General features: G+C 51.7%; 47 protein-coding genes and 1 pseudogene. 18 read left to right on the top strand and 30 right to left on the bottom strand.

Annotated elements, in window-relative coordinates; all coding sequences use genetic code 11:
* A pseudogene (locus tag ACQY8X_RS10280) lies at positions 1 to 217 on the top strand (hypothetical protein); the annotation flags it as partial.
* Here the strand turns inward: ACQY8X_RS10280 and ACQY8X_RS10275 are convergent.
* The gene (locus tag ACQY8X_RS10275) at positions 194 to 1,207 is read right to left on the bottom strand and encodes a polysialyltransferase family glycosyltransferase (protein ID WP_428035046.1); all 1,014 of its coding nucleotides are present in this window, start codon (positions 1,205 to 1,207) and stop codon (positions 194 to 196) included. The pseudogene ACQY8X_RS10280 and the gene ACQY8X_RS10275 overlap by 24 nt on opposite strands.
* A gap of 224 nt (positions 1,208 to 1,431) precedes the next feature.
* On the opposite strand from ACQY8X_RS10275, the gene ACQY8X_RS10270 reads away from it, so the two are divergent.
* From ACQY8X_RS10270 to ACQY8X_RS10260, 3 genes are read left to right on the top strand one after another with little or no spacing between them, the layout of a single operon-like run.
* Positions 1,432 to 2,391 carry a polysaccharide pyruvyl transferase family protein gene (locus ACQY8X_RS10270; RefSeq protein ID WP_428035045.1) on the top strand — a complete coding sequence of 320 codons (960 nt, stop codon included), beginning with the start codon at positions 1,432 to 1,434 and terminating at the stop codon, positions 2,389 to 2,391.
* A 36-nt stretch (positions 2,392 to 2,427) separates the two neighbouring features.
* The gene (locus ACQY8X_RS10265; RefSeq protein ID WP_428035044.1) at positions 2,428 to 3,456 is read left to right on the top strand and encodes a polysialyltransferase family glycosyltransferase; all 1,029 of its coding nucleotides are present in this window, start codon (positions 2,428 to 2,430) and stop codon (positions 3,454 to 3,456) included.
* A 52-nt stretch (positions 3,457 to 3,508) separates the two neighbouring features.
* On the top strand, positions 3,509 to 4,255 hold the full coding sequence (locus tag ACQY8X_RS10260; protein ID WP_428035043.1) for a hypothetical protein: 747 nt from the start codon (positions 3,509 to 3,511) through the stop codon (positions 4,253 to 4,255).
* A gap of 498 nt (positions 4,256 to 4,753) precedes the next feature.
* Here the strand turns inward: ACQY8X_RS10260 and ACQY8X_RS10255 are convergent, their stop codons facing one another.
* The 3 genes from ACQY8X_RS10255 to ACQY8X_RS10245 are packed head-to-tail and all read right to left on the bottom strand — an operon-like array spanning position 4,754 to position 7,613.
* A complete protein-coding gene (locus ACQY8X_RS10255) occupies positions 4,754 to 5,668 on the bottom strand; it encodes a lipid A biosynthesis acyltransferase (protein ID WP_428035042.1) in 915 nt (304 codons plus the stop codon).
* 52 nt (positions 5,669 to 5,720) lie between these two features.
* Positions 5,721 to 6,716 carry a glycosyltransferase family 10 domain-containing protein gene (locus tag ACQY8X_RS10250; RefSeq protein WP_428035041.1) on the bottom strand — a complete coding sequence of 332 codons (996 nt, stop codon included), beginning with the start codon at positions 6,714 to 6,716 and terminating at the stop codon, positions 5,721 to 5,723.
* Between the two features lie 9 nt (positions 6,717 to 6,725).
* Positions 6,726 to 7,613 carry a glycosyltransferase family 2 protein gene (locus tag ACQY8X_RS10245; protein WP_428035040.1) on the bottom strand — a complete coding sequence of 296 codons (888 nt, stop codon included), beginning with the start codon at positions 7,611 to 7,613 and terminating at the stop codon, positions 6,726 to 6,728.
* Positions 7,614 to 7,857: 244 nt separating this feature from the next.
* Here ACQY8X_RS10245 and msbA point away from each other — a divergent pair, with 244 nt between their 5' ends.
* Complete coding sequence (gene msbA / locus ACQY8X_RS10240; RefSeq protein WP_428035048.1) at positions 7,858 to 9,627, top strand: lipid A export permease/ATP-binding protein MsbA; 1,770 nt, start codon at positions 7,858 to 7,860, stop codon at positions 9,625 to 9,627.
* On the top strand, positions 9,624 to 11,048 hold the full coding sequence (gene hldE / locus ACQY8X_RS10235; protein WP_428035039.1) for a bifunctional D-glycero-beta-D-manno-heptose-7-phosphate kinase/D-glycero-beta-D-manno-heptose 1-phosphate adenylyltransferase HldE: 1,425 nt from the start codon (positions 9,624 to 9,626) through the stop codon (positions 11,046 to 11,048). Before msbA ends, hldE begins: the two co-directional genes overlap by 4 nt.
* An 8-nt stretch (positions 11,049 to 11,056) precedes the next feature.
* Here hldE and ACQY8X_RS10230 read toward each other — a convergent pair whose 3' ends face one another.
* Positions 11,057 to 11,863, bottom strand: coding sequence for an aldo/keto reductase (locus tag ACQY8X_RS10230; RefSeq protein WP_428035047.1), 807 nt, complete (start codon positions 11,861 to 11,863; stop codon positions 11,057 to 11,059).
* Positions 11,863 to 13,047, bottom strand: coding sequence for an FAD-dependent oxidoreductase (locus ACQY8X_RS10225; RefSeq protein ID WP_428035038.1), 1,185 nt, complete (start codon positions 13,045 to 13,047; stop codon positions 11,863 to 11,865). Before ACQY8X_RS10225 ends, ACQY8X_RS10230 begins: the two co-directional genes overlap by 1 nt.
* Positions 13,048 to 13,113: 66 nt before the next feature.
* On the opposite strand from ACQY8X_RS10225, the gene waaA reads away from it, so the two are divergent.
* Positions 13,114 to 14,418, top strand: coding sequence for a lipid IV(A) 3-deoxy-D-manno-octulosonic acid transferase (waaA, locus tag ACQY8X_RS10220; protein WP_428035037.1), 1,305 nt, complete (start codon positions 13,114 to 13,116; stop codon positions 14,416 to 14,418).
* A gap of 76 nt (positions 14,419 to 14,494) precedes the next feature.
* On the opposite strand, the gene ACQY8X_RS10215 is transcribed toward waaA, so the two are convergent.
* Both ACQY8X_RS10215 and cyaY read right to left on the bottom strand, forming a co-directional pair.
* Entirely contained in the window at positions 14,495 to 15,055 is a 561-nt protein-coding gene (locus tag ACQY8X_RS10215) for a D-sedoheptulose-7-phosphate isomerase (protein ID WP_428035036.1), read from the bottom strand.
* A gap of 10 nt (positions 15,056 to 15,065) precedes the next feature.
* Complete coding sequence (cyaY, locus tag ACQY8X_RS10210; RefSeq protein ID WP_428035035.1) at positions 15,066 to 15,383, bottom strand: iron donor protein CyaY; 318 nt, start codon at positions 15,381 to 15,383, stop codon at positions 15,066 to 15,068.
* A gap of 121 nt (positions 15,384 to 15,504) precedes the next feature.
* Between cyaY and lptM the strand changes: the two genes are divergently transcribed.
* The 7 genes from lptM to ACQY8X_RS10175 all read left to right on the top strand — a co-directional run bounded on the left by lptM (position 15,505) and on the right by ACQY8X_RS10175 (position 20,827).
* Positions 15,505 to 15,615, top strand: coding sequence for an LPS translocon maturation chaperone LptM (lptM, locus tag ACQY8X_RS10205; RefSeq protein WP_299197531.1), 111 nt, complete (start codon positions 15,505 to 15,507; stop codon positions 15,613 to 15,615).
* Between the two features lie 88 nt (positions 15,616 to 15,703).
* A complete protein-coding gene (gene lysA / locus ACQY8X_RS10200; protein ID WP_428035034.1) occupies positions 15,704 to 16,954 on the top strand; it encodes a diaminopimelate decarboxylase in 1,251 nt (416 codons plus the stop codon).
* A gap of 119 nt (positions 16,955 to 17,073) precedes the next feature.
* Positions 17,074 to 17,904, top strand: coding sequence for a diaminopimelate epimerase (gene dapF / locus ACQY8X_RS10195; protein WP_428035033.1), 831 nt, complete (start codon positions 17,074 to 17,076; stop codon positions 17,902 to 17,904).
* Positions 17,901 to 18,602, top strand: coding sequence for a DUF484 family protein (locus ACQY8X_RS10190; protein ID WP_428035032.1), 702 nt, complete (start codon positions 17,901 to 17,903; stop codon positions 18,600 to 18,602). The genes dapF and ACQY8X_RS10190 overlap by 4 nt, the downstream gene beginning before the upstream one ends.
* A 17-nt stretch (positions 18,603 to 18,619) precedes the next feature.
* Positions 18,620 to 19,567, top strand: a complete 948-nt coding sequence (gene xerC, locus ACQY8X_RS10185) for a tyrosine recombinase XerC (protein ID WP_428035031.1) — start codon at positions 18,620 to 18,622, stop codon at positions 19,565 to 19,567.
* Complete coding sequence (locus tag ACQY8X_RS10180; RefSeq protein WP_428035030.1) at positions 19,560 to 20,285, top strand: HAD family hydrolase; 726 nt, start codon at positions 19,560 to 19,562, stop codon at positions 20,283 to 20,285. The genes xerC and ACQY8X_RS10180 overlap by 8 nt, the downstream gene beginning before the upstream one ends.
* A gap of 8 nt (positions 20,286 to 20,293) precedes the next feature.
* The gene (locus ACQY8X_RS10175; RefSeq protein ID WP_428035029.1) at positions 20,294 to 20,827 is read left to right on the top strand and encodes a hypothetical protein; all 534 of its coding nucleotides are present in this window, start codon (positions 20,294 to 20,296) and stop codon (positions 20,825 to 20,827) included.
* Here the strand turns inward: ACQY8X_RS10175 and yddG are convergent, their stop codons facing one another.
* From yddG to ACQY8X_RS10110, 13 genes are all read right to left on the bottom strand, one after another.
* Complete coding sequence (gene yddG, locus ACQY8X_RS10170) at positions 20,828 to 21,715, bottom strand: aromatic amino acid exporter YddG (RefSeq protein WP_428035028.1); 888 nt, start codon at positions 21,713 to 21,715, stop codon at positions 20,828 to 20,830.
* A gap of 87 nt (positions 21,716 to 21,802) precedes the next feature.
* The gene (locus tag ACQY8X_RS10165; RefSeq protein WP_428035027.1) at positions 21,803 to 22,531 is read right to left on the bottom strand and encodes a helix-turn-helix domain-containing protein; all 729 of its coding nucleotides are present in this window, start codon (positions 22,529 to 22,531) and stop codon (positions 21,803 to 21,805) included.
* Positions 22,506 to 23,357 carry a methylated-DNA--[protein]-cysteine S-methyltransferase gene (locus ACQY8X_RS10160; RefSeq protein WP_428035026.1) on the bottom strand — a complete coding sequence of 284 codons (852 nt, stop codon included), beginning with the start codon at positions 23,355 to 23,357 and terminating at the stop codon, positions 22,506 to 22,508. The genes ACQY8X_RS10165 and ACQY8X_RS10160 overlap by 26 nt, the downstream gene beginning before the upstream one ends.
* Positions 23,350 to 24,243, bottom strand: a complete 894-nt coding sequence (locus ACQY8X_RS10155; RefSeq protein WP_428035025.1) for a DMT family transporter — start codon at positions 24,241 to 24,243, stop codon at positions 23,350 to 23,352. The genes ACQY8X_RS10160 and ACQY8X_RS10155 overlap by 8 nt, the downstream gene beginning before the upstream one ends.
* Before the next feature lie 114 nt (positions 24,244 to 24,357).
* Complete coding sequence (gene hemW / locus ACQY8X_RS10150) at positions 24,358 to 25,500, bottom strand: radical SAM family heme chaperone HemW (protein WP_428035024.1); 1,143 nt, start codon at positions 25,498 to 25,500, stop codon at positions 24,358 to 24,360.
* A 1-nt stretch (position 25,501) separates the two neighbouring features.
* Positions 25,502 to 26,101 carry an RdgB/HAM1 family non-canonical purine NTP pyrophosphatase gene (rdgB, locus tag ACQY8X_RS10145; protein WP_428035023.1) on the bottom strand — a complete coding sequence of 200 codons (600 nt, stop codon included), beginning with the start codon at positions 26,099 to 26,101 and terminating at the stop codon, positions 25,502 to 25,504.
* Between the two features lie 35 nt (positions 26,102 to 26,136).
* The gene (locus ACQY8X_RS10140) at positions 26,137 to 26,619 is read right to left on the bottom strand and encodes a DUF4426 domain-containing protein (RefSeq protein WP_428035022.1); all 483 of its coding nucleotides are present in this window, start codon (positions 26,617 to 26,619) and stop codon (positions 26,137 to 26,139) included.
* Between the two features lie 11 nt (positions 26,620 to 26,630).
* Positions 26,631 to 27,221 carry a methionine biosynthesis protein MetW gene (gene metW / locus ACQY8X_RS10135; RefSeq protein WP_428035021.1) on the bottom strand — a complete coding sequence of 197 codons (591 nt, stop codon included), beginning with the start codon at positions 27,219 to 27,221 and terminating at the stop codon, positions 26,631 to 26,633.
* A complete protein-coding gene (metX, locus tag ACQY8X_RS10130) occupies positions 27,221 to 28,387 on the bottom strand; it encodes a homoserine O-succinyltransferase MetX (RefSeq protein ID WP_428035020.1) in 1,167 nt (388 codons plus the stop codon). The genes metW and metX overlap by 1 nt, the downstream gene beginning before the upstream one ends.
* Positions 28,388 to 28,528: 141 nt before the next feature.
* Positions 28,529 to 28,822: a DUF167 domain-containing protein gene (locus ACQY8X_RS10125; protein ID WP_299197404.1), complete on the bottom strand. Its 294-nt coding sequence runs from the start codon at positions 28,820 to 28,822 to the stop codon at positions 28,529 to 28,531.
* Positions 28,823 to 28,830: 8 nt separating this feature from the next.
* Positions 28,831 to 29,388, bottom strand: coding sequence for a YggT family protein (locus tag ACQY8X_RS10120; RefSeq protein WP_428035019.1), 558 nt, complete (start codon positions 29,386 to 29,388; stop codon positions 28,831 to 28,833).
* A 174-nt stretch (positions 29,389 to 29,562) separates the two neighbouring features.
* Positions 29,563 to 30,387, bottom strand: coding sequence for a pyrroline-5-carboxylate reductase (gene proC / locus ACQY8X_RS10115; protein ID WP_428035018.1), 825 nt, complete (start codon positions 30,385 to 30,387; stop codon positions 29,563 to 29,565).
* A 48-nt stretch (positions 30,388 to 30,435) separates the two neighbouring features.
* The gene (locus ACQY8X_RS10110; protein WP_428035017.1) at positions 30,436 to 31,149 is read right to left on the bottom strand and encodes a YggS family pyridoxal phosphate-dependent enzyme; all 714 of its coding nucleotides are present in this window, start codon (positions 31,147 to 31,149) and stop codon (positions 30,436 to 30,438) included.
* A gap of 347 nt (positions 31,150 to 31,496) precedes the next feature.
* On the opposite strand from ACQY8X_RS10110, the gene ACQY8X_RS10105 reads away from it, so the two are divergent.
* Together ACQY8X_RS10105 and ACQY8X_RS10100 are read left to right on the top strand one after the other, a co-directional pair.
* Positions 31,497 to 32,531 carry a type IV pilus twitching motility protein PilT gene (locus tag ACQY8X_RS10105; RefSeq protein ID WP_299197397.1) on the top strand — a complete coding sequence of 345 codons (1,035 nt, stop codon included), beginning with the start codon at positions 31,497 to 31,499 and terminating at the stop codon, positions 32,529 to 32,531.
* Positions 32,532 to 32,546: 15 nt separating this feature from the next.
* Positions 32,547 to 33,713 carry a PilT/PilU family type 4a pilus ATPase gene (locus ACQY8X_RS10100; protein WP_428035016.1) on the top strand — a complete coding sequence of 389 codons (1,167 nt, stop codon included), beginning with the start codon at positions 32,547 to 32,549 and terminating at the stop codon, positions 33,711 to 33,713.
* A gap of 60 nt (positions 33,714 to 33,773) precedes the next feature.
* Here the strand turns inward: ACQY8X_RS10100 and ACQY8X_RS10095 are convergent, their stop codons facing one another.
* The 9 genes from ACQY8X_RS10095 to metK all read right to left on the bottom strand — a co-directional run bounded on the left by ACQY8X_RS10095 (position 33,774) and on the right by metK (position 41,893).
* The gene (locus tag ACQY8X_RS10095) at positions 33,774 to 35,048 is read right to left on the bottom strand and encodes a dihydroorotase (RefSeq protein WP_428035015.1); all 1,275 of its coding nucleotides are present in this window, start codon (positions 35,046 to 35,048) and stop codon (positions 33,774 to 33,776) included.
* A gap of 10 nt (positions 35,049 to 35,058) precedes the next feature.
* Positions 35,059 to 36,060 carry an aspartate carbamoyltransferase catalytic subunit gene (locus tag ACQY8X_RS10090; RefSeq protein ID WP_428035014.1) on the bottom strand — a complete coding sequence of 334 codons (1,002 nt, stop codon included), beginning with the start codon at positions 36,058 to 36,060 and terminating at the stop codon, positions 35,059 to 35,061.
* An 18-nt stretch (positions 36,061 to 36,078) separates the two neighbouring features.
* Positions 36,079 to 36,594, bottom strand: a complete 516-nt coding sequence (pyrR, locus tag ACQY8X_RS10085; RefSeq protein ID WP_428035013.1) for a bifunctional pyr operon transcriptional regulator/uracil phosphoribosyltransferase PyrR — start codon at positions 36,592 to 36,594, stop codon at positions 36,079 to 36,081.
* Positions 36,575 to 37,051 (bottom strand): Holliday junction resolvase RuvX, encoded by a 477-nt coding sequence (gene ruvX, locus ACQY8X_RS10080; RefSeq protein WP_428035012.1) that lies wholly within the window; start codon positions 37,049 to 37,051, stop codon positions 36,575 to 36,577. The genes pyrR and ruvX overlap by 20 nt, the downstream gene beginning before the upstream one ends.
* Before the next feature lie 40 nt (positions 37,052 to 37,091).
* A complete protein-coding gene (locus ACQY8X_RS10075; protein ID WP_428035011.1) occupies positions 37,092 to 37,673 on the bottom strand; it encodes a YqgE/AlgH family protein in 582 nt (193 codons plus the stop codon).
* Between the two features lie 76 nt (positions 37,674 to 37,749).
* Entirely contained in the window at positions 37,750 to 38,700 is a 951-nt protein-coding gene (locus ACQY8X_RS10070; RefSeq protein ID WP_428035010.1) for an energy transducer TonB, read from the bottom strand.
* Positions 38,701 to 38,736: 36 nt separating this feature from the next.
* Positions 38,737 to 39,699 (bottom strand): glutathione synthase, encoded by a 963-nt coding sequence (gene gshB, locus ACQY8X_RS10065; protein WP_428035009.1) that lies wholly within the window; start codon positions 39,697 to 39,699, stop codon positions 38,737 to 38,739.
* A gap of 96 nt (positions 39,700 to 39,795) precedes the next feature.
* Positions 39,796 to 40,524: a 16S rRNA (uracil(1498)-N(3))-methyltransferase gene (locus ACQY8X_RS10060; RefSeq protein WP_428035008.1), complete on the bottom strand. Its 729-nt coding sequence runs from the start codon at positions 40,522 to 40,524 to the stop codon at positions 39,796 to 39,798.
* Between the two features lie 178 nt (positions 40,525 to 40,702).
* Entirely contained in the window at positions 40,703 to 41,893 is a 1,191-nt protein-coding gene (metK, locus tag ACQY8X_RS10055) for a methionine adenosyltransferase (RefSeq protein ID WP_428035007.1), read from the bottom strand.
* A gap of 66 nt (positions 41,894 to 41,959) precedes the next feature.
* Here metK and ACQY8X_RS10050 point away from each other — a divergent pair, with 66 nt between their 5' ends.
* Together ACQY8X_RS10050 and tkt are read left to right on the top strand one after the other, a co-directional pair.
* On the top strand, positions 41,960 to 42,154 hold the full coding sequence (locus ACQY8X_RS10050) for a hypothetical protein (protein WP_428035006.1): 195 nt from the start codon (positions 41,960 to 41,962) through the stop codon (positions 42,152 to 42,154).
* Positions 42,155 to 42,222: 68 nt separating this feature from the next.
* Positions 42,223 to 43,969, top strand: a 1,747-nt coding sequence (gene tkt / locus ACQY8X_RS10045) for a transketolase (protein ID WP_428035005.1), incomplete at its 3' end; no start/stop codon positions are given.

The raw sequence follows: 43,969 nt of genomic DNA, 5'->3' as shown, positions 1-43,969 counted from the left end.
TGCGGCACTGGATCGTCCCAACGTTATTCTGTTTGGCTCTACCGACCCGGGGCTGGTGGGCGGTTATGGTAAGGATCAGATCTGCTTAGAGGCGAAAGCTCAGCCCGCGAGTGGTCGTGCAGTGGAACCCGCTGTCTTTGCTAATCTTACGCCGGAGATTGTCTGGCAAACGCTACAAAAACACATCTTAAAGTCAGAACTCGGTTTTTATCTTTAATGCAGAGAGCAGTTGAATCCAATCGGAGCCTGTGGAACATTCAGCTAAAGCCGTGACATCCAGCTCCGGTCTGAGCCACTTTGTGGTCAGTAATGCCGTAGAAATATCACCTATAACATGAGTGTTTTCTGGCAAAAGAGGAAGCATAACTTCCATCGGTATCGCGCCGGGTAACTCAAATGATTTTTCAGGTATGGCCTCTGAGAAAGCTGCTTTATTCGTTGTTCTTGGGTGATGCTTGAATGCGATAGGTCCATTCATAGCAGCACACCAATTTTTGATTCTCAATAGAGTGGAGTGTTTCAGAACTGAATCATGAGGTAGTAAGATTAATCCCTCGACTGCGCCGACCCGGTGTAATTCAAGATTATCTTTTAAACAAAGGGTTGAAAGCTGCCTGAATTCTGGGGTAATTAGGTTCAATGGCAGTGGGTGAATGGTTTTTCTAAGCAGCGGTGAACAGGCAAACTCAGGGAAGGCGATGTATGCTTCCTGAATCCAGCCGCTGGCGCCGATCGTTTCAGGTTGTTTCCACCAAAAACCATAGACGAGTTTTTTGATTAAGTTATCGAGCAGTTTGTCACTAAACCAGTGGGTCTTTCTTCCCAGATAAGTATAAGTACCGTCATCAAGGTAAACCCCGGTAGGAAGAGGAGCCGCATGAGCCATGGAATACTGAAACTCTATTCTGCGGTCGTTAGCGGTATATATTTTTTGTGGTTTTATATCAGAGAGTAATGCGTCAATTTTTTTCAGTACCGCTTTTCTTTGCGCCCCTTTGCCTTTTCCGCTCGCCTTATGAGAGATAATACCGCTGTTTTTGAACGGGGATGCCGGCCATTCTAGAAAAGCGGTAACAAAGTCGCTCTGCAGGGCTGGCTGGTCAATTAGCCACACTGTTTTTGCCTCTGTAGCCGGTAGCGAGAAGGCGACCATGCTTGCAGTGAGCATATTGAATGGTGTTGAGACCAAAAAGAGGTGATGTTTCATATTATATCTGGGCTACCCGTAAATCTGGCTATGTACACAATTTTGAAAATAACAGATGCTCTGTTTTGTTGTCATCATGAAGAACTTGGATGATACAATGTAACGCAATATTGGGTGGGTATATTCATTGTACCCAGAGAGACGTTGGTTAGTGAGTAAAAATGATAAAAGTTGCCATAATTAATAACACGCGGAATCACAGTCATTTTGGCTGCTCCCTGGTCATGGACAACTTAGAGCTGTTACTTGCTCAGAACGGTTTCTCCGTTGAGTGGTCCTGGCCTGTTCATAAAGACTGGCGCCTGCATCAAGAGGAGTTGCTGGGGTTAGCAAAAGTTGATGTCGTGATTGTTAATGGAGAGGGCACCATTAACAACAGTCATCGGAAAAAGTATGCTCAAGCTCTTGTAGAGTTGGCCCGCTTTGCAACGGATAATATCTCAAAGTATTGTTATTTAATAAATGCGACTCTTTTCAATAATACAGCAGATGCATACCAGCAATTAAAGTACTACCGTTCAGTCTATGTGAGGGATCAGGCAAGTCTGGCTGAACTTCACCGCTACGGTTGTCATGGCAAATGGGTTCCGGATCTTACTTTTTATGGTGCCTCAGATCACTCTGAGAAAGCGACGCCTGCAAAAAAGGTATGTGTGACTGATAATACACTTCGACCTATGGCAAAAAGGCTTAAACGTTATGCGCGTAAAAAAGGTTTTACTTACGTAACGATGAGCTTGGCTCACCCTCGTAATAAGCCCTTCTGGAAGAGTCCGAGAACGTTTCTTAAGAATACCTGGAACTGGTTTTTTCGTGACCGGCATCGCTCATCCCAACCCCAGGCCTATATCGATTTTTTACAGCAGTTTGAGTTGGTGATAACTGGCCGGTTTCATACTGTAACTATGTGCCTGAAGCACCGGATCCCCTTTATAGCGATCGCTTCCAATACACCTAAGATTGAACATCTGCTTGAAGATGTGTTTGGAGATAAAGGTCGTTCTGTTTCTATTGAAGATATCGAATCAGACAGGTTTCCGGAAAGTTGTGATTTTTCGACAGCGGAACTAGAGAAAATCAGTGAGTTTCTTGCTGATACCCAAAGGAAAATTGACTCGCTCTTTGCTTCAATTAACGCTGATTTTAAGCAGGGTAAGGCCGGAAAAGATTTTGATTATCTTTAAGTATGGAATAATTCTGTCGACAGCGTGGGATGGGATATGACTTGCTCGGTGTATTTTGTTTCCAAACTTTTTAGTTTGTTTATTGCCGCATCTATTGCGAAAGAGCGTAGTGATGAAAAATCGGTTCTGGTTTTTATTAATCAGCCGGCGGGCGATAATGGGGTATATGAATTGTTGCAGGAGTGGGCTGAGAGTCCGTTTGATCAGTCATACTCTTTTCAAGGGCAGTTTAAAGGGTTGTTGAATAAAGTCAGAAAAAGAAGGGATTTATTTAATGATATCAGTGTATTAATAAAAGATATAAAGCCTGTAAATATATTTACTGGCAATGATCGGCGGATGGAATTTCAATATGCTATGCATATTGCTAAAGGAATGAATAAAGATGTTAGTGGTCACTACATGGATGAAGGGACATTTACCTATCTTGGAAGAAAGGCTGCTAATCCTTTGGGGCATTTTACTGATAACTTGATTAAGAAAATGAGTTATGGGTTTTGGTGGCAAGAGCCTGAAACTATCGGTGCATCAAAGTTGATAAACGATATTCATGTGGCATTTCCTGAGTTTATTGATAAAAGGTTGCGTCAAAAAGTTATTCATCAGCTTAATGCTTCCGCTTTTATGTCTTCGGATATCTCATCGTTTTGTGAAATGCTTCTCAGAGACAAGGATGTTGATGTTGCCTCTGTCAGTGAATTTGACTGCTTAGTCACACTTCCATATGAGTCAATTATTCACAACGATCCTGATTATAAAAGACGAATTCTGCAGCTGATTTCAGAAAACAAGGGAAAGATAGCCGTTAAATATCATCCCAGAGATAGCGTTGAAGACTGTCTGAATTTGTGTCGAGAAGGGGTTACATTATTACCTGGATCCATACCTTTTGAAGCTATGCTGCCATTATTAAGTAAAGACACTGTTGTCGTTGGTGATGTATCATCGACCTTGCTCGCTGCCCGCTGGTTAAGACCAGATCTTCGAGTAATCTCTTATCTGGGGGGATCGGGTGGAAACCGTTTTGTTGACCTGTTTAAGCAAGTCGGAATTGAGATCAGATAGTCTAATATATACGTATAAGAACTGTCAGTTGTGAAAGAGATCTGGAATACTTATGAAAGAATGTGACGAGATTTATAATATTGTATGCCTGAAATGGGGTAATAAATATCCGGCTGAATATGTGAATCGATTGCATCGAATGGTCAAAAAGCATGTAACGCTTCCATTTAAATTTTACTGTATGACGGACGACTCTGAAGGCTTTTATCCTGACATTAATGTTTTGCCAATCGAAAATGATGCTGATGTTTTTGGATGGTGGTATAAGCTGGAGTTGTTTAAAGACAACTTTTATGGCTTGACGGGCGTTACACTCTTTATGGATCTCGATGTGGTTCTGGTTAATAATATAGATGAGATGCTGACGATGCATCCAGGTGAGTTCTGTATTATAAAAGATCAGAAAAAAGGGAATGTCTACAATAGCTCTGTATTCCGACTGGAGCTTGGTTCTATGGCATATGTCTGGGACGAGTTTATTATGGATAAAAACACAATTGTAAATAGAATGCATGGCGATCAGGACTGGATATCCGAATCTGTTAATAATGCCAGGCTTTGGCCTGATGGGATGGTCGTTTCTTTTAAGAAAGAGTGCGATTCCCGGGTAAAAAAAACGTTTGGAGTGATTGGGAAAAAGCTCAGGTCAAGAGGATTCTTTCTTCCTAAAACTCATTCATCGTACCCCGATGGTGCTAAGATTGTTTACTTTCATGGTAAGCCAGATCCTGATGATGTCGCTTACTCATCATATGATATGTGGAGGCAGTCGCCTTGGATCCTCGATGAATGGAAGTAAGAATGTACCTCATTATCTAATGGATGTCTGAATTAAGCAGAAAAATATACTTTTAATACCCAAGTATATTTCTCGCTTTTTTGTAACATTCAGACCCTATTAGTTTCTTCCGTAAACGAGTATCACCGAATCGGGTCATTCGAGTACTTAACTTAGATGATTCCCCCCTCAGAGACGCTTCGAAAAAACAACGAGAAATTTTCTGAGATTGGCAGTAATGCTGTTTGATAGCCTTTGCTTATTTAAAAAATATTCTGATAGTATTGCATTTTTATCTGAAGGTTAAATATCCTGAAGTATTATGCCGGAATTTCGGCTATAGAGTTTGTCTATGACTTTTATAGGAGTAAGATCTTTTGATCTTCAGTATAAATAGTGTGGATAAATTCCTAGCTAAGCAAAAAAATCGTCGATTGTGTTAAGGTTTTTTTAATTATTGCGTCACCAGAGAGTGATAAGTGATGTAGAGTCGTTATTTTTTGTTCTTTTTACGATTTATCAGTATATTTTTACTGATTTATCAGGTCTGGTTTTGAAGCGCTTATGAACCCACATATATTGTGTTGGCGCTTTTTGAATGCCTTGCTCTATTGCTTTGTTTATTTTGGCTGCATCTATTGCTTCTGAACCTGAAGGGAATCCTTCAACCTCACTTATTTCGAGTATATATCCAGAGTTATCTGCTTTTCTCCAGCAGTCTAATTTAAGTAATGGCGAGTTATTTAGTTTATGCATTTTGCTTGTAGCAATAGTTGTTGCCGCCGGGATATCAAAAAAAGGAGCAAAAACAGTACCTTTACGACCTAAATCCTGGTCTGGAGCAAACCAGATACAGTGATTATTTCTCATGGCTCTTAACATTTGCCGGGTTTTAGATCGTTCCAAAGGATAGCTAAAACGTTTTCTTCCACGGGTAAAAAACCACTCGAGTAAAGGGATGTCGTGCTTTCTATATAAGGTACTGCAAGGTGCTCCATGTAATGAGAATAATAGCCCTGCCAGATCTAAACAAGAAAAATGCCATCCCAATAGAATTACACCATTTCCCTTTTTTAGATGGAGGTCTAAAAGCTCAAAGTTACGAAATTCAGTTATTTTTCTGAAAAACTCTGTATCTTTCCAGTATGCCCAACCCGTTTCAATCAGGCCAATACCATTGTTTTCAAAAACCTCGATAACCCGTTGCTGTTGTTCTGCGGGAGATAGTTCAGGAAAGCAGAGGCTGATATTTATTTCTGTGATATGTCTGCGTTTGCGCATTACTTTGTGCAAAAGCCTGCCTAGTTGCTTTCCTATAGATAAACCCCAGCTATATGGCAGGGAAGAGCAGGCCCTTAAAAGACCAATGCTGAACCATATAAGCCAGTTTTTAGGGTGTAAAAAGCATTTCAATGTTAGTTTTTGATATTTCAATTATGCCATCCAAAAATGAAAATTCCTTTTAATACTTATTAACGAATCTACATTAACAAATTTTCTTGTCTAGTCTCTTAAGGCCCGTAAAATGCTGAAATTGTAGAAGTTTATTCTTTAGTCTTCTTGAGTTTGTTCTTTTGTAAGGGGGAAGGGTTACATCTGATTTTTTCAGAGTCAAGTTGCTCTGTGAAATATGTTCTGATAGTTGTGCGAAAAGGTTGTACTTATGCAGAACTAACTCTCTGGCTTCAATTATCGCAGGAAGTCTTTTTTCCCATTCATTGTTTTCTATTGCATCTCTAATTGTTTTTAACGCTTCTTCTGGATTGCGAATATCTATTCTGATAAACGACTCTTCTGGAAAGTAGTCTGTTATGTTAGGGCAGCCAAAATAAATCGGTAAACAATATGACAAGTAGCTATCAGCTAATTTTTCAGTCCAATAATCTTTATGGAGAGTATTTTCTATTGTTAATGAATATCGGTAGTCGATCATTCCGTCCCATTTGTTTTCAATGAAGTTTATACCAGAACCAAACAGGTCGATATTTAAATCAGACGATTGAATAAACTCAAGAAATTTTAAGCGGTCTCCGTGACCGGGGAATATTTTTTTATTACTTGATATCCAGGAAATGTCCTTGCTTTTTTCAGGTGCACTTACCTCTATGAGCTCGTCATATGTTTTGTCTATATACCAGGAAAGCATAGGGTTTGATCTGATATATTTAGACGAGTTCGATGGAATGTAATGGGTAAAAACTTTACTGTAATGATCCTGGTCGTCAATCATCCAATCATGGATGTGATAAACAAAAGGCTCCTGTATAACTTGCCATATATTTTCAGGCGGGCAGGTGACATATCTGTTCTGGTTACCAACCCGATTAAATACAACTGCAACGTCACACTCTCCATCTTCCTCGCAGATGAACGTATGTTCTCCCCACACCCCTGAGTTGGACGGGCTTTCACGAGAGTAGCCTGGCAGTAGTTTTAATATGTCGGGTTCTTCCCAGCAGCGGAAAACTCTAATAATAGCCATGACAGTACTCTATTTAAATGGCAGGGTGCGAATCTGCCACCGGCCATTAGTGTAGTGGATATTTTTATAATCGATCTCTTGAAAATGTGAGTCTAAGTGATTTGTTGAGATCATTCTGGATAAACCGAGCTTCTTAATAATAGGGACTTTTCTTATCTTTTTGAGGATTTTTAATTTTCTAGCCGTGGTTATGACGTTCTCCGGGAGTTCACTTTTCATCACGTCAATGATGGATAGCATCTCCTGGTGACATTCAGCAGCATTCTGAATCGCTCTGTTTTCATCGTGAATTCGGTAACCACCCAGGATAGCATCTATCGAATAGAGCTCAGCATGCTGAAAAAAACGGCACCAAAGCTCGCCGTCAACCATGAATTTCTGGCTCTCATCAATATAACCACCTGCCTTTTCCCATAGACTTCTGCGCCAAAATGTTGATTCTTGTTGAATCCAGCGATACTTTCCTGTCAGGTAATCATAGATGTTTTTTGGATTCCTTTGGGCGGTTGTCATTACGCCCTCTTTATTCCACAAGCCATTAAAGCCTGTAATCCATTCTACTTCAGGGAATAGCTCAAAAATTCTGGCAACGGTATGGAGTGCTTGTGGCGTATATTTATCATCTGAATTTATCCAGGCCATTATTTCAGAATCAGTTTTAGTAAAACCTTTGTTCAGGGCATGGGCGTGACCGCGGTCAGGCTCTGAAGTATAAAAATGTAGCTGGTCTGCATATGACTCGATAATATCCTGGGAGCCGTCAGTGCTGCCTCCGTCGATCACTACATACTGTAGTTCAGGGTACTGTTGGTTTACTACCGAACGTATGGTTTCTTCAACAAAGGGCGCTTGATTAAAAGAGGGGGTAACAATCGCGATGGAAATGGGCTTAGGCATATGAAATCTCAATAGAAATTAGATTGAGCTGGTATGTTAACTTTGCGTCAAATTGCAAGACCAGGTTGTTCCTAAATAATACAGCCATAAAGAGTCTTTGTTGCCCATCTTGCATGCTAATGCTGTAAAATGTGGAATTGTAATGTTTGTAGCCCCACAACACTAGCGTATCACTCTGTTGATTTGTTGTTATGGTAGCCAAAAATAATCTGAGAATTTTTCGATAGTGAAAACTGGTAATAGTTTGCAGGTATACCTTCGCCTGCTCAGGTATGTCAAAAAATATTGGTCAGCATTTCTACTCAGCGTTGTGGGCTTTGTGATTTATGCTGCTTCGCAGACAGCTTCTGCGAAGTGGCTGGAAGCATTCGTTGATGTTGTCGGCTCAGGTCAGTTGGATAATCGGGGCTTGCTGGCTCTGGCGGTATTAGGAATCTTCTTTGTCCGCGGTGTCGGTACTTTTCTCGGCAACTATGGACTCTCCTATGTGGCTCGATATGTCGTTCATGATCTGCGCGGAGACCTGTTCAAACACCTTATGCTCTTGCCTAGCGCATACTACCATAAGCACTCAAGTGGGGAGTTGCTGGCAAAGCTGACCTATAACGTCGAGCAGGTCACTGGTGCTGCGACTAATGCGCTGAAGGTGGCTATCCGTGAAGGGTTAACCGTTATTGGTTTGTTTGGCTATATGCTTTACCTGAACTGGAAGCTAACACTACTCTTTCTGGTGGTTGGTCCGTTTGTTGGCGTGATCGTTGGCATCGCTGCCCGGCGCATGAGAGCTATAAGCAGAAGGGTGCAGCAGAGCGTCGGTGATATTACCTCATCGGCATCTGAAGCGATTAAGGGCTATCAGGTTGTCCGTACTTTTGGTGCTACTGAGATTGAGACTGAACGCTTTATCAAGGTTAGCCAGCAGAACCGGCGCCAGGTGATGAAGATGGTGGTAACACAGTCGGTCGCCACTCCGTTTGTGCAGATGATGGTGGCGGGAGTGATCGCCCTGATGACCTATCTGGCGATGGAGCCGGATCTGATCAGCGAGATGAGTACCGGGCAGTTTATCGCCTTTATCTCAGCAGCAGCATTGATGGCGAAGCCGGTACGTTCGCTGACGGAGATCAGCAGCACAATTCAGTCTGGTCTCGCGGCATCGGAGAGCGTGTTTGAAGTGGTGGATACCGCCCCGGAAAAGGATAGTGGGTTATTTGAAAAAGGTCGTGTGCAGGGCCGGCTTACGTTTAACAACATGAGCTTCAGTTATGAAGCCGATTCCAAACCGGTACTTGATAATATATGCCTTGATATTAAGCCCGGGGAAACGGTCGCGTTAGTGGGTAAATCGGGCAGCGGTAAATCCACGTTGGCAGGTCTGTTACCCCGTTTTTATGATGTGCAGCAGGGGGAGATCCTCCTCGACGACCACAATATAAACGACTATAAACTCGCTAATCTGCGCAGTCAGATCGCATTGGTGAATCAGCAGGTGATCCTGTTCAACGGTACCATTGCGGAAAACATTGCCTACGGCGGTATGGCCGGTTGTTCCCGGGAGCTGATTGAAGCTGCGGCTGAAGCGGCCCACGTGACGGAGTTTGTTCAGCACCTGCCGGACGGGCTGGATACTCTGGTGGGCGAAAATGGTGTGCTGTTGTCCGGCGGCCAGCGTCAGCGAATTGCCATCGCCCGGGCGATTCTGAAAGATGCTCCTATTCTGATTCTGGATGAGGCCACCTCGGCGCTGGATACTGAGTCTGAACGACATATTCAGGATGCGCTGGAAAATGTGATGCAGGGGCGAACCACTCTGGTGATTGCTCACCGCTTATCGACTATCGAGAATGCCGACCGCATTCTGGTGATGGATTCCGGCCGGATTATTGAGCAGGGCAGCCATGCGCAGTTACTGCAATTGGGGGGTGTGTATGCCAATCTCCACAGCCTGCAGTTTTCCGAAGTGGCTGCCGTGATGAACACAGAACAACCCTCTGATGAGGAACAGAATCTATGAAGCTGGTAATGCCCCGATTAGACAAAGCTCAGGTGTTGGTGGTGGGTGATCTGATGCTGGATCGTTACTGGCATGGCCCGACTTCGAGAATCTCGCCGGAAGCGCCGGTGCCGGTGGTCAAAGTTGATCAGATGGAAGATCGTCCGGGGGGCGCTGCGAACGTTGCGCTGAATATTACCGCCCTGGGTGGCGGAGTCTCTCTGGTGGGTATTGTCGGGCAGGATGAGGCTGGACAGGCTCTGCGCCAACAGCTTGAGTCGGCGCAGGTGAACTGTCAGTTTTGCAGCAGTGACAGTGAGCCGACGATTACCAAGCTGCGGGTGATTAGCCGTCATCAGCAACTGATCCGACTGGATTTTGAAGAGCGCTTCAGCCCTGATCATAGTTCCGCGTTACAGCAACAAGTTGAGTCGCTTCTGGGAAATGTCAGTGCGCTGGTTTTATCTGATTACGATAAGGGGACGCTGAGTGATCCTCAGGTGCTGATCAGCGCCGCCCGTAAAATGGGGGTGCCGGTTTTAGTTGATCCGAAAGGCACTGATTTCGAGCGCTATCGCGGGGCCACTCTGCTGACACCGAATATGGGTGAGTTTGAGGCGGTTGTTGGCCGTTGTCATTCGGAGCAGGAGTTGGTTGAGAAAGCCCAGTTGCTGGTTGCTCAGCTTGATCTTGATGCCCTGTTGGTGACCCGGAGTGAACAGGGGATGACCCTGATTAAACCGGGCCAGAACGAAGTTCACTTCCCTGCCCATGCCCGCGAAGTGTTTGATGTCACTGGTGCAGGCGACACCGTAATCTCTACCCTGGCAACGGCGCTGGCTGCCGGTGAAGCCCTTGAGGTCGCCACCGGCCTTGCCAATATCGCTGCGGGTATCGTGGTGGGTAAACTGGGCACCGCAGCCATCAGCGGACCGGAACTGCGCCGGGCCGTTAACCGGGCGCAAGGATCAGAGCGAGGCGTTGTTACTGATGAGCAGTTGCTGATTGCGCTGGAGGATGCCCGTGCTGCCGGTGAGAAGATCGTCTTCACCAATGGTTGTTTTGATATTCTGCATGCCGGACATGTGGGCTATCTGGAGCAAGCCCGGGCGCAGGGTGACCGGCTGGTACTGGCGATCAATGATGATGACTCAGTCCGTCGTCTCAAAGGCGAAGGCCGCCCCATCAATCCGGTTGAGCGGCGTAAAACTGTGCTGGCAGGATTGGAAGCGGTCGACTGGGTGGTCAGCTTTGCTGAGGACACCCCCGAGCGCTTGCTCGAGCAGATTCGCCCCGAGGTGTTGGTAAAGGGGGGGGATTACGGCCTTGAACAGGTGGTTGGCGGGGAGTTTGTCAAAAGTTATGGTGGCGAAGTGAAAGTGTTATCCTTCCTCGATAACTGTTCTACTACGGCGATCGTTGAGAAGATACAGGGTAGCTGAGTTTTAAATTAACGCTTCGACTGGCTTCGGTTCAGGCTTGCTATCACCGCTTTAACATTGGCGCGCAGATGGTCTGGATTGATAGTGCCGATAATGGCACTGCTGACCCCGTGATGACCAAGCACCAGATCAAAGCTGGCGCGTACCGGATCGATATTAGCACCCTGGGCGATATGTCCTGAGGCCAGGGCTTTTTTAATAAAGATCCCTTTATCTGCCGCCAGCGCATAATCAATGACCGGAAGTTCATCCCGGTAATCCAGGTTGTAGGTGACCATGGCGATATCAGAGCGTTTCAGGGTTTCGATACCGCCAGCTACGGTCTTCGTCGACATCCCTCCCGCCCGAATCTTGCCTTCAGCTTTTAGCTGTTCCAGCTGCTCCAGAATACCATAGTGGTTGATGACTTCGAGATCATTACCGTCAGAATGCACCAGCAGAATATCAATGACATCGGTTTTCAGCCGTTTCAGACTGCGTTCGACGCTCATGCGGAGATGTTCCGGGGTAAAGTCAAAATGTGACTGCCCCGTCTGGCTATCAAACTCCTCGCCGACCTTGCTGCAGATCAGCCAGTGATTGCGCTGCTTGTGCAGCAGTGCCCCCAGACGTTCTTCGCTATTACCGTAAGCGGGCGCAGTATCCAGCAGATTAATACCCAGGTCCCGGCTGAGATCGAGTAGTTGGGCTGCCTGCTTATCATCCGGAATAGTAAAACTGTCAGGATATTTTACCCCTTTATTCCGCCCGAGCTTGACGGTGCCAAGCCCTATCGGACTAACCATCAGATCGGTTCCGGCAATCGGTCTGAGCATTAGCAAAACAGCGTCTCCCATACCGGCTCAGCAATCACCGGGCGGGGCAGAGTAGCGCTCAGATCTGTATCGGCGATGTTCACCGGGGTGATACTTTGTTCACTCAGCAGGGCGAGGATCTGGTCGGCGAGATCGGGCGCCAGCGCCAGTTTGGTTGGCCAGCTGATAATGCAGTTTCCCACCGCCTGAGCAAAGGCTGAATCCGGACGGGTGAGTGATGATTGTTTCGGTTCGGCGCGATTGATATGAAAGCTGGCCCAGCGGGCATCTTTCAGCTCGACCCAGGGGAGTAGCTCAGCGATCAGTTTTTCAGCTTTTCTGATCTGCTGCTCAGAACTCAGGTTGACCCCTGTTTCGGCCAGATCACCGCCCAGATACCAGACATGCTCGCCTTTAGTGGCGGGGTGTGTGGTGATAGTGACCACTGGCTTACTACCGCTGCTGATGCAGTGGGCAAAGGTTGGCAGGTCTGAACGATGACGCACCATCACCATATGCAGCGGTCGGCGCTGCATCTGCGGCTGCTGAATATTCAGCTGTTGCAGCAGCGCCTCGGTGCCCTCACCGGCGGTGGTGATGTAGCGCTGTGCTTCGATGCGCATCTGAGGGAGTTGCAGTGCTTTAACCTGCCCGTTTTCGATAAGCCACTGAATATCACCGGCGTCGACTTTACAGATTCGCTGCAGATGAGGGCTGGCCAGCGCTTCAATCACCGTTGGAACGTCCAGCACAATCTCATTCAGCTTATACAGGTTGCCGCGAAAGTGAGGATGATCGAAAGCCTTCGGGCGCTGGTCGACGGAGACGCTTTCAACCCGGCCTTTCAGTGCTTTGCTGGCGAAAAAACTGGTCATTTTTGCGCCGAGCGAAGCTTTAGACCACATGTAGTGGGCCTCAGAGAGAATCCTGGCTGTGCTCAGGTCCAGCTCGCCGGTGCCGTCAAGACAGGCGCGCCAGCGCGATGGCATGTCCGCAATACTGCTGGACGCCTGCGTCAGGACACCGTTCAGGGCATATTTGGTGCCGCCGTGGATAATCCCCTGGGAGCGCACCGACTGCGCACCACCGAGATCGCCGGTTTCCAGCAGTAAGGCGTCATACCCCTGTTGCAGTACACGGTTGAGCAGCCACAGACCTGCGATACCGCCACCCAGAATAACCAGATCTGTCTTTATTGTTTGCATGAATCACCCTGCCGGTTAACAGCGTTTATTATACCTTCGGTATCGCAGGCTGATAATGGTAAACTGATGTTTTCTGAATGGAATTCGTTTATCCCCATGGCCCGATTGCTCTATTCGCTGCTGTTTTACTGTCTGACACCGCTGATTTTGCTGAAGCTCTGGATGCGTGGACGCCAGAGCCCTGAATATCGGCGTCGCTGGGGCGAGCGCTTTGGTTTTGTGCGCCGGTTAAGTGGTGAGCGACCCATCTGGATTCATGCCGTTTCCTTTGGTGAAACCATGGCTATCATTCCGCTGGTGGAAAAACTGCTGGCGGAGCACCCACAGATCCCCGTGTTTATCACCAGTATGACCCCGACCGGCAGTGCCCGGGTGCAGACCCACTTTGGTGATCGGGTCGGGCATGCCTATTGTCCTTATGATCTTCCCTGTGCACTGGCCCGCTTTCACCGGCGTATCCGGCCGCGCAGCTGCGTGATCGTCGAAACTGAGCTCTGGCCTAATCTTATCCACAGCTGTGCGAAACGCGGGGTGCCTGTGCTGGTGACCAATGCCCGGTTATCGGCGCGTTCGGCGGCCGGTTATCAGCGGTTCAGATGGCTGACCCGGCCAATGCTGAGGGAGGTCAGCCGTCTTGCAGTACAAAACCGGGAGGATGCAGAGCGCTTTATCGCCTTAGGACTTGCGCCAGATATACTGCAGGTGACCGGCAGCATCAAATTTGATATCGCCGCGCCCGAGGGCGTTGCTGCAGAAGCTGCAAAACTGCGTGCGGCCTGGGGGATTGAGCGTCCGGTGATTATCGCTGCCAGCACCCACGATGACGAAGAGTCACAACTGCTGGATCTGTATCGCAATCTGCAGTCCCGCTATCACCAGCTGGTATTGATACTGGTGCCCCGCCATCCAGAACGCTTCGCGATGATCTACGATCAGAGTGTCAAAGCGGGCTTTCGTACCTGCCGGCGCAGCGTGTCGCCATTACCTGCGGCGGATTGCGAAGTTTATCTGGGGGATACTATGGGCGAGTTGATGATGCTTTACAGCGCTGCGGATATTGCGTTTGTCGGCGGCAGTCTGATTGAGCGGGGCGGGCACAACCCACTGGAGCCCGCAATGTTAGGTAAGCCCGTGTTGATGGGGCCTCATGTGTATAACTTTCATCAGATTGTTAACACCATGGAGCAGGAGCTGGCGTTGCAGGTGGTCACTGGCGCTGAAGCGCTGCAACAGGTGATCGCCGAGCTGCTGGATCATCCCGAGCAGGCTAGGGCGATGGGTATCCGCGGGCGAGCCTGTATCGAGTCTAACCGTGGGGCGCTGGATAAGCAGTTGGCACTGGTGAAACAGCTGGCCGGTCTTGATGAGTAAACCCGGAATATATCTATTAAGAACCTGGTTATTAAGAACCTGGTTATTAAGAACCCAGCTATTAAGAACCCAGCTATTAAGAGCTTAGCTGCCGATCCATCTCTTCACACAGCCAGTGGCCGATAAAGATATGCGCTTCCTGAATCCTTGCGGTCTCGGTGCTCGGGGCTTTTATCAGGTGATCTGCTATCGACTCTAACCTGCCGCCACTCTCCCCGGTCCAGGCCCAGCAGGTCGCTCCAATCTGTTGTGCGGCCTCAATGGCGTTGATCACGTTGTTGCTGTTACCCGAGGTCGAGAGGCCAATCACCAGGTCTTCAGGGCGGCACAGTGCTTCAATCTGCCGGGTAAACACAGAATCAAAACTATAGTCGTTGGAATGGGCCGTAAGGATTGAGCTGTCGACGGTCAGGGCAATGGCTGGCAGGGCGCGGCGTTCCGCTTTGTAACGCACGACAAATTCAGCGGCCAGATGCTGGCTGTCTGCGGCACTGCCACCGTTACCGAGAAACAGCAACTTGCCACCGGCAGTAAAGGTGGCGGAGATCTGTTCTGCCAGTTGCTCTACATCGGCCTGAATCTCTGGCAGACGATTAAAGGTTTGCATATGGCGTTGCAGTGCGTTTTCAAATGACATCGTTTTATCCTTACAGATCAAAGCTGAACTGTTCACCTGCCTGTTCAGCGAAGATACCGCTCAGCACCTCATTCAGCAGGGCTCCATCGCTGTCTCGCACCCAGGTTTCACCATTGAAATCAAAGTGAAAACCGCCGCTGCGCGCCGCCAGCCAGAGCTGTTTAACCGGTGTCTGGCGGGTGAAGATTACCTGGGATTTATTCTCACAGATCACCGTCAGAACACCGCCGTTATTCATAAAGTCGAGATCGGTTTCCGCCTCATCCAAAACCTCTTCTACGCGCTCCAGGGTGTCGTCAACCTTCTGGTTAAATTCAGATTCGTTCATTGTCATACTCACAGGCGGAAAATTATCAGTAGGACAGAGTATATAGCAGTTCGTTCAGGTACTCATCATGGCAACGGCGCTGTATAATCGAACCAATAATTTAATGTCAGGAATAAACACCGTGAAAGCCTGTTGGATTGCCATTTTTTTCAGTGCTCTGTTAATCAGTGGTTGTGGTCAGAAAGGTAAGCTATATCTGCCCGATGATGCGCCAAAACAGACACAGCAATAGTTCTCAATTGCCTCGCCGTGTTGAAACGGCGGAAATAACAGGCTCAGCACACCTGAGCAGTCACCCTATTTAATACAGACAGAAGACAATGGATAATTTTCAATATCTCAACGGCCGTCTTTGTGCCGAAGAAGTGCCGGTCAGCCGGATTGCCGCAGAATATGGCACACCCACCTATATCTATTCCCGTGACGCCCTGGAGCGCGCGTATCTTGATTATGCCCAGGCGCTGGAAGGGCGTGATGCGCTGGTATGCTATGCGGTGAAGGCAAACTCCAATATCGGCGTACTCAATGTGCTGGCGCGTTTGGGAGCGGGTTTTGATATTGTCTCTCTGGGCGAGCTGGAACGTGTTATCAAAGCGGGCGGTGATCCGGCTAAAGTGGTGTTTTCTGGCGTGGCTAAGCGTGAAGATGAGATACGCCGTGCGCTGGAGCTGGGAATTCACTGCTTCAACATTGAGTCTGAAGCGGAACTGGAGCGGCTCAACAACGTCGCGTCTGAGCTGGATAAAGTTGCGGCGGTCTCGCTGCGGGTGAATCCCGATGTCGATGCCGGTACGCACCCCTATATCTCCACCGGGCTGAAAGATAATAAGTTCGGTGTTGCCATTGACGATGCGGTGCGTATCTACACCTATGCTCATAGCCTGAGCCATCTTGATGTGCAGGGTGTCGACTGTCATATCGGTTCACAGCTGACTGAGATTGCGCCGTTTCTGGATGCGCTGGACCGGTTGTTGCTGTTGATTGATACACTGGCGGAGCAGGGTATCACTATCAAGCATCTGGATCTGGGTGGTGGTCTGGGCGTGTGTTATACCGATGAGGTGCCGCCTACGCCACAGGAATATATCGCTGCTGTTATTGAAAAGTTGGGCGCACGGCCGTTGAAACTGATCTTTGAACCGGGTCGCTCTATCGCCGCCAATGCGGGAATTCTGATCACTAAGGTGGAGTTCCTGAAGTGCACTGAGCATAAAAACTTCGCTATCATCGATGCAGCCATGAATGACCTTATCCGCCCGGCGCTATATAGTGCGTATATGGAAATTATTCCGGTAGAGATGCGTGCAGAGGGTGAAGCCCGTCGCTTTGATCTGGTGGGGCCGGTATGCGAGTCCGGTGACTTCCTGGGTAAAGACCGGGAGCTGAACATTGAAGCGGGTGATCTGCTGGCCGTCTGCTCTGCCGGGGCCTACGGGTTTGGCATGAGTTCCAATTACAACGCCCGTAACCGGGCAGCGGAAGTGATGGTGGATGATAATCAGGTGCACCTGATCCGCAAGCGCGAAACCATTGTTGATCAGCTGCGGGGTGAAACCGTTTTACCGGGCTGAAAGCTGACGCTAAGATCATGTAAATGAGTCAATGAATATGATCTGCTGAATACGTGTTGCGAGTAAACCCGACAGAGAAGGCAAAACACTGTCCGAACAGTGCGCCTGAAGAGATGACTATGTTAGTTCGATTTACAAAAATGCATGGCCTTGGCAATGACTTTCTGGTGCTGGATACCGTTACCCAGAAAGTGAAGATCAACTCGGCGATAGTGGCGCGTCTGGCCGATCGTAATTTTGGTGTGGGTTTTGATCAGATGCTGATTGTCGAACCGCCCACTAATCCAGAGATGGACTTCCGTTACCGGATCTTCAATGCGGATGGCAGTGAGGTGGAACATTGCGGCAATGGCGCCCGGTGTTTTGCTAAGTTTGTTCGCGATAAGCGGCTGACCGCTAAAGAAACCGTGGCGGTAGAAACCCAGAAAGGGCCGATCTATCTGACCATTACCGAAGATAAGCAGGTGGTGGTGGATATGGGGGTGCCGGTACTGGAGCCCCAGCATATTCCGTTTAGTGCAGATCAGCAGGCCGCTACCTATCCGATAGAGGTTGGTGGACAGACCGTGCAGATTAGCGCGGTGTCGATGGGCAACCCCCATGGTGTGTTAGTGGTTGATGCGGTTGATACTGCGCCGGTTGAAACCTGGGGGCCCGCATTGGAATCACACGCTAAGTTTCCGGCCAAAGCGAATATCGGATTTATGGAAGTGATCAGCGGCGCGGAGATCCGTCTGCGTGTTTACGAACGGGGTGCGGGTGAAACGATGGCCTGCGGTACCGGAGCCTGTGCTGCGGTAGTTGCTGGTCGTCTGCGTGGCCTGCTTGACGATAAAGTAACGGTGCACCTGCCTGGTGGCTCACTTGTGATTGAGTGGTCCGGCGAAGGTGAACCGCTGATTATGACCGGACCGGCAACCACTGTGTATGAAGGGCAGATTTTTATATGAGTGAGAACACGTCAACAGAGGTGCTGCAGGCGCAGATCAGCCCCGAGCAGGTGGCTGAATATCTGCTAGAGCATCCGGATTTCTTTAGCGGTAATGAGTATCTGCTGGAGAAGCTCTACGTCCCCCATCAGCGCGGCGATACCGTGTCGCTGGTGGAGCGTCAGACCAGCCTGTTACGGCAGAAAAACAGAGAGCTGCACGACTATCTTGGCGACATGATCGGAGTCGCCCGGGAAAATGATATCCAGTTCAGTAAAACCAAGAAGATGGTACTGGCGCTGATGGATGCCGATACCCTCGATGATGTGGCGGTGGCGATTGATGAAAGTCTGTGTCAGGATTTTAACAGTGACACCACTGCGCTGGTGCTGTTCAGTGATCAGCGGGAAGACCTGAGCAATCTGCGTCTGCTGCCCCGGGGTGAGGCTACAGCAATTGATGCGCTGGTGGATCAGTCCCAGACCCGCTGCGGTAATCTGACCGAGCTGCAAAATCAGTTCATGTTTCGCGAGCAGGCGTTTAAGGTGAAATCGGCCGCTGCCGTACCTCTGGTGAAGGGGGAGACCCTTGGGTTGCTGGCGATTGGCAGCTTTGATGCGACCTACTTCCAGAGTAATCAGGGCACCCTGTTCCTCGATTATATCGGTCAGGTGCTCAGCCGGGTAGTCTCGCCGCTGCTGCAGGATCGCAAGGCCTGATTAATGAGCTCTTTTTGATGAGCTCTGGCAACGCTGCTCTGGATGGCTTCTATACCTATCTGAGCAGCGAACGGCAGTACTCCCGTCATACCCTCAGTAACTACCGCCGCGATCTCGGTCGACTGCAGGACTACCTGCAACACAGTACCCTGTTTCCCGATGGCAAAGTAGACTGGGCGCGGATCGAAGCAAAGCATATCCGCAACTTTGTTGCCTGGGTGCACCGCGAAGGCCTGGGGGGCAAAAGCATTCAGCGCTTACTCTCCGCGATCCGCAGTTTCTATAAATATCTGCACCGGGAAGGGCTGGTGAAGCAAAATCCGGCCCTCGGTATTCAGGCACCGAAGAGTCCACGGCGGTTACCCCAGACCCTTGATGTTGATCAGCTTAACCAGTTGCTGGACAGTGATGCGGGTGAAACCGACCCGCTGGAATGTCGTGATCAGGCGATTCTGGAACTGATCTACTCCTCCGGGCTGCGTTTATCCGAACTGGTCAGTCTGGATCTGCACAGTATCGACTGGCAGGAAGCCAGCCTGCGGGTGGTGGGTAAAGGCTCCAAGGAGCGCCTGTTGCCGATTGGTCGCAAGGCGATGCAGGCGCTGGATCTCTGGCTCGATCTCCGTGATAGCATGGCGCGTCCGGAAGAGATGGCGCTGTTTGTCAGTCAGCGGGGCACCCGTATCAGCTCCCGGAGTGTGCAGTTACGCGTCGACCGTCGGGCAAAGATGCAACATACTCAGGGGAAGGTGTATCCGCACCGCTTGCGTCACTCCTTTGCCAGCCATATGCTGGAGTCCAGTGGTGATCTGCGCGCGGTGCAGGAACTATTAGGGCACTCGGATATTTCCACCACCCAGATCTACACCCATCTTGATTTCAGACACCTGATGGATGTTTACGATAAAGCCCATCCCCGCGCCCATAAACAGTCGCACAACAAGGCCGAAAAAGACGATGATTAAATGTATAACCTTCGATCTGGATGACACCCTCTGGGCGGTTGATCCGGTGATTGTCGAAGCCAACAATACGCTGTATCACTGGCTCAGTGAGCACGCGCAACTGTTTGTGCAGTGCTATCAGTTAAGCGACTTTGAACACCTGAAACAGCGGGCGCTGCAAACCTTTCCTGAGATCAGCCACAGCGTGACCCAGATTCGTCTGAAACAGCTGGAGATCGGTCTGGAGGAAGCCGGTTATCCCCATGAGCAGGCGGTGGCGCTGTCGCAACAGGCGTTCGACGTGTTTATCGAAGCGCGCAATCAGGTCGAGCTGTTTGAACATGCCCGGGCGATGCTGGAACAGCTGAAGCAGGCCGGTTATCTAATTGGTGCACTGAGTAATGGTAACGCCGATGTGAATCGGGTGGGCTTAGGTGATATCTTTGATTTTGCCCTCAACGCCGATGGCGTCGGTAAAGAGAAACCTCATCCGCTGATGTTTGAACAGATGTTGCACAGCCACCGACTGCGGCCGGAACAGGTGATCCATATCGGTGATAACCCCCACCACGATATTGTCGGCGCGCAGAATGCCGGTTTGTGGACCATCTGGGTGAATCTGGATAACCGGGTATGGCCAGAGGGCGATCCGGCTGACCGCTCGGTCACCTGTCTGAGTGATATTCCTGAAAGTGTGGCGCAGATTGCTGCGATCGCTGATCATCGGGCAACCCTTTAGGAATCATAATGGCAGAGCAAACCCCTCCTAATCCGTTACCGCAGAATCAGATAAACCTGAGCTACAACTCCGTCGAGGATCGTATTCTTATCCGGGCATATGAACAGGGTAAAGAGTACCGCGCCTGGTGGACCCGCAGATTAGCACTGCGGGTTTACAAGCTGTTCAACGAACACGCATTTCCCACCGAAAACAGTGCCAGCCATCTGCAGCCGGAACAGTTGCAAAGTTTAGGGGATATCGAAAAGCATGGCGCCGTGCAGCAGGCGGATTTTTCCACCCCGTTCCAGTCGGATGCCAACCATTACCCGCTTGGTGAGGAGGGCATTCTGGTACAGCGTATTGATATTAAAACTGTCGATAAGCTGGTCCGGTTTATCATGTTGCCTGCAGAGGGAGAGGGCATGACCCTGACACTGCCGCCGGGGCAGCGTTACTCATTTGAACATATGTTGCAGCAGGTGATGGTGGCGGCGGAATGGATTCAGGATAAACCGGCAGATAGCGCCGGTGTGCCACTGAAACCGATACAGGCGCACTGACTAACCCTCGTTTAGTCGTTGGGCCCGCCGATAACCGGCAATCAGTGAGCCGGAGACAATCGCCAGACAGGCCAGCAGCAGGGTGAGATCCGCCGGCGCAAGACCGGCCAGCACCAGCAGCAGCGCTGAGATCAGCGGTGCTGAATACGCCAGCACACCGAGCAACTGCAGGTTGCCATGTTTAACGCCATAATCCCAGGTAAAGAAGGCGATGCCCACCGGGCCGATGCCTAAACCCAGTACGCCGATCCACTGCGCGGTGGAGTCGGGCCACACGGTGGTTTCCCACAGCCCGTGACACAGTAAAGCCAGTATCGCCGTCGCCCCACAAAACCATCCCGCCGCATCGGTGGAAACCTGTTTTACCAGTCGACTCAGCACTGAATAACCAGACCAGATAAAGGCGCAGGTCAGCGCCAGCAGATAACCACTGAGATAGTCCGGGTTGAAACCGTCGCTTCCCTGCCCAATCAGCAACCAACAACCATAGAGCGCAATCAGCGCGCCGAACAGGTGACGCTTTAGCAGGCTTTCGCCGGGTAGCAGGCTGGCAAACAGGACGATCAGTAAAGGCCACAGATAGGCGATCAGACTGACACTGACCGCCGGAGCTTTGGTCATCGCCAGAAAGTAACAGAAGTGATAGCCGAAATAACCGCCCACGCCTAAAAGCCAGGCCAGTTTAGGTTGCCGCAGGTGGTGCAGCCCCAGGCTTCCCCGACGCCACCAGTTCAGGGACATCAGCAGAAAGGCCAGAGCGAAGGTCATCGCCATCATCTGAAACGGCGGAATTCTCCCTTCGGTCAGGCGCGTCAGCAATGCCAGAGTGCCCCACAGCAGGATTGAGACAGCGCCGATCAGCGTGGCCCGGAGGGTTTCGGTTAGCATCTTTGAATCTCTCAGCAAGTAGTCTCAGCAAATAGTTACAGCAGCATAGCGTTATAGGTCAGCGGGGGCTTTGCCGTTCAGGCGAAACTATTTGCCGCTGCGGCGGAAATAACTGGGAGGAATCGCAAAATGTTTACGAAAGCGGTCACTGAATGCCGCCAGGCTGTTATAACCGACGGCATCAGCCACCTGCTGCACCGAGAGGCTTTGCTGTTCCAATAGTTGCCACGCATGCTGCATGCGCTTTTCAATCAGATACTGTAGGGGTGTCATCCCCAGCTGTTGACGAAACAGCTCGCTCAGCTGGCGGGGGCTCAGACTGGCAACCTGGGCCAGCTGGCCGACACTGATCTCTGAATTGAAATGATGATCAAGATAATCCCTGGCGGTGGCGATGCGACGATCCAGTCTTAGCGTTTTACCGCACTGTTCCTGCAGCAACTGAATTAACAGTAACAGCATCTGTCGCTGAGTACTGACTGAGTTGTGCTGTTGCAGTTGCTGGTGCAGAAAGCGTACATACTGATTGAGCGCCGGGCTCAGGTGAATAAAGGCAGGCAGCTGTTCAAATTCCGGAGCGAGTTGACTGGGGATGTCAGCCACCACAAAGCAGTTATCCTCCGAGCCTGAAAAGCCGTGCTCCTGTCCTGCACTGATGATGGCGGCCTGATTAGTATCCACCCGCCCGGCCTGCTGACCCACAGAGATCTCCAGCTGACCACTGACCGGCAGGACCAGTTGGTGATAATCATGCTGGTGGTTATCGGTTTCGGCGCTATAGCTGCGCAGATCAAGGGTCAGGTTGTTGAGTTGCATGCGCATATTCCCAGCTATGAATCGCCAGTTTTCTCTCCGGCGACCAGCGGTAGTTGCCGCTGTCGCCGCTTTCGCGAATCACCCGGTGACAGGGGATCAGATAACCAATGTTGTTGGCCGCCACGGCACTGCCAATGGCTCGCTGTGCTTTTGGCGTGCCGGTGGCCGCCGCCAGTTGCGAGTAGGAGCACAGCTGTCCTGGCCGGGTATTCAGCAAGGCTTCCCATACTTTAATCTGAAAGTTAGTGCCTCGTAGTAGCAGGTGTAGTTTGCCCGGTTGAGGTGTGGTTGGGAATATCTTTTCCAACAGTCTTGCTGCACCTGGGTCATCGGCGATGAGGGTTGCATTGGGCCACTGCTGCAACAGCTCTGTCTGACGTTCACTCCGGTCTTCATCGAGAAAGGCCAGATAGCACAGTCCACGACGGGTCCAGCCTGCCAGTGCCAGGCCAAAGGGAGAAGGCGCTATGCCATAGTACAGCTCGACACCTGTGCCACCGGCTTTGATCTCACCCGGGGTCATCGCTTCGCAGCTGATCATCAGGTCATGCAGACGGCCACCGCCGGAGAGACCGGCATCGTATGCGGCGGTCAGGCTATCGGTTGACGCTTTCAGCGCGTTAAGGGCATGCTCTTTAGTCAGATACTGGAGAAACCGTTTAGGTGAGATGCCCGCCCAGGCACTGAAGATGCGTTGCAGATGATGCTCGCTCATATGAACGGCTGCGGCAACGTCGGCCAGTTCGGGTTGGTTTCTGGCGTGCTCGCGGATGTAACGGATCGCCGTGGCGACTGTTTTATACTGTTGAAGGGATCGATCAGACATATGAGGCTCCCCTGTTTCGCCACAGGCTCAGGGGATTGAAACCGGTCACGAGTACTACACCGGTAAGGATGGTCAGCCCTCCGGTGATGGTATGCCAGCCTATCGGTTCATCCAGCAGCAGGTGCCCCCAGAGCACACCGAACACCGGCACGATATACACCACGGTCAGCGCTGAAGGGGCGCCAATCTCCGCGATCAGTCTGAAGTAAAGCAGATAAGCGATACCGGTGCAGACAATGCCCAGCAGTAAGACTGAGCCGATAATCTCCGGATCGCTGCTCGCCTGTGTTGGGAAGAACGGCAGCAGTGGCAGCAGTAACAGGCTGGCAGCCCACATGCTCCCATGGGCATTGGCAAACGGCTCTATCGCGCTTTTCCCCTGTGCATAGCAGGTTGCGATCCCATAACTGAATGCCGCGCCGAGCGCCGCACCAATGACGACCCAGGAGTCTGCGGCTAGAACTGCCGGGTCAAAGCCTACCAATAAAGCCACTCCGCTGATGCCTGCGATGAGGCCGGCGAACACTTTTAAGCTAACCGGTTTTTTATATCGCAACGCCACCAGGAGCGTTCCCCAGATCGGGGCGGTGGCATTGAGTATCGATAGCAGCGATGCGGAAAGTGTTTGTGCGGCGTAGGCAAACAGCAGAAAGGGGAGGGCTGAATTAAACCCGCCCAGGATGCAGTAATGTTTCCAGTGTTGCCGTAGCTGTAGATGGCGCTTGAGCAACACAGCAACCGCCAGCAGAAACAGAGCCGCCAGCAACAGTCGTAACTCAATCAGAATCGCTGGGCCAATGACCGGAGCGGCTATCCGCATAAATAGAAATGATCCGCCCCAGAGTGCGGCAAGGGTCAGCAGTTGTAGCAGGTTCTTAAGCGTCATTGTTCTGATCCGAATAGGCGTTAATCCGTTTAGTGTTGACGATTCAGACCGCCGGAACTACCCGATTCTTGCGCTGATTGTCTATTATATTCGTTCAGGCAGCCGGGCAAAAACTCAGTCGTCGAGAAACTGTTCCAGCAGATCATTCAGAAACAGTCGTCCCTGTGGCGAGGGGGCGAGGATGGCTGTATCGGTTGCCATCAGTCCTGACCGGCGGCACTGTTCCAGAAGAGGCTGGATTGCGGACAGGGGGATACCGGTGCGTTCACTGAACAGATCGCTTTTGACACCGTGGGTGAGTCGTAGAGCGTTCATCATAAACTCAAAAGGGCGTTCCTGAGGGGTGATATCCTGCTCACCGGACAGTGGCTTCAGGGCGTCCATATAGGCTTTCGGCTGGCGCTGTTTCCAGCGGCGATTGATACGATTCTGTTGCGGCCAGCTGATCTTTCCATGGGCACCGGCACCGATACCTATATAATCGCCAAACTGCCAGTAGTTAAGATTATGCTGCGACTGACGCCCGGGCTGACTGTAGGCCGAGATCTCGTATTGATGATACCCATGGATTTCCAGCAGGGTCTGGCCCTGTTCCTGAATCGCCCATAACGCTTCATCTTCCGGTAACTCAGGCGGTTTGCTGAAAAACTCAGTATTGGGTTCGATGGTCAGCTGATACCAGGACAGGTGGGTGGGTTGCAGGTCAATCGCCTGTTGCAGGTCGGCCAGAGCTGCGTCCGGCGTCTGGCCGGGTAAACCGTGCATCAGATCCAGATTAAAATTATCGAAGCCGATCTCCCGGGCTTTGCTGGCGGCGTGCAGGGCATCGTTACGGTTATGAATCCGTCCCAGCTGCTGTAACTGATGACTGTCAAAGCTCTGTATCCCGATGGATAAACGGTTGACACCTGCTTCCCTGAAACCGGCAAAGCGCGCCTGTTCAAAGGTGCCGGGGTTGGCTTCCATAGTGATCTCGGCGCTGGCCGACAGGGGGGTGCGTGTGGCGATGCCGCTGAGTATCTGTTGAATACCCGGGGCATCAAACAGGCTGGGCGTGCCGCCGCCGATAAAGATTGTTGCGATCTCCCGCCCCTGCACGCCTGGCAGTTCCTGCTCCAGATCCCGCATTAGGGCGTCGATATAACGCTGTTGCGGGATCTCACCCCTGACCGCATGGGAGTTGAAGTCGCAGTAGGGACACTTACGCACACACCAGGGAATATGGATATAGAGCGATAGTGGCGGCAGACTGAGCATGTTAAAGGTAGGCCGGGATCTGCTGGATCAGTTGTTGTACCGCCAGTCCCCGGTGGCTGATCTTGTTTTTCTGTTCAGGAGGTAGCTGAGCTGATGCAATATCAAGCCCGGGCACCAGGAATAGCGGGTCATAGCCAAAACCGTTTTCACCCTGAGGCAGTGGCAGAATATGCCCCTCCCAGCTGCCCTGACAGATGAGTGGCGTCGGATCTTCTGCATGACGCATAAACACCAGTACACAGCGAAACCGGGCACTGCGCTGTTCCGGCGAAGTGCCTTCGAGTAACTGTAGCAGCTTGCGGTTGTTATCTGCATCGCTGGCGCCCGCTCCGGCAAAGCGGGCAGAATAGATACCCGGTGCACCGTTGAGTGCGTCTACCTCCAGCCCGGAGTCGTCTGCCAGTGCCGGTAAGCCGGTCAACTGGCAGGCATGTCGGGCTTTGAGTATCGCATTTTCAACGAAGCTCAGGCCGGTTTCATCCGCATCCGGCACGCCGAACTGCGACTGCGGCACGACCTCTACCCCCAGCTCTCCCAATACCTGATTAAACTCTTTCAGCTTACCTTTGTTGCCACTGGCGAGAACGATTTGACGGGACATAGTGAAACCTTGTCTTCAGAGTGTTATTTGAGCCATTAGTCGATATAAAAGCGCTGCTCAAAGCTGATGGTATAAGCGGGCTGATTCGGGTCTGGTTGCACCTGCAGATTAAAGCGCAGCACCTGATCATCGGTAAAACCAAAGTCGCCAATATAGTAAAGCGCTCCGGTTTCTTCGATCTTCTGAAAGCTCATGGTCTGCTTCTGCGAGATCAGGTTGGTGACGTCGCCGGAGACTATCGCTGTGACCGGCTTAGTGCTGCCATCAGCCTGCTTTTGCAGTACCGAGATGTTGATCAGACCTTTGGTTTTTCCCCGCTGGATACCATAGGATGCTGCAACATCGGGCTGGATGAAACTGCTGTTGAAGGCGTTGTAGTGAATCATATAGTCGCCGTGGGCAACCATCTGCTCGGCACTCGCGGAGGTACTGATCGTTGCGCTTAGCAGCCCTGCGATAATTACCAGCGCTGCCATTGCCTGTTTCAGAAATCCATTGCGTAAGGTTGGCATTTTCATTGTGTTTCTCCCTATCGGGTGATGCGGTAGATTGCGATTTCGCCCAGCATATTGGGCCATAACCGGATCGACCAGTGATGTTTATGTTCATTATCCACGACGGTGCGATCAAGGATGTGAATATTGCGCTCGACACAGAGCTGCTCAAAGTCCTTGAAGGTACAAAAGTGGATGTTCGGTGTGTTGTACCAAGTATAGGGCAGGAACTTCGATACCGGCATTTTTCCCCTAAACGCCAGGTAGCCCCGGGCGCGCCAGTGACCAAAGTTAGGGAAGGTGACAATACACTCCTTACCGATGCGCAGCATCTCATCGACAATCTGATCAGGACGGTACATTACCTGTAGCGCCTGGGTCATAATGACTGTATCAAAACTGCTGTCATCAATACTGGCCAGTCCCTCATCGATATTCTTTTCGATAACGTTGACGCCCTTTTCAATGCAGGCGGTGATGTTGTCATGGTCCACCTCAACGCCGTAACCGGTAATCTTTTTCTGCTGCTGCAGAAAAGCCAGCAGTTCACCGTTACCGCAGCCAAGATCGAGGACTTTACTGCCCGGGGTTATCCATTCCTGAATAATTTCCAGATCTGCTCGCATCAGTTGTTCTCCTTACCGGTGACGGGAATATCGTTGGCTACCTGCTTCATATAGGCGGAATAGATATCCATATACCGCGGGTTAGGAATGAGGAAGGCATCATGTCCATGGTCGGAGTCAACCTCAGCATAACTGACCTGCTTTTCCGCGGTTACCAGGGCATCGACAATCTCCCGCGACCGTTCTGGGGAGAAGCGCCAGTCGGAGGTAAAGGAGATCACCATAAACTTGCACAGGGCGTTGCGAACGGCATCCGCGAGGTTGTGGCCGTAGTCTGCTGCCGGGTCAAAATAGTCCAGCGCTTTGGTCATCAGCAGGTAGGTGTTGGCGTCGAAGGCGGTGGAAAAACGCTCACCCTGATAGCGCAGGTAGGATTCAACCTCAAACTGCGGGTTGAAATCGTAACTGATCTTGCCCTCTTTCAGCTCCCGGCCGAACTTCTCCCGCATGCCATCATCGGACAGATAGGTGATATGGCCGAGCATCCGGGCCAGCATCAGGCCGGTTTTGGGCACGTTGCCGTTCTCGTAGAAGTGGCCATTGTTAAAGTCCGGATCGCGGGTGATCGCCTGCCGGGCAACTTCGTTAAAGGCGATATTCTGGGCGCTGAGTTTCGGTGCTGCCGCGATGATCAGGCAGTGGCGGATGCGTTGGGGGTAGTTGATCGCCCATTGTAACGCCTGCATCCCTCCCAGGCTGCCACCGACGACCGCGGCCCATTGCTGAATGCCAAAGTGGTCTGCCAGGCGGGCCTGACTCTCAACCCAGTCGGGTACGGTCATGATCGGAAAGTCCGGGCCAAAGGGCTTGCCGGTTTCCGGGTTAATACTCTGAGGGCCGGTGGAGCCATGACAGCCCCCCAGGTTATTTACGCCGATGACGAAAAAGGTGTTGGTATCGATCGGCTTGCCCGGGCCGATGGCCGAATCCCACCAGCCGGGTTTGCTCTCTGCTTCGCTGTGATAGCCAGCAAGATGATGGTTGCCGGACAGCGCATGGCATACCAGAATGGCGTTGGATGCATCGGCATTCAGTGTGCCATAGGTTTCTATTACCAGCTCGTAGTTATTGAGCTGACGGCCACAGGCGAGTGGCAGGGGTTGGTCAAAACAGATTGTCTGTGGGGTGACGATACCGACAGAATCTTGAGGAAATGATTGAGGCATAATTCTCACTTAACGCTGATAACTCGAAATAAGGTGCTACTGATCTACCCGGTCGAGCTTCACATCTCGTACAGCAGCGACTGACTATCAAGAATCAGATAGCCTGCCGGGCGGTAATTATGCAGAGATCTCAGTATCACGTTAGTTATGCTCAATCGTTAATGGTTCAGGAATTTTCTTCGGGTCATCAATTCTGACCCGCTTTTGCCGGCCCAGTTCGCCACTGAGGATAGTGACCGAACTTTTTGCCACGCCAAACTGTTTGGCCAGAAACTTTACCAGATGGGCGTTTGCTTTACCCTCTATTGGCGGTGCCGTAATACGAATTTTAACACTATCATCATGCAGCCCGACAATCGCGTCATTGCTGGCTTTGGGCTGCAAACGACAGCTGATAATCAGACTGTCGCCCTGCCAGCTATAAAATTCAGCCATCTCCGTTCTCAGAGCAGGTAATGGGTTAAGCTGCCTAACTGGGAGCGGGCGATCTGGATGACAAAGAATATCAGAATCGGTGACAGATCCAGACCTCCCAACGAGGGAATAACTCTGCGTGCCAGACCAAACACTGGTTCGGTCAGCTGTACAATCAGCTGCGGTCCCGGATGGTAGCTACCGGGCGCTACCCAGCTGATAATCACGGCACCGATCACCGCATAAAAGTAGATATCCAGAATCGTACTTAGCACGCTGATGCCGGAAATTACCATCACTGCAGGCAGGTTTGCGCCAATTCCCTGGCCCTTCAATAGCAGGATCAGTGCCCAGAGTGCAACGTTGACCAGAAACGCCAGTAGCAGCGGCGACAGATCAATATTGGCGGGCCGCGGAAGAATACGTTGCAATGGCGCCAGTGGCACTGCGGTAATCTTAACCACCGCCTGACAGATCGGATTGTAGTAGTCGGCTTTAGCGATCTGTAACAAAAATCGCAGCACGATAATAAATACATAAAGCTGGCCGAACAGCTGAATGATTGAACTGAGAGGATCCTGTCCCATTGTCTCTGTTCCTGTGCAGATGTCTGATTGGGTTTGATTCTGTGTTCTGCGCTGAATTAATGCACCAGAATACAGAGCAGATTGTAACGTCGATTTTAAAACCGAGTTTAATAACAGAGTATAGAGCCTTTCCCTGTCACTATGAACCGAAGAAAGGCTTTTTATATCATTCGCTTAATTACCGAGTTCTTTTGCCAGTACTTCAGCACGGTCGCTGCAGGCTTGCATGCCGTTAGCGATAATCTCCGGCAGCCCCTGATCAATAAAGGTGAGTATCGCCTGTTCCGTGGTGCCTTTGGGTGAGGTAACCCGGCGACGCAGCTCTGCCGGTTCGATATCGCTCTGACTGGCCATCTCCGCTGCGCCGAGAGCGGTCTGAATAGTCAGTTGCTGTGCGACTTCGCGGCTTAGTCCGAGTTTTTCACCAGCAGCGATCATCGCTTCCATCATCAGAAAATAATAGGCCGGGCCACTTCCGGATACCGCGGTGACGGCATTCAGCTGAATTTCGCTGTCAACCCAGAGGGCGAGTCCGGTCGCCTGCATCACCTGCTCGGTCTGACTGCGCTGTGCTTCCGTCACCCGGGGGTTAGCATACAGGCCGGACGCGCCCTGTTTGACCAGCGCCGGAGTGTTTGGCATGCAACGCACCAGCGCGATATTGCCGCCCAGCCACTGTTCCAGACTGTCACACATGATGCCCGCGGCAACGGATATGATCAGGGGTTGGTGGTGTTGTACGGCGGCTGCAAGATCGGTTGCAACCGCTTGCATTATCTGTGGTTTCACTGACAGGATGACGATATCGGCGGCGGCGACAGCGACGCTGTTATCCGTTGTTGTATGCAGACCCTGCTGTTTGAGGTCGTCCATTTTGGCCAGCTGAGTACCCGTAGCCCAGATCTTTTCTGCAGGATATTGATTGCTGATCAGTCCGCCAATGATGGCGCGGGACATGTTGCCTGCGCCAATAAATGCTAATGTTGGGTGTGTGCTCACGTGTAATTCCTGATCTTAAAAATTAATAATGATGCGGTACGTCTGTCGTCATGGTGACGGTGCACGATGGCTATAGTCCCGGGGCCCAAACAGCGCAGTACCTATGCGCACAATGGTAGCACCTTCAAAGATTGCCGCCTCCATATCATCGGACATCCCCATCGAGAGGGTATCCAGGGGCTGGTTCGGCAGCTGTTGTTGCAGCGCTTGCAGTAACTCATTCATCTGCGCGAAGGGGCGCCGTTGCTGTTGCGGGTCATCATTGCTGGCAGGAATTGCCATTAACCCCCGCAAGCGGATGTTTTTCAGCGTCGCCACCTCTGTTGCCAATGCTGCGAGGTCTGTGGGTAAAACACCGGACTTGCTCGCTTCCTCACTGATATTGACCTGTAGACAGATATTCAGTGGGGGCATCGCTGCAGGCCGCTGGTCACTGAGTCGCTGCGCCACCTTAAACCGGTCTACACTGTGAACCCAATCGAAATTTTCAGCGATTGGCCGGGTTTTGTTGGACTGAATCGGGCCGATAAAGTGCCAAGAGATATCCAGATCCTGCAGCGCTTCGATCTTGTCCAGGGCCTCTTGAAGATAGTTTTCGCCAAACGCCCGTTGCCCGCCTGACCACGCCTGACGCAGCTCATCAGCTGTACGTGTTTTGCTGACCGCCAGTAGCTGGACTGTTTGCGGCGGGCGGTTGGCCATTTCAGCTGCTGTATTGATTTGAAAATGAAGCTTTTCTAAGCGATCTGTAATCTGTGTCATATTGTAACAACTAGCGATTGGCTATGATGGGTGATTCTGATAAAACTGCTATAGTGCGACCCTTGATTGGGAAGTCGCTATAATACCAGAGAACATTTATTAACCTGCGAATATTTCCCCGTGTTGGAGTGTTTTGTCAGGTTTTGGCATCGTTTAGAGCTGTTTTATGGTAAACCATAGCAAAAGCTGCGCAAAAATAGTCGTCTAAGGCCTTTATAAGGCTGGTTGCAACTTTTATTATGGCTAAGGGCCAGTGACGCGATATGCAAAGCCTTCTGAACTAAGGTTTTGACGCTTACAGAAAATCAACGGAGCTGCTTGCAGATTCCTTATACACCTGAGAAGCCATGGATATTACAGAACTTTTATCATTTACCGTTCAGCAAGGAGCATCTGACCTCCATATAACCGCGGGTATGCCACCGGTTATCCGGGTTGATGGTGAGGTTCGCAGAATTAAGCTGCCTTCTCTGGAACACAAACAGGTTCATACGCTGATTTACGATATCATGAACGACAAGCAGCGTAAGGACTATGAAGAACGGTTTGAGACCGACTTCTCCTTCGAGGTACCGGGGCTGGCGCGTTTTCGTGTTAACGCCTTTAACCAGAATCGCGGTGCTGCTGCGGTATTCCGGACCATCCCCAGTAAGGTTCTGACGATGGATGATCTGGGGATGGGGCAGGTGTTCCGGAATCTCTCAGATAACCCTCGTGGACTGGTTCTGGTAACCGGCCCGACGGGTTCGGGTAAGAGTACCACGCTGGCGGCGATGGTGGATTACATCAATGAAACCCGTAATGAGCATATTCTGACCATCGAAGACCCGATAGAATTTGTTCATCAGAGCAAAAAATGTCTGGTTAACCAGCGCGAGGTTCACCGGGATACGCTGGGGTTTGAAGAGGCGTTGCGTTCAGCCCTGCGTGAAGACCCGGATATTATTCTGGTGGGTGAGATGCGGGATCTGGAGACCATCCGTCTGGCGCTGACGGCGGCTGAAACCGGTCACCTGGTGTTTGGCACCCTGCACACCACATCGGCAGCAAAAACTATCGACCGTATTATTGACGTGTTCCCGGCGGCGGAGAAGTCGATGGTGCGCTCGATGCTGTCTGAGTCTTTGCAGGGGGTTATCTCGCAGACGCTGCTGAGAAAGCCGAAAGGCGGCCGGGTTGCCGCTCATGAGATTATGACCGGTACTCCGGCGATTCGAAACCTGATACGTGAAGATAAAGTGGCACAGATGTACTCGGCGATTCAGACCGGCGCCGCCTACGGCATGGTTACACTGGACCAGTCGCTCACTGATCTGATGAAGAAGGGCCTGATTACGCGTGAAGCCGCGCGAGCCAAGGCACTGAACCCTAATAACTTCTAAGGCGGAGCGGACATTTTGGATATTACCCAGCTACTCAAGGTTATGACTGATCGACAAGCATCCGATCTGTTTATCACCGCGGGCGCCCGTCCTAGCATCAAGGTGGACGGAACCATCAAGCCGTTAACCAAAGAGGCACTGAAACCCGCCCAGGCACGCTCGCTGACTTACAGCACCATGAATGATAAACAGCTGGCCGAGTTTGAAGGCACCCGCGAGTGTAACTTTGCTATCAGTGCCCCGGGGATTGGCCGTTTTCGTGTCAGTGCTTTTTTTCAGCGTAACTCGCCGGGGATGGTGCTGCGCCGCATCAATACCTATATCCCCTCAATGGAAGAGCTTAACCTACCGCCGGTATTGAAAGATCTGGCGATGACCAAACGAGGGCTGATACTCTTTGTTGGTGGTACCAGTACCGGTAAATCAACCTCGCTGGCGTCGATGATCGACTACCGCAACGCCAACTCAGCGGGGCATATCATCACCATTGAAGACCCGATTGAGTATATCCACGAGCATAAGCAGAGCGTGATTACCCAACGGGAAGTGGGCCTGGATACCGACTCATTTGAAGTGGCCCTGAAGAACACTTTGCGTCAGGCACCTGATGTGATTCTGATGGGGGAGATACGTAGTGCTGATACCATGGGCTATGGTCTGACCTTTGCTGAGACCGGCCACCTGTGTATGGCAACTCTACACGCAAACAACGCCAACCAGGCGCTGGACCGGATAATCAGTTTCTTCCCGCCAGAGCATCACGCTCAGATCTGGATGGATCTGTCGCTGAACCTCAAGGCCATTATTGCGCAGCAGCTGTTACCGACTAAAGATGGTAAAGGTCGCCGGGCGGTGATTGAAGTACTGATTAATACGCCGCTGATGCAGGACCTGATCCGTAAAGGAGAGGTGCATGAGCTGAAAGAGGTGATCAAAAAATCCACCAACCTGGGGATGCAGACCTTCGATCAGGCGCTCTACAATGAGTATAAAGACGGCACTATCACCTATGATGTGGCGATCGCTCACGCCGATTCACCGAACGACCTGCGTCTGATGATTAAACTCAACTCAGCGACCAACCCGGATATTGATGGTGGCACCGACGATGCTGGCTTCTTCCTGCAGGATGATGATGATTTTCTGCACAATGAAGGCTCGCTGGATGTCAAAGGGATGTAGTTGCTCTACGGTAAAAAAAACGGCGCATAAATGCGCCGTTTTTTTTATGCCTGCCGATGGTTACTGCTGAAACACCACATTGCCTTCCAGCAGGGTGAAGTGCACCACCCCTTTTAGTGGAAAATTCATAAACGGGGTGTTCGCGCCCGCAGAGCGATGATTCTCCTTTGTCAGCACCCAATCCTGTTGCGGATCGAAGATGCAGATATCGGCGGTGCTGCCGGGGGTCAGGGTGCCGAGGTCTAAATTGAGCACGCTGGCCGGCCCAGAGGTTAGCTTGGCCAGCATCTGCGGCAGCGAGATTAGCTCCTGTTGCACCAGCATCAGCGACAGTGATAACAGGGTTTCCACTCCCGTCATGCCCGGTTCGGTAGCCGCAAAGGGGGCCTGCTTGGCAGCCAGTTCATGGGGCTGGTGGTCCGAGCAGATCGCCTGGAAGCCATCTGCAACCAGAGCATGGCGCAATCCGGCGCGATCAAGCTGGCTGCGCAGCGGTGGAATCAGATGAAAGTTAGGGTCGAAGCCACTGACATTTTCATCGGTCAGCAACAGGTTCTGGATGGCGATGTCGGCGGTTACCCGCAGTCCACGTGCCCGGGCATCCATCACCATTTTCACCGAACGTTCGCAGGAGAGCTGACCAAAGTGTGCTTTGACACCGGTTTGCTCAATCAGTATCAGGCAGCGGGCAACTTCGATGGTTTCGGCGCTTTCGGGGATACCGCTCAGCCCCAGGCGGGTACAGGTGGTATCGTCATGCATGGTGCCACCGGCCGCCAGGTCCGCATCCTGTGGCTGAAAAATTACCAGCAGATCATGGGTTGCGGCGTACTCCAGACAGCGTGATAGCGTCAGCGAGCTATGAATGGGTTCACGGGCGTTGGTAAAGCCGATACAGCCCGCTTTGCTGAGTCCATACATCGGGCTCAGCTGTTCCCCTTTCAGCTCCTGCGTCAGTGCCCCTATTGGTAACACCCGCGCATTGCCTGCCTGTTTTGCCAGATCTTCGATCAGATCGATCACCGCGGTGTTATCGGCAATCGGCTTTGTCAGTGGCGGCATGCACAGCGTGGTGATCCCTCCGGCTGCAGCGGCAGCGGTTTCACTGGCGATGGTGCCTTTGCGGCTGTAGCCCGGCTCGCGCAGATTGGCACAGAGGTCGATCAGGCCTGGGCTGACCACCAGATTGCTGGCGTCGATCTCCTGGTCGGCCGCAAACTCGGCAGGAGGCTGGCCAATAGCGGCGATTTTGCCGTCGCTGATAAACAGGTCGGTAATCTGATCCAGATTGTTGGCGGGGTCGATAACGCGGCCATTTCTGATTGCAATATTCATCGTTTTCACCTTACTCGCTCTCCCGCTCCGCCTGATGCTCTGTCATCTGGCCGCCCATCGCCATCGACATAACAGCCATACGTACTGCAATACCGTTAGTTACCTGTTTCAGAATCATCGATTTCGGGCCATCGGCAACCGAGGTTTCGATCTCGACACCCCGGTTAATCGGGCCGGGGTGCATGACGATGGAGTCGGGATGGGTGAGCTTTAATTTCTCTTCAGTGAGACCGTAGAGAGAGTAGAACTCAGATTCGCTGGGCAGCAGGGCGCTCTGCATCCGCTCCTTCTGCAACCGTAGCATCATCACCACATCAACATCTTTCAGTCCCTGCAACATATTGGTGTAGACCGTAACACCCAGAGCTTCTATATGGCGTGGCAGCAATGTCGTCGGGCCAATAACCCGGATCTCACCAACCCCCAGAGTGCGTAGGGCATGGATCTGGGAGCGTGCCACCCGGGAATGAAGAATATCCCCAACAATGGCTACCGTGAGGTGTTCGAATCCACCCTTATGCTGGCGGATGGTAAGCATATCCAGCATTGCCTGAGTCGGGTGTGCATGGCGACCATCGCCAGCATTGATCACCGCCACATGGGGCGTGACATTACTGGCGATATAGTGGGCGGCTCCACTGTCGGAGTGGCGCACGACAAACATATCTGAATGCATCGCTTCCATCGTCATCAGGGTGTCTTTCAGGGTTTCACCCTTAGAGGTTGATGAGGTTTTGATGTTCAGATTCAGCACGTCAGCAGACAGCCGTTTTGCCGCCAGTTCGAAGGTGCTGGCGGTACGGGTGCTGGCCTCAAAAAACAGGTTAACGACCGTTTTACCCCGCAACAGTGGCACTTTTTTTACCTGCTGTGCACTCATATCAACAAATGAATCTGCCGTATCGAGGATCTCTGTCAGCATCTCCCGACTTAGCCCTTCGGTGGTCAGAAAGTGTTTTAGCTGACCGGCACTGTTCAGCTGGATCAGATTGGGATCTTGTTGTTCAAACATGTCAGATTCCGGGGTGGGTTAGAGGTTGTCTTTTTTACGGATCTCCAGTGCCAGCGGCACCGGTCCGGTCAGCTTCACCAGCTCGTCGTCGGCAAGATCCAGCGTATCGCCGGTAACATCCGCCTGAATTGGCAGTTCCCGACGATTCAGATCCAGCAGGGTAACCAGGGTAATGGAGGCCGGTCGACCATAGTCAAACAGCTCGTTCATCGCAGCGCGAATGGTACGGCCACTCATGATGACATCATCCACCAGAATGATGTGACGGTCTTCTGTCGCACTGGGCAGTGCCGAGGGTTGAACTTTAGGGTTCAGACCGACCCGGCTGAAATCGTCGCGATAGAATGATATATCCAGTGTTCCCAGTGGGTCCGCAATATTCAGCTGCTGATGCAGATGCTCTGCCAGCCAGACGCCGCCGGTATGAATGCCGATCATCATGGGGTTGTCGATCTGCCGTGCTGTGATCAGCGTCTTCAGATCGGCGGCCATTTTGGTTAGCAGGTGATCAACTTTAATTACGCCCGATACCATAGAGGTCCTCCAGTCGGGTTTCGCTGGATATCAGCTGGTCTGATTCAAACCAGCTTTCCAGGATCAGTTGTGCGGCGATGCCGTCAACAGAGTTTTCTTTAAAATTACTGCTACCTCCCCGGGCCAGACTGATCTGCTTGGCTTCCCGGGTGGAAAGCCGTTCATCAATCAGGTAACAGGGAAGCTGGCAGCGTTCTTTGAGACGGTTGGCAAATTTTCGTGCTCTGCGGGACATATCGCTGATGCTGCCATCCATATTCAGAGGGATACCCACAACGATGGCCACTGCTTGCCATTCGGAAATTAACTTTTCAATCACGGACCAGTCGGGAATGCCATCGCGGGCGCTGACCGGAGCTAAGGGCGAAGCCGTCCCGGTAATAGCCTGACCTGCAGCGATGCCTATCCGTGTGGTGCCGAAATCAAAGCCTATAACTGGACCCGATAGTGTGATCATGCCGCTTCTTTGCGTGGGTTAGTGGTGATGAGCTGATCGTTCAGGCGTGGCCGCTCTGGGAAGTTAACAGATCAAGATTGATTCCCAGTGTTGCAGCCGCGGCCTGAAGGCGCTCTTCAGCCGGGGTGCGGAACATTATATCTAAATTAGCCGGGCAACTTAACCATACATTTTCAGATAGCTCCTGTTCCAGCTGTCCGGCTCCCCAGCCTGCATAGCCTAAGGCCACCAGAAATTGTTCCGGGCCGCTGTTTTCACTGATGGCCTGGAGAATATCCATCGAGGTTGTCAGTGTCAGCTCACCGGTGATGTGATAGCAGGACTCCCATTCATTCGCCGTGCGGCGGTGGAGGATGAAACCGCGGTCATCCTGCACCGGGCCGCCAGCGTAAACGGGTTCGGCCTGATCACTGGTATCACTGAAACCCAGATGATTCAGTAGCTCACTCAGATCAATACCTAGCGGGCGGTTAACAACGATCCCCATGGCACCAGACTCGCTATGCTCGCAGATATAGATAAGGGTCTGAGCGAAGTTAGGATCGTTCATATGGGGCATTGAAAAAAGGAAATGATCCTGAAGGCTGCCGGGCTGGTATAGAGAGGGAGTGTCTGAGGTCATAGTAAATACCTGCCCTTGAGCCGCGTAAGAGGAAATACCGTACTGTATAACGTCTTTAACGCTAGCCTTCTAACATTTAGTATACCCGGGCGGTTTTCTCAAACTTCCAGGTGCGGATAATCTCCAGCTGATCGGTATTTTTACGCATTTCCACAGGGAATTTCTGGAATGGCGCTGCCAGCTGCACAATGCGTACCGCTGCATCATCGAGAATACGATTGCCGGAGGAGTGCAGAATTTTAATCTCCTTGACGCTGCCGTCAGGCAAGATGCTGACCATCATCCGTAAACTACCGTAGAGCTGATTTTGCTGCGCTTCCTGGGGGTAATTCAGGTTACCGACGGCTTCGATCTTACGGCGCCAGTTGGCCAGATAGACGGCATCGCTGTGGCTTTTGGTGGATGCAGAGGTGAGGCGTTTTACCCGTGGCCGCTTGGCATACTCCTGGCGTTGAAACTCCAGCTGGGCTTCCAGACTAGCGATCTCAAGACTGCGGGACAGCAGTGATTGAGAGCTGCCGGGGGCTGGCGGTGGGGGCGTTGACTGCTGATGTTGTTGCGGCGTATCGGAGACCCGTTTCTTCTGCTTTGCCGTGGTAATGATGACCTCTTGCTCAGGCGCGATGGCGGTCTGCTGATCGATTTTTTCCGCGATAGGGGCTGGTTCAGCGGGGGCTGTCTGAGCCGCTGTCGGCGCGATATCGGTGGGTGGCGTCAGCGGTTGCAGTGCCGCCGTTTCCTGAATGTTCTGATGTTGAAAGTCGGCAATTTCACGGGTTGCCGGTAGCGCTTTCTCTTCCAGTTGCCCGCTGCCCAGCTGATCAGCTTGCGCTATAAAATCGGCCTCTTCCGGCGGCTTCTCGCTCTGGTATTGCGCCAGCGTGATCTCCAGCGTCTGTGCCGGAGGGGTCTTCGGCGTTACGGCAAAACCGATTCCCAGTATGGCCGCTGCATGCACCGCCACCGCCAGAAACAGAGTAAAGCCGAGCCGGTCAGCTGCGGAAACAGCGGCAACAGCCTTACTCATAGTGTCTTCCTGATACCGGGGGGACTAACATCGCTCTTATGCATTACCTTGCTTAAGTTTCGCTTCGATGACATCCATCAACTGCATGCCGATATCCAGGCCAAACTGATTGTCCAGTTCGCGGATACAGGTGGGGCTGGTGACGTTGACTTCGGTCAGGTAGTCGCCGATCACATCCAGACCGGCAAACAGGATACCCTGGGCTTTCAGTGTTGGGCCTACCTGCGCGGCGATCCACTGTTCCCGCTCGGTGAGCGGACGACCTTCGCCACGACCGCCAGCGGCCAGGTTGCCGCGGGTTTCACCGTTGGTGGGAATACGGGACAGACCATAAGGCACTGGCTCTCCGTCAATCATCAGGATACGTTTATCACCGTCGACAATCTCCGGCAGGTATTTCTGCGCCATAATCGTTTCGGTGCCAAATTTGGTCAGGGTTTCAATGATGACGCCAAGGTTTACCCCCTCTTCCTGGATACGGAAAATAGAGGTGCCGCCCATGCCGTCCAGTGGTTTGAAAATGACATCTTTAAACTCGGCATGGAACTCACGCAGCAGGTCATCACGGCGGGTGACCAGCACCGGCGGACAGCATTGTGGGAAGTGGGTGGCAAAGATCTTTTCGTTATAGTCCCGTAATGCTTGCGGGCGATTCACCATCAGGGTGTTGCCCTGGGATGCGGCCAGTTCTAACAGATGGGTAGTGTAGATAAACTCGTTGTCGAAAGGCGGATCTTTACGCATCAGCACTACATCAAGCGTACTCACTTCCTGCACCTGATATTCACCGCGTTCGAACCACTTTTCCGGATTCATATCGACCGTCATCGGCGCCATCCTGGCGAGCACTTTACCATCGCGCAGGTAGAGATCTTTCTGTTCCATGTACCAGATCTCCCAGCCTTTACGCTGAGCTGCCCACAGCATCGCCAGGGAGCTGTCTTTCTTGAAGCTGATGGCCTCGATCGGGTCCATCACAATGCCGATTTTAACTGTCATTGAAGCGCCTTGTTTATCTGTATTCGATATCTTTAAATTAGAGCGATTCTACCCGCCTGCTCCGGTCATCACCAGTGTTACTGTGACAGTCTGGGGTTATCCCAGGTCGCCCCAGAGGTATTGCAACACCGATAGTGCTGCTATGGGGGCCGTTTCAGTGCGAAATACCCGGGGGCCAAACGCTACTGGCTTAAACCCTTTTGACAGGGCCAGTTCCACTTCTGTTTCACTCAGGCCGCCTTCCGGCCCGATCAACAGGGCAACCGATCCGGGCTTATCGAAGTCGCCCAGCGGTTGCTCGGTATGGTGATGCAGCACCAGCTTCAGGTCTGCTTCAACGGTGTCGAGCCAGTTATGCAGTGGCTGGGGTTCGCTGATCTCCGGCAGGTCACAGCGCAGGCTCTGCTCACAAGCGCTGATGGCAACCTGCTGCCAGTGCTGGCGGCGTTTATCCTGACGTTCGTTGTTAAGGCGAACTTCGCAGCGCTCGGTAAACAGCGGCACCAACTGATTCATCCCCAGCTCAGTGGCTTTCTGTACCGCATAGTCCATCCGCTCGCCCCGGGAGACCGCCTGACCGACAGTGACCTTTAGCGGCGATATCCGGGCAGGGGTTGTCACCCCGGTGATCCGTGCACAGGCATTACGCTTAGCCACCTCGGTCAGCTCGGCCTGATACTCGCACCCGTCGCCATTAAAGAGGATCAGCGCGTCACCTGGCCGCATTCTCAGGGCCCGGGACACATGCTGTACCACACTGTCACTGAGGTTGACTTCGCTACCCTCGGTGAGGGGCTGAGGTTCGTAAAAGCGGGGAATTCTCATTATTACTATCGATCAGGTCTGTTGCTGAAGCCGCTATTATGCCACGGCATAAATGGATCAGTTAGCGGGATCTGCTCTCTATCGGCATCGGCTGCTTAGGGTCAATAAAATTCCAGACAATAAAAAAGGGCCGGGTTTTCACCCGGCCCTTGCTTCTATCGCTTGCTGTGAAAGTCGTTTACAGACCTGCTGCCGCGCGCAGTTCGTCAGCCTTATCGGTTTTTTCCCAGGTGAATGCAGTAAAGGTATCGTTACCCACTGTCATCTCATATGGATTTTTACCGAAGTGACCGTAAGCGGCTGTCGGGCGATACATCGGGTGCAGCAGGTCGAGCATGCGGGTGATTGCATGTGGACGCAGATCGAAGTGGTTGTTCACCAGTTCGATGATTTTAGCATCAGAGATCTTGCCAGTGCCGAAGGTGTTGATCGATACAGAGGTCGGTTCAGCAACACCGATGGCGTAAGACACCTGAATCTCACACTTATCCGCCAGACCCGCAGCGACGATATTCTTCGCTACATAACGACCTGCATAGGCAGCAGAGCGGTCAACCTTGGATGGGTCTTTACCGGAGAATGCGCCGCCACCGTGACGGGCCATGCCGCCGTAAGTATCAACGATGATTTTCCGGCCAGTCAGACCACAGTCGCCCACAGGGCCGCCGATCACAAAGTTGCCGGTTGGGTTGATGTGGAACTTGGTGCTCTTGTCGATCCATTCAGCCGGCAGGGTGTGCTTGATGATCAGCTCCATTACCGCTTCCTGCAGGTCGGCCATGGAGACCTCAGGGTTGTGCTGAGTTGACAGAACCACTGCATCGATACCCACAGGCAGACCGTTTTCATAACGGAAGGTGACCTGGCTCTTGGCATCCGGGCGCAGCCATGGCAGCAGACCGGATTTACGCGCTTCTGCCTGACGCTCAACCAGACGGTGGGCGTAGCAGATTGGCGCCGGCATCAGCACATCGGTTTCGTTGCTGGCATAACCAAACAGCAGGCCCTGGTCACCGGCACCCTGATCTTCAGGCTTGGCACGGTCAACACCCTGATTGATGTCGGGAGACTGCTTACCGATAATGTTCAGTACACCACAGGTTGCGCCGTCATAACCGACATCAGAAGAGGTGTAACCGATATCACAGATAACACCGCGAACCAGCGCTTCCAGATCGACCCATGCCGTCGTGGTAATTTCACCGGAGACAATTGCAACACCGGTTTTTACCATGGTTTCGCAGGCCACACGGGCGTATTTGTCTTCAGCAATAATTGCGTCAAGAACCGCATCAGAGATCTGATCGGCGATCTTATCAGGATGACCTTCGGAGACTGACTCCGAAGTAAACAGGCTGTATTCGCTCATTACGCGTCTTCAATCCTAGCTTTAGGGAATTATAGATGGCATCGGGCCGTTGGCCCGGGTATAAGAATGTCAGGTATTTTAATCGTCTTGCGCCTCGATTGCATGGGCGGTATCCCTGTTTTAGATGATTTTTTTACTTTTTTAGATGAAAACCACTCATTTTCATCAAATTTCTCTGAAATAGGTTTGAAGCTGACGGGCGGTTACGAGAAAATAGCCGCCTATTTTTTATCGGTGCACCGCCTGAATTTATCTTCATAAGAGATAACCGGGTAGCCGCAAACACTTTTTAATCTCAACTTGGGCTTGTTCGGCCCTGGAGTGAATGAATGTCCTCGCGTAGAGAACTTGCCAATGCAATTCGTGCCCTCAGTATGGATGCTGTCCAAAAGGCTAAATCCGGTCACCCTGGTGCACCAATGGGGATGGCGGATATCGCTGAAGTATTATGGAATGATTTTCTGAAACATAATCCGGCGAATCCACATTGGCTTGATCGCGACCGTTTCGTGCTGTCGAACGGCCATGGTTCAATGCTGATCTACAGTCTGCTGCACCTGACCGGTTATGATCTTTCCATCGATGATCTGAAAAACTTCCGTCAGCTGCACTCCAAAACCGCCGGTCACCCGGAATACGGTTATGCGCCGGGTGTTGAAACCACCACCGGCCCACTGGGTCAGGGGATCACCAATGCGGTGGGTTTTGCTATTGCTGAGAAATCCCTGGCAGCGCAATTTAACCGTGAAGGCCATGAGATCATTGATCACCACACCTACGTGTTCCTGGGTGATGGCTGCCTGATGGAAGGTATCTCCCACGAAGCGTGTTCTCTGGCGGGCACCCTGGGTCTGGGCAAACTGATCGCGTTCTACGACGACAACGGCATCTCTATCGATGGTGAAGTTGAAGGCTGGTTTACCGATGATACCCCTAAGCGCTTTGAAGCTTATGGATGGCAGGTAATCCCGGCGGTTGATGGCCATGATGCTGAGCAGATTAAAGCGGCGATTGAAGCGGCGCAGGACAATGAAGATCAGCCAACCCTGATCTGCTGCAAAACCATTATCGGTTTTGGTTCGCCTAATAAGCAGGGTAAAGAGGATTGCCACGGTGCACCTCTGGGCGACGAAGAGATCGCTCTGGCACGTAAACAGCTGGGCTGGGAACACGAAGCCTTTGTTATCCCTGAAGATATTGCTGCCCAGTGGAATGGCCTTGAAAGCGGTGCAGTACTGGAAAATGACTGGGAAGAGCGTTTTGCTGAGTACAGCAAAGCGTATCCCGCTGAAGCCCGTGAACTGATCCGTCGTTATACCGGCGAACTGCCCGCGGATTTCTCTGAAAAAGCCGATGCCTACATCAAAGAACTGCAGGAAAAAGGCGAGACTATCGCTTCCCGTAAAGCCTCTCAGAATGCATTGAATGCCTACGGCCCGCTGCTGCCTGAACTGATGGGTGGCTCTGCTGACCTGGCAGGTTCTAACCTGACACTATGGTCTGGCTGCAAGGGCGTGACGAAAGATGATGCCTCCGGCAACTACCTGTTCTACGGTGTGCGTGAGTTTGGTATGTCCGCCATCATGAACGGTATCGCTCTGCATGGTGGTTTCGTGCCCTACGGTGCAACCTTCCTGGTATTTATGGAGTATGCCCGTAACGCGCTGCGGATGGCGGCGCTGATGAAGCTGCGTGCGATCCATGTTTACACCCACGATTCTATCGGTCTGGGTGAAGATGGCCCGACGCACCAGCCGATTGAACAGATCTCCAACCTGCGCCACACGCCGAATATGAGCTGCTGGCGTCCGGCGGATGCAGTTGAATCTGCGGTGGCCTGGAAAGCGGCGCTGGAACGTGCCGACGGCCCGACCGCGATGATCTTCTCCCGTCAGAATCTGCCACATCAGGCGCGTACCGATGAGCAGCTGGCGAATATCGCCCGCGGTGGATATATTCTGCGTGATACTGCAGGCACTCCGGATGCGATTCTGATCGCTACCGGGTCTGAAGTGGGTCTGGCGATGGATTCTGCTGCTGCTTTGGAAGCGGAAGGTAAGCAGGTTCGCGTCGTCT

The organism is Amphritea sp. (genome assembly GCF_050300915.1).
Taxonomy (GTDB): Bacteria; Pseudomonadota; Gammaproteobacteria; order Pseudomonadales; family Balneatricaceae; genus Amphritea.
Note: the sequence above shows the minus strand (reverse complement) of the source record. Positions and strands in the feature narration are given on the sequence as shown.

Bases quoted from the DNA above. Each gene is read 5' to 3' on its own strand.
- ACQY8X_RS10275 (WP_428035046.1), bottom strand. From the start codon at position 1,207: ATGAAACATCACCTCTTTTTGGTCTCAACACCATTCAATATGCTCACT.
- ACQY8X_RS10270 (WP_428035045.1), top strand. From the start codon at position 1,432: ATGGACAACTTAGAGCTGTTACTTGCTCAGAACGGTTTCTCCGTTGAG.
- ACQY8X_RS10265 (WP_428035044.1), top strand. From the start codon at position 2,428: ATGACTTGCTCGGTGTATTTTGTTTCCAAACTTTTTAGTTTGTTTATT.
- ACQY8X_RS10260 (WP_428035043.1), top strand. From the start codon at position 3,509: ATGAAAGAATGTGACGAGATTTATAATATTGTATGCCTGAAATGGGGT.
- ACQY8X_RS10250 (WP_428035041.1), bottom strand. From the start codon at position 6,716: ATGGCTATTATTAGAGTTTTCCGCTGCTGGGAAGAACCCGACATATTA.
- ACQY8X_RS10245 (WP_428035040.1), bottom strand. From the start codon at position 7,613: ATGCCTAAGCCCATTTCCATCGCGATTGTTACCCCCTCTTTTAATCAA.
- hldE (WP_428035039.1), top strand. From the start codon at position 9,624: ATGAAGCTGGTAATGCCCCGATTAGACAAAGCTCAGGTGTTGGTGGTG.
- ACQY8X_RS10230 (WP_428035047.1), bottom strand. From the start codon at position 11,863: ATGCTCAGACCGATTGCCGGAACCGATCTGATGGTTAGTCCGATAGGG.
- ACQY8X_RS10225 (WP_428035038.1), bottom strand. From the start codon at position 13,047: ATGCAAACAATAAAGACAGATCTGGTTATTCTGGGTGGCGGTATCGCA.
- waaA (WP_428035037.1), top strand. From the start codon at position 13,114: ATGTTTTCTGAATGGAATTCGTTTATCCCCATGGCCCGATTGCTCTAT.
- ACQY8X_RS10215 (WP_428035036.1), bottom strand. From the start codon at position 15,055: ATGTCATTTGAAAACGCACTGCAACGCCATATGCAAACCTTTAATCGT.
- cyaY (WP_428035035.1), bottom strand. From the start codon at position 15,383: ATGAACGAATCTGAATTTAACCAGAAGGTTGACGACACCCTGGAGCGC.
- lysA (WP_428035034.1), top strand. From the start codon at position 15,704: ATGGATAATTTTCAATATCTCAACGGCCGTCTTTGTGCCGAAGAAGTG.
- dapF (WP_428035033.1), top strand. From the start codon at position 17,074: ATGTTAGTTCGATTTACAAAAATGCATGGCCTTGGCAATGACTTTCTG.
- ACQY8X_RS10190 (WP_428035032.1), top strand. From the start codon at position 17,901: ATGAGTGAGAACACGTCAACAGAGGTGCTGCAGGCGCAGATCAGCCCC.
- xerC (WP_428035031.1), top strand. From the start codon at position 18,620: ATGAGCTCTGGCAACGCTGCTCTGGATGGCTTCTATACCTATCTGAGC.
- ACQY8X_RS10180 (WP_428035030.1), top strand. From the start codon at position 19,560: ATGATTAAATGTATAACCTTCGATCTGGATGACACCCTCTGGGCGGTT.
- ACQY8X_RS10175 (WP_428035029.1), top strand. From the start codon at position 20,294: ATGGCAGAGCAAACCCCTCCTAATCCGTTACCGCAGAATCAGATAAAC.
- yddG (WP_428035028.1), bottom strand. From the start codon at position 21,715: ATGCTAACCGAAACCCTCCGGGCCACGCTGATCGGCGCTGTCTCAATC.
- ACQY8X_RS10165 (WP_428035027.1), bottom strand. From the start codon at position 22,531: ATGCAACTCAACAACCTGACCCTTGATCTGCGCAGCTATAGCGCCGAA.
- ACQY8X_RS10160 (WP_428035026.1), bottom strand. From the start codon at position 23,357: ATGTCTGATCGATCCCTTCAACAGTATAAAACAGTCGCCACGGCGATC.
- ACQY8X_RS10155 (WP_428035025.1), bottom strand. From the start codon at position 24,243: ATGACGCTTAAGAACCTGCTACAACTGCTGACCCTTGCCGCACTCTGG.
- hemW (WP_428035024.1), bottom strand. From the start codon at position 25,500: ATGCTCAGTCTGCCGCCACTATCGCTCTATATCCATATTCCCTGGTGT.
- rdgB (WP_428035023.1), bottom strand. From the start codon at position 26,101: ATGTCCCGTCAAATCGTTCTCGCCAGTGGCAACAAAGGTAAGCTGAAA.
- ACQY8X_RS10140 (WP_428035022.1), bottom strand. From the start codon at position 26,619: ATGAAAATGCCAACCTTACGCAATGGATTTCTGAAACAGGCAATGGCA.
- metW (WP_428035021.1), bottom strand. From the start codon at position 27,221: ATGCGAGCAGATCTGGAAATTATTCAGGAATGGATAACCCCGGGCAGT.
- metX (WP_428035020.1), bottom strand. From the start codon at position 28,387: ATGCCTCAATCATTTCCTCAAGATTCTGTCGGTATCGTCACCCCACAG.
- ACQY8X_RS10125 (WP_299197404.1), bottom strand. From the start codon at position 28,822: ATGGCTGAATTTTATAGCTGGCAGGGCGACAGTCTGATTATCAGCTGT.
- ACQY8X_RS10120 (WP_428035019.1), bottom strand. From the start codon at position 29,388: ATGGGACAGGATCCTCTCAGTTCAATCATTCAGCTGTTCGGCCAGCTT.
- ACQY8X_RS10110 (WP_428035017.1), bottom strand. From the start codon at position 31,149: ATGACACAGATTACAGATCGCTTAGAAAAGCTTCATTTTCAAATCAAT.
- ACQY8X_RS10105 (WP_299197397.1), top strand. From the start codon at position 31,497: ATGGATATTACAGAACTTTTATCATTTACCGTTCAGCAAGGAGCATCT.
- ACQY8X_RS10095 (WP_428035015.1), bottom strand. From the start codon at position 35,048: ATGAATATTGCAATCAGAAATGGCCGCGTTATCGACCCCGCCAACAAT.
- ACQY8X_RS10090 (WP_428035014.1), bottom strand. From the start codon at position 36,060: ATGTTTGAACAACAAGATCCCAATCTGATCCAGCTGAACAGTGCCGGT.
- pyrR (WP_428035013.1), bottom strand. From the start codon at position 36,594: ATGGTATCGGGCGTAATTAAAGTTGATCACCTGCTAACCAAAATGGCC.
- ruvX (WP_428035012.1), bottom strand. From the start codon at position 37,051: ATGATCACACTATCGGGTCCAGTTATAGGCTTTGATTTCGGCACCACA.
- ACQY8X_RS10075 (WP_428035011.1), bottom strand. From the start codon at position 37,673: ATGACCTCAGACACTCCCTCTCTATACCAGCCCGGCAGCCTTCAGGAT.
- ACQY8X_RS10070 (WP_428035010.1), bottom strand. From the start codon at position 38,700: ATGAGTAAGGCTGTTGCCGCTGTTTCCGCAGCTGACCGGCTCGGCTTT.
- gshB (WP_428035009.1), bottom strand. From the start codon at position 39,699: ATGACAGTTAAAATCGGCATTGTGATGGACCCGATCGAGGCCATCAGC.
- ACQY8X_RS10060 (WP_428035008.1), bottom strand. From the start codon at position 40,524: ATGAGAATTCCCCGCTTTTACGAACCTCAGCCCCTCACCGAGGGTAGC.
- metK (WP_428035007.1), bottom strand. From the start codon at position 41,893: ATGAGCGAATACAGCCTGTTTACTTCGGAGTCAGTCTCCGAAGGTCAT.
- ACQY8X_RS10050 (WP_428035006.1), top strand. From the start codon at position 41,960: ATGTCAGGTATTTTAATCGTCTTGCGCCTCGATTGCATGGGCGGTATC.